We start from the raw sequence: 55,565 nt of genomic DNA, 5'->3' as shown, positions 1-55,565 counted from the left end.
GCTATCTGCTCGCCCTGCCCAGCCCGCCGCGACGCCCTCCCTCCTGGGGACGGACCGAACCGGCGGCCGGGCAGGGCGAGAACCTGCACATCCACGACCTCGTCGTGAGCCCCCTCCTGCGCGGGCGGGGCCTCGGGCGCCGACTCGTGGCCCATGTGGAGGACATCGCGCGGGAGCGGGGCTGCACCTCCGTCTCGCTCGTCGCGGTGGGCGGCGCCGACCGCTTCTGGGCCGCGCTCGGCTACGCCGCCCAACCGGACGTGGCCGTCAGCGACTACGGCGCCTCGGCCGTCTACATGTCCCGCGCGCTCGCGTCGCGAGAGCCTTCTCCGGAACGCGCCGCGCCCCCTGCCCCTCAGTCGTCCCACAGGCGGAGTTGACCTCATGCCCTCCCCCGTCCCCTCGTTCCGGCGCGGGCAGTTCGCCACCGCCGCGCTCTTCTGCGCCCTGGGCTTCCAGTACGCCACCTGGGCCTCGCGCATTCCCGCGCTGAAATCGGAGCTCGGCCTGAACGCCGCCGAGGTCGGCTTCCTGCTGATGGCGGCGGGGGTGGGCTCCTGCGTGTCCTTCCCCCTGATCGCGCTGCTGATGCGACGCCTGGGCTCGCGCAGGCTCGCGCTGCTCTCGACCGCGGCGCTGGCCCTCGTCCTCCTCGCGCTGGCCGCCGCTCCCAACTACCCGGTCGCTCTCCTTGTGGTGTGCGTCGACGGGGTCTTCGTGGGGTGCCTCAACACGGCGATGAACGCGCAGGGCGCGGCGCTGGAAGCCCGGTACGAGCGGCACACGATGGCGAAGCTGCACGCCGTCTTCAGCGGCGGCTCCTTCCTGGCGGGGGTGCTCGCCTCGGGGGTGCACCTCGTGACGTCCTCGCTCACCGCTCACTTCGCCGTCGCCGCCGGGCTCCTCCTCCTGCTCACCGCGGGCGCCTGGACGGGCCTGCTCACCGACACGGAGGAGGCCGCAGCGCCTTCCTCACCCGAGGACGCGGGAGCGGAAGCGAAACCGCGACGCCGGACGCTGCCGGGCGCGGCCGTGTGGTGGATGTGCGCCGCCATGGTCTTCGGGACGATCGTGGAGGGGGCGATGAACGACTGGTCCGCGCTCTACCTGAGGGATGTCGCCGACGCCTCGGAGGAGCTCGCGCCCCTGGGCATCGCCGTCGTCTCCGGCGTCATGGTCCTCGCGCGGCTGTGCGCCGACGGCTGGCGCGAGCGCTGGGGCGACGGACGGGTCGTCGTCCTGGGCAGCGCCTTGGCCGGTTCCGGGCTCGTCCTGGCGCTCGCCGCCGGTGGTGTCTGGCCGGCCTTCGCCGGTTTCGCCTGTGTCGGGCTCGGCGTCGCGGCGGTCACCCCGTGCGTCTACGTGGCGGCTGCCCAGCAGGGCGGGAACGCTCTCACGCTCGTCGCGGCCATGGGGACGACGGGGCTGCTCGCCGGTCCGCCGCTGATCGGCTTCGTGGCCAGTGCGAGCAGCCTGGTGTGGGGGTTCGGCTGCGTCGCGGGAGCCGCCTACGTGGTGGCCCTGTGCGGCCTCCGCATCCCGTGGCCGGCCCGCCGTACCAGCACGGACCCCACCGCCGAGGAGGCGGTCGCCGCCTGAACGCGCGCGCCGTCGCGCGTCCGCTCGTCACCGGGGCGGGAAGTCGTCGGGTCCGCCGAGCGGGCCCGGACGGGTCCCCGCCCCGGCGCGCAACAGCCCCTCGATCGCCGACAGCCGCCGCTCCAGTCGTTCGACGTCGGCGTGCGTCGGGGCTCCGGCGGACTGCTTCAGCACGACGATGAGCTGGCCGTCGGGTTCCAGACGCGCCGAGGCGACGTCCCCGATCCCTTCACCGTTCTGCATCCGGACGGCGTGCTCGATCTCCGAAGGCCGCACGGCCAGGCGCCGCGCGGCGCGCGTCATGATGGAGCCGTTCTCGACCACTGTCGTCGAAGTCCCCTCCAGCACACGGGCGACGCGAGGTCTCGCCACGGTCAGCCGGTTCGTTAGCGCGTTCACGGCGACGAGGGTGACGGCGCCGACCAGGCCGCCCAGCAGACTGTTGTCCGGTCCGATGACCGCGTTCTGCACCACGTTGGAGAGAAGGAAGACAACGACGAAGTCGAACGTGTTGAGGCTGGCCAGACCACGTTTCCCGCTGAGCCGGAAGAGGGCCAGGATCACGGCGTACACGAAGACCGTGCGCAGGATCTTCTCCACGATGGGGATCTGAATGGTCAGCATGTCGTGCCACACGGCGACTCCTCTTCAGGCAAATGCCAACATAACGCCCGCCTCGTCACCGGAGTGGTTTCGTCCCTGGTGTTGAGGGGACGAAATGCCGTCGCTTCCCCCTTGCTCAGCCGAGCTTCGACGGCGGGGCGCCGAAGGCACGGGTGAAGGCGGCGGTGAAGGCCGCGGGCGAGGAGTAACCGAGGCGTCCGGCGACGGCGGTGACACTGTGCGTGGGCAGGAGCGGGAGGGCGGCGAGGAGGCGGGCACGGGCGCGCCAGGTGGCGGGGCTCGTCCCGGTGAGCGCGTGGAAACGGCGGTCGAAGGTGCGGGGGCTCATCGCCGCCGCGCGGGCCCAGTCCGTGTTCGTCAGCGCGGTGTCGGGGGCGGCGAGGTAGGCACGGCACAGGGCACGGAAGGGTTCCTCGCGCGGGAGCGACACGGCGAACGGGGCGGGCGCGGTGCGGCGCAGTTCGTGCAGCAGGAGCCCGATGAGCGCGCCGTCGCGCCCGGCGGTGTCGTAGTCGGGGCCCAAGTCGTTCGCGGCGCGCAGGAGTTCGCGCAGCAGGGGGCCGACCTCGATCACCGTGCACGACGTGGGCCACCAGGGGACGGCGTCCGGCTCGATGTACAGGCTCCAGGTGGTGACGCCCCGCATGTGGACCTCGTGCGGGGTCCCGGGCGGGATGCACACGGCGCGGTCGACGGGGACGGTCCAGGCGCCCTCCTCGGTCTCCAGGCGCATGACGCCGGAGGCTCCGTGGAGCAACTGGGCCCTGCGGTGGGTGTGCCGGGCGAGGAGGTGGTCCGGCGGGTAGTCCGTGCCGAGCGGGAGGACGTCGACCGGGAGGTGGTCGAGGGTGTCGAGGGGGACGTTGCGCACCCGGCCAGGGTAGGCGAAGTCGCGAAGGAAGTCGCCCGGCCTGCGATTGCCCGCCAGGGGCCGGGCGCGATGTGCTCGGGGGGTGTCTGTACTCGTACTTCTTCTGGTCGGTCTCGGCGTCGGTGCGACCACCGCGCTGTTCGGTTTCGGCGGGGGCTTCGTCACGGTCCCGGTGATCACGGTGGTGGACGCCGGGCTCGGCGGTGACGCCGTGCGGGTGGCGACGGCGACGTCCGCCCTGGTCATGCTGGTCAACGCGCTCGTCGCCACGCTCGCCGCCCCGCCACGGGCGCTGCGCGGCCGGTGGGCGCTCGTGGTACTGCTCGGCGTGGGCGGGGCACTCGGAGCGGCGGCCGGGCGCTTCGCGCCGGGCCCCTTGCTGCGCTGGGGCTTCGTGGCGTACGTGGGGGTCACGGTCGTGGACCTGCTGGCGCGGCCCGGCTTCCTGCGCCCGGCCCGCACGGCCACGGGGCGGCGGCACGCGCTGCCGACCTGGCTGGGCCTGCCGATCGGTGCCGTCGCCTCGTTCCTCGGCGTCGGGGGCAGCGTGATGACGGTGCCGCTGATGCGCCGGGCGGGTGCTCCGATGCCGGTGGCGGCGGCGCTCGCCAATCCGCTCACGCTGGCGATCGTGGCGCCCGCGCTGTGCGTCTCGCTCCTGGTGAGGGGGAGCACACCCGCGGGGGCCGGGCTGGTCGGGGCGGTGGACGTCGTCGCCGCGCTGTCGCTGCTGGCCGGTTCGACGGTGGTCGTGGTGCTGCTGCGCCGCCGCCCGCCGCGGGTCCCGGACGCGCTGCACGCGGGGGCCTACATCGCGCTGCTCGTCATGGCGGGCGCCGCGGTCGCGGTGACGGGCTGAGGGCTCCTCGCGCCGGGTGCGGCCCCGGGGAGTCGCACCCCTGCGAGCCCCGGCCGAGGAAGGTACGGCGTGCGCGTGCGCGCTGAGCGGCCCTGGTGACACGCGGGAGGCACGCCCCGCGGCGCACGGACGAGGGCATGGCGAGACACGGCCGGTGGTACGGGGAGGGGCGGCGCGCGGCCGGCGGGCGCCGCCCCTCCCCCGTCCTCCGGCGGCTCTCAGTCCTCCGTGCGCCGGAGCGCCACGACGTCGATCTCGACCAGGATGTCCATGAGGTCGGAGCCGACCGTCGTGCGCACCGGCAGCGGGCCGCCCGCGGCCTCGAAGGCGGCGCGGTAGGCGGCGTCGAAGCCCGCGAAGTCGCGGCGCAGGTGCTGGAGGTGGACGGTGGACTTGACGACGTCGGCGAGGGAGAGCCCGTCCGCCGCGAGAACCGCGGAGAGGTTCGCGAGCACCTGAGCGGTCTGTGCCCCGATCCCCTCGGGAACCGCGCCGCTCCCTGGGTCCTGCGGGCCGAGGCCCGAGGTGTACACGTACGGGCCCGCCGCGAGGCCCTGGCTGTAGGCGCCCGCGGGCGGGGGCGCGGCGTCGGTGCGCAGAGCGCGGCGGCTGGGGTCGGTGCTCATCGGGTCAGGTCCCCTTCCTTGGCGTTGACCTCGGCGTAGTGGTGGAGCTTGTCCTCGTCGACGGTGACGCCGAGCCCGGGTCCGGTGGGGACGGTGAGGCTGCCCTCGCGCAGGGTCAGGGGCTCGATGATGTCGTCCGCGTGCAGGTAGTACATGGAGTCGATGGCGCGCGAGAGGACCGGGGTGCTCGCGACGACGGCGAGGTGCGCGGCGGTAGCGATGCCGAGTTCGCCGCCGCTGTGCAGGTTCATGCCGAGCCCGAAGGTCTCGCAGTGCGCGGCGAGGGCCTTCGTCGCCGCGATGCCGCCCCACTTGTAGACGTCGCCGTGCACGACGTCCACGGCGCCGAGCCGCACGGCGGGCGCGAACTCCTCGAAGCGCACGAGGCACATGTTCGTGCACAGCGGGATGCGGACCTTCGCGCGCACCTGGCTCATGCCCTCGATGCCGACGCAGGGGTCCTCCAGGTACTCCAGGTCGAGTTCCTCCAGGGCTATCCCGGCGCGGATCGAGTCCGGGACGGACCAGGCGGCGTTGGGGTCCACGCGCAGATCGGTGCCGGGCAGTTCGGCGCGAAGCGCGCGCAGGATCGCGACGTCTCCCGCCACGTCGGTGGTGCCCTTGAGCTTGACGGCGCGGAAGCCGCCCTCGGCGACGACCTTCGCCGTGTGCTCGGCGAGGGCCCCCGGCAGGTCGGCGCCCGTGACGCCGGGGGCGTCGGCGCGCGTGATGAGCGCGGTGAGGGGGACCTCGGTGCGCACGGGGCCGCCGAGCAGGTCGGTGACGGACTGGCCCGTCGCCTTGCCCATGGCGTCCCAGCAGGCCACGTCCAGCGCGGCGAGCGCCGCGTAGCCGAGGTAGCCGTGGAAGAAGGGCACCATGTGCTGCTTGCGGTGGAAGGCTTCGAGCGCGAAGGGGCTCGTGCCGATCAGGTCCTCGGCGAGGACGCGCACGAGCGCGGCGACGGGCCGGCCCCACATCGTCTCGCCCCAGCCCTCGACGCCGCTGTCGGTGCGGATGCGGACGACGGTGCGGGTCTCGCCCGTCTTGGTCTCGAAGGAGGAGGTGAAGGGGTTGAGGAGGGGGAGGTTGACGACGTGGACGTCGACGCCGGTGATCTTCATGTGCTTCCTCGCTGGGTGGGGGTGCGGGTGGTGCGGTGTGGAGGGCGGTACGGGGCGGCTCAGCCCGTGCCGGGAGCGGTCCCCGTACCGGTCCCGGTGGCGCGGTCGAAGGCGAGGACGGCGTCGGCGAGGGCGCGGGCCCGCGCGTCCAGGAGCGCGGCGCCCTGCTCGGGCCGGGCGCCGGAGGCGTCGTCCGTGCTGCCGCCGACGCGTTCCCACTCGCCGTGCCGCTCGGTGGTCAGTCCCCCATAGGGGGGCCGGTCGAAGAGCGGTGGCGGGTCCACGGGCGCGCGGCCCGGGACGGGGGTGCGGACCAGCTCGGGGTGGGCGGCGAGCATGAGCGAGGTCTCGTACCAGCCGGCGTGTCCCGGGACGAGCGGGGCGTGCTCCGGGTCCGCCGCCGCTTCGCCGAGCGACCAGTAGGAACAGGCGGCGGCCGTGACCTCGGCGCGCAGCGCGAAGCGCTTGACGGCGAGACGCATGATCTCGTCGTTGCCGCCGTGTCCGTTGACGACGAGCACCCTGCGGTGCCCGGTCGCCGCGAGCGAGTCGAGTATCTCGTCCAGCACGAGGCCGAGGGTGTGCGCGGAGAGGGTGAGGGCCGCGGCGAAGAGGTGGTGGGGGCTGTGCCCGTACGGGAGGGTGGGCAGCCGTACGACGTGCGGGACCCGCTCGCCTTCCGCCGCGCGGTCGGCGAGGTGGGCGAGGGCACGCTCGGTGACGGCCTCGGCGAGGAGGGTGTCGGTGCCGAGGGGGAGGTGCGCGGCGTGCTGTTCCTGCGAGCCGATGGGCAGCAGGGCGATGGCGTCGGGGGCGGCCTCGCGGGTCTCCCGCCAGGTGGTCTCGGTCAGGTACCGGTGGCTCACGCGGGTGTCACCCCGGTGGTGCGGCGTGGCAGAGTCGGCGTATGGCGCATGAACGTTCTCCTTTGCGGTTGGTGCCGTCCCCGGCCGTCACGCACGGCGACGGCGGTGCGGCGGGCCCGGGCGCGCTGGGCGCCGTCGAGGTGCTGCCGGGACGGGTGCGGGCGGCGCTGCTGAGCGGCGCGGGCGTGGTGCGGGAGCGGGCCGACGCGGTCTTCGACCCGGCGGCGGGCGCGGACGCGGTGGACGCGGCGCTCGCCGAGGTGGCGGGGCTGCTCGCCGGGGGCGCGCCGCTCGGTGTCGGGGTCGCCGCCGCCGGGGTGGTGGACCCGGGCGCGGGGCTCGTCGTGGAGGTGAACGAGGCGCCCGCGCTGCGCGGCTACCCGGTGGCGCGGCGCCTGGAGGCGCTCGTGGGGGCCCCGGTGCGGGTCGAGCACCGGGCGAGGGTGCAGGTGCTCGGCGACCGCTGGTTCGGGCCCGGGCGCGGGCGGCGCTCCTTCGCCTCCGTGTCGACGGGCGAGGTGCTCGGGGTCGGCATCCTGTACGCGGGTGAGGTCGTGGCCCCGCCCGGCGGGCGCAGCGGCGCGCACATGACGGTCTCGGCGAGCGGGGGCCGGTGCACCTGCGGACGGCGGGGGTGCTGGAAGACGGTCGCCACGACGCGCTGGCTGCGCGAGCGGGCGCGGAAGCTGGGGCTCGGCGGCGAGGTGTCGCTCGGGGCCCTCGTCGCCGCCCCGGGCGAGGAGGCCGCGCGGCTCGTCAGCGAGTACGCGGAGAACCTGGTGCTCGGGCTCGCGACGGTGCAACAGCTCTTCGCCTGTGGCCTGTTCGTGCTCCACGGGGAGGCCCGCGAGGGCGGCGAGCGGTTCCGGGCGCTGGTCGAGGAACGGCTGCGCGCCGACGTGCTCGGCGCCGGGGAGCCGGTGCGGGTCGTGGTGAGCGAGGCGGCGGTGGACGATGTCGCGCTGCTCGGCGCGGCGGGCCTCGTGCTCTCGGGGCGCTGAGGCGGACCGCGCGACTCGGCCCCCTCCCGTCGAGCGCGCCGGTCGGCCCCCTCCCGTCGAGCCGCGCGCCGGTCGGCCCCCTCCCGTCGAGCGGGCCGGTCGGTCCCGTGCGGCCTGTGGTGCCGGGCTCATGCCGCGCTCCGGCGGCGACGGCGGGGGTCGGGCACGGGGACCGCGTCGAGGAGGGCGCGGGTGTAGTCGTGGGTGGGGTGGGCGAAGACATCGGCGGCCGTGCCGGTCTCGACGATGCGGCCCGCGCGCATGACGGCGACGCGGTCGGAGATCTGCCGCACGACCGCGAGGTTGTGCGAGACGAAGAGGTACGTGAGGCCGAGCCGCTGTTGCAGTTCGGCGAGGAGGTCGAGCACACGGGCCTGCACGGAGACGTCGAGCGCGCTCGTGGGCTCGTCGAGGACGACGAGGCGGGGTTCGAGCGCGAGGGCGCGGGCGATCGAGACGCGCTGGCGCTGGCCGCCGGAGAACTCGTGCGGGTAGCGGTCGAGGACGGCCGGGTCGAGCCCGACCGCGTCGAGGAGTTCGGCGACGCGGGCGCGGCGGCGCGCCCGGCCGCCCCTGCCCCGGTAGCCGGGCTCGTGCGTGACGAGGGGTTCGGCGACGATGTCGGCGACGCGCAGGCGCGGGTTCATGCTGGAGTACGGGTCCTGGAGGACGACCTGGAGCTGGCGGCGGAAGCGGCGCAGGGCGGCGTGGTCGAGGCCGTGCAGGTCGGTCCCGTCGAAGTGGACGGTGCCGGAGGTGGGTTCGGTGAGGCGCAGGAGGAGCCGGGTCAGCGTCGTCTTGCCGCAGCCCGACTCGCCGACGAGGGCCAGGGTCTCGCCCTCGTGGACCGTGAGATCGACGCCGTCGACGGCGACGCTCGGCGGACGCCCGGGGAACTCCTTGCGCAGGCCGCGCAGTTCGAGGAGCGGAGTGGCGGTCGCGGTCATGCGGCGGGCTCCAGTCGGGGCGTCGCGTCGAGGAGGGCGCGGGTGTACGGGTGGGCGGGGCGGGCGAAGACCTGCTCGACGTCGCCGTTCTCGACGACCTCGCCGTGGCGCATGACGACGACGCGGTCGGCGGTCTCGGCGACGACCCCGAGGTCGTGCGTGATGAGGACGACGGCCATGCCGTGGCGCTCCCGCAGGTCCGTGAGGAGGTCGAGGATCTGGCGCTGCACCGTGACGTCGAGCGCGGTGGTGGGTTCGTCGGCGATGAGGACGCGGGGGCGGGCGACGAGTGCGGAGGCGATCATGACGCGCTGGCGCAGGCCGCCGGAGAGTTCGTGGGGGTACTGGCGGTAGCGGCGCTCGGGATCGGGGATGCCGACGTCCGCGAGGGCGTCGAGCGCGGCGGCGCGGGCCTCCTGGCGGCTGTGGCCGCCGTGCAGGCGCAGGACCTCGCTCACCTGGTGGCCGCAGCGCTGGAGCGGGTCGAGGCTCGTCATGGGGTCCTGGAAGACCATGGAGATGTCGCTGCCGCGCAGGCGGCGCAGGGCGCGCTCGGGCCGGTGCAGGATGTCGGCGCCGTCGAGGAGGACCTCGCCGCGCGGGTAGGCGCAGGGCGGTTCGGGGTTGAGGCGCAGAGCCGCGAGCGCGGTGGCGGACTTGCCGCTGCCGGATTCGCCGACGACGGCGAGGGTCTCCCCCGCGTGGACGGCGAAGTTCACCCCGCGTACGGCGTGGACGGTGTGGGACTCCAGGCGGAAGTCGACGTGGAGGTCCTGGATCTGGAGGACGGGCGCGGTATCCGGGGCGGGGGGCCGCGTGTCCGGCGTGTTCGGGGATGCGGTGTCGGTCATCGGCGGTATGCCTTCGGGTCCGCGACGTCGCGCAGGGCGTCGCCGGTGATGTTGACGGCGAGGGAGGTGAGCATGAGGGCGATGCCGGGGAAGACGGCGACCCACCACGAGGTGCCGAGGTAGAGCTGTCCGTCGGCGAGCATCGCGCCCCAGGTGACGGTCTCCTTGGGGACGCCGAGGCCGAGGTAGCTCAGGGACGCCTCGGCGACGATGGCGGCGGCGATGTGCAGGGTGCCGATGGTCGCGAGGGGCGCCATGACGTTGGGCAGGAGGTGGCGGCGCATGATCGTGGGATGCCGCACGCCGATCGCGTGCGCCTCGGTGACGAAGTCGCGGGTGCGCAGGGACAGCACCTCGGAGCGCACCACGCGGGCGTAGGAGACCCAGCCCGTGATGCCGAGGACGAGGATCACGTACCAGAGGCCCGAGCCGACGAAGCCGACGACGGCGAGGGCCAGGAGGATGGCGGGGAAGGCGAGCTGGACGTCGGCGAGGCGCATGAGGAGGCGGTCGGTCCAGCCGCCGAAGTACCCGGCGGCGAGGCCCGCGAGGGTGCCGAGGACACCGGCGAGGAGGGCCGCGCCCGCGCCGACCATGAGCGAGACGCGCGTGCCGTAGATGACGCGGGAGAGCAGGTCGCGGCCGAGCTGGTCGGTGCCGAGGAGGTGCGCGGAGCTGCCGCCGTCCTGCCAGGCGGGCGGCTTGAGGCGGGCGAGGAGGTCCTGCGCGTTGGGGTCCGCCGGTGCGATGAGCGGGGCGAGGACCGCGCAGACGAGGACGAGGAGGAGGAAGGCGAGGGCCGCGACGGCGAGCTTGTTGCGCAGCAGGGAGCGCACGGCGGCGGCGCGGGTGCTCGCGGTCGCGGGCGGGGCGGCCGGCGCGCCGGCGGGGGGTGCGGTGGTCGTGGTCATGCGCGGGTCCTCACCCTCGGGTCGAGGAGGCTGTAGGAGAGGTCGACGAGGAGGTTGACGACGACGAAGGTCGCGGCGAAGAGCAGGATCGTGGCCTGGACGAGGGGGAAGTCGCGGTTGGAGATGGCCTCGACGGTGAGGCGTCCGACGCCGGGCCAGGAGAAGACCTGTTCGGTGAGGATGGCGCCACCGAGGAGGCTGCCGACCTCCAGGCCGACGACGGTGACGACGGGCAGCGAGGCGTTGCGCAGCCCGTGCGTGAGGACGGTCCGCACCGGGCCGAGGCCGCGGGCGCGGGCGGTGCGGATGTGGTCGGAGGCGAGGACGTCGACGAGCGAGGAGCGCAGCAGCCGGGCCACGACGGCGACGGAGTAGACGGCGAGCGTCACCGAGGGCAGCACGAGGTGCGCGAAGCTCCCGTACCCGGAGGCGGGCAGGGCGTGCAGGCCGACGGCGAAGACGAGGACGAGGAGGATGCCGACCCAGAAGGGCGGCGTCGACTGGCCGAGGAGGACGCCGGTCATGACCGAGCGGTCGGTGGCGCGGCCGCGGCGCATCGCGGCGACGGTCCCGGCGGGGAGCGCGACGACGAGCGTGACGACGAGGGCGCCCGCCGCGAGGAGAAGGGTCGCGGGGATGCGGTCGGCGAGCACGGTGCGCACGGGCTGGTTGTAGAAGAGCGAGTCGCCGAAGTCGAGGCGCGGCAGGCCCCACAGGTAGTCGAGGTACTGCGTCAGGAGCGGGCGGTCGAGGCCGAGGCTGTGTCGCAGCACGTGCTCCTGCTGGGCGGTCGCGTCGGGCGGCAGGAGGACCTTGACGGGGTCTCCGGAGAGCCTGACGAGGAAGAAGGCGACGGTCGCCGTGCACAGCAGGACGAGGAGCGCGGTGCCGACGCGGAGGGCGAGGGTGCGCAGGATGTGCCCCGGGCGGCCGGGCCGCCGCACCGTCGCGGGTGGCGGGGTGGGAGCGAGCGTGGCGCTCATCGGGTGACCTCCGCACTCGCCATGTCGAGCACTCCGGCGGCGCCGGGCGTCCAGTGGGGGCGGTTGTTGCGGGCGTAGATGTTGTCGATCTGGTACAGCGGCACGAACGGCGCCTCGGTCTTGAGGAGTTCCTGGAGGCGGCTGAAGGCGCGGCGGCGTGTGGCCGGTTCGACGGAGAGCTCCTCGGCGTCCACGAGGGCGTCGGCGCGCTTGTCGTGCCAGCGGCTCTGTCGGCGGTCGGAGCGGACGTTGGACTGGAGCATGCTCTCGCCGTCGAGGGTCCACACGGTGGAGGCGGCGAGGTAGATCGGGCCGAGCGCGCCGTGGTTGTCGGAGGTGAGGCGCTGCGCGTAGGTGCCGGGATCGAGCAGGTTGACCCTGGCGCGCACGCCCGCGCGGGCGAGGAGCCCGGAGAGTGCCTCGGCGACGTTGGCGTCCGTGTTGGAGGCGGTGAGAGTGGTGTGGAAGCCGTTCGGGTGGCCGGCCGCGGCGAGGAGGTGCTTGGCGCGGCGGACGGAGCGGGTGTAGGAGGCGATGGATTCGTCGAAGCCGAAGGCGCCGCGCGGAATCATCGCGGGCACCTCCTGCGCCTTGCCGCCGAGCACGGCCTTGATGAGGAGCGGGACGTCGACGGCGTGGTTGAGGGCCTGGCGCACGCGGCGGTCGCGCAGCGGTCCGTCCGTGAGGGTGTCGAGCGAGAGGTAGGAGGTGCGGATACCGGTGTGGTGGTCGAGGTGGACGCCGGGGTAGCCGTCGAGTTGCTGGGCGGCGTCGGGGGTGAGGCCGCTGACGAGGTCGACCTCGCCGCTCTGGAGGGCGGCGAGCGCCGAGGAGGCGTTGGGCGCGGGCGTGAAGACGACTTCGTCCGGACCGGGGCGGCCCCTCCAGTGCCGGGGGAAGGCGCGCAGGCGCAGTTCGTGGTCGCGCTGCCAGCGGGCGAACGTGAACGGCCCGGTGCCCACGGGGTGGTTCGCGAAGCCGTCGTCGCCGACCTTGGCGAGGTAGCGGGGCGGGACGACGACACCGCCGAAGAGCGAGACCTTGTCCGGGAGGATCGGGTCGTGCACGGAGGTGTGGACGTCGACGGTGTGCGCGTCCACGACGGTGACGCCGTCGACGTACCGCAGTTCCACGATGGGGGACTTGGTGGCGGGGTCGAGGAGCCGGTCGAGGCTGAACTTGACCGCTTTCGCGTCGCATACCTCGCCGTTGTGGAAGCGGACACCGGGGCGCAGCGTGAAGCGCCACACCTTCGGCGAGACGGCTTTCCAGGTGAGGGCGAGGCCGGGCTTCAGCTTGTTGTCGCGGCCCCGGACGGTGAGCGTGTCGAAGATGTTGACGAGGACGTTCATCGACACCATGTCGCCCTGCTTCTGCGGGTCCATCGTCTTCGGGTCGCCGGTCTGGGAGACGCGGAGGACGTTGCCCGCGTGGGTGGCCGGCTCGGTGCCGCAGCCGGTGAGGAGCCCCGTCGCGGCGAGGGCGGGCACGGCCGCTCCGCCGTAGCGCAGCACGGTGCGGCGCGACGGGCGGGGCCCGCGTGGCGCACCCCGAGGTATTCGTTCCATTGAGCAACACACCCGTTCCGGCAGATGGAATGCAGTGCGGGTAAGCTAAACCCCATGGGGAAAACGGTCAACAGTCCTTCGCAGTCAGCGGCCCTGGTGGCTCCGGACGTTTCGCCGGGTACGGGCCTCGCGGCGGGTCCTGGCGAGCGGGCCGCTCCGGGCCCGGTGGACAAGGCGATGGAGGTCCTGTCGGCGCTCGTCGCGACGGGCGCGCCGCACCGGCTCGCCGAGCTGTCACGGCGTACGGGGCTCGCGAAGCCCACCGTGCACCGGCTGTTGCGCTCACTCGCCGCCGCGGGCTTCGCCGAGGCCGCCGAGGGCGGCAGCTACCGGCCGGGCCCGCGCCTGCTCGGCCTCGCGGCCGCGGTGCTCGCCGAGGAGCCCGTCCTGCGCCACGTCCGCCCGGTCCTCGACGAACTCCACGCCCGGACGGGGCTGTTCGCCTCGTACGCGGTGCGCGACCGCGAGTGGCTCGTGCACGTCGAGGTGAGCGCGCCCGGCACGGGGCTGGCGTCCGGGCCGCGGCCGGGCGAGCGCGAGCGGCTCACGGCGGGCGCCGGGGGCCTGCTCGTACGGGCGCTGGAGGGAGCGTCCGCCGGGAACGAGCCGGAGGACGCCGAGGCGCTCGCCAAAGCGGCCCGGGCAGGCTGGACACTCGACGCGGCCGATCCGGGGGCGGCGCGGCGGGCGCTGGCCGTGGCCGTACGCGGCCCGGACGGCGCGCTCGCGGGCGTACTGGTCCTGAGCGGCCCGCTGTTCACCTTCGACGACACGGCCGCCGGGATGTACGCGCCGCTCGCCCTCTCGGCCGCGCGCGGCATAGAGGCCGGGCTCGCCGCCGAGGCTCCGCCACGACTGGGGCTCGTCGACGGGGAAGGAGAGGGGCGATGAGCGCGGGGCTCACGGAGGCGGGAGCGGCGCGGCGCGCGCTGCTCGCCGAGGGGCGGGAGCGCGGCCTGTACTCGGGCGCGGCGTGGGCCGTCTCGACGCCGGACGGCGGCGTGGACCGGGGGTGGCTCGGCACGCGGGCCTGGGACGGCCCGCCGCTGGACGGGGAGGAGTGGTGGGACCTCGCCTCGGTGACGAAACCCGTCGTGGGGCTCGTCGTCATGGCCCTCGCCGACCGCGGCCTGCTCTCGCTCGAAGCACCCCTCGTCGCGTACCTGCCCCGCTACCGGGACACCCCGATCGCTCCGCTGACGGTCGAGGCGCTGCTCGCGCACACCTCGGGGCTCCCCGGCCAGGTCCCGATGTACCGCACGCACCCGACCCGCGAGGCGCTGCTCGACGGGCTCGCGCGGCTGCCGCTGAGCGGTCCGCCGGGCCGGCGCGTCACGTACTCCTCGCAGGGCTTCATGCTCCTCGGGCTGCTCGCCGAGGCGGCGGGCGGCGAAGGGCTCGACGTGCTCGTGGACCGCTACGTGTGCGCGCCGCTCGGGCTGCGCGGGACCCGGTTCGGGCCCGTGCCGCCGGAGCGCGCGGTGGCGACGGAGGAGTGCCCCTGGCGCGGGCGGGTGGTGCGCGGCGAGGTCCACGACGAGAACGCCGTCGTGCTCGGCGGGATCGCCGGGCACGCCGGGCTCTTCGCCCCCCTCGCCGATGTCGAGGGGCTCGCCCGCTCGCTCGCCGGCGGGGCGCGCGAGCTGCTGCGCCCCGCGACGTACGCGCGCATGACGGCCCCGCACACCGACGGGCTGAACCTGCGCCGGGCGCTCGCCTGGCAGGGGCAGGACCCCGGCGACGCCTCCCCCGTCGGCGGCTCGTTCGGGCCCGACGCGTACGGGCACACGGGGTTCACGGGGACGAGCCTGTGGATCGACCCGGCGGCGGGGCGGTACGCGGTCCTGCTCACCAACCGTGTGCACCCCTCGCGCGAGGAGCGGGGCTTCGGGGCACTGCGCAAGGAGTTCCACGGTCTGGGGTGGTGAGGCTCCGTCCCGGAGTGCGCGCCTCGGGGCTCCCGCAGCGCGCCCCGGGGCGCGCCCCCGAACGGCGCACCTCCGCACGCCCCCGCCGGGCCGCTGCCCGCATCATGCAGGGGGCAGCCGGTGCCCGCGATCCCTCCCGCAGGACGGAGCCTGTCATGCAGCCCGAGCGCTACGAGCTGACCTTCGACGCCGCCGACATCGTGGGCGAGCCGGGCGGCGGCCCGGCCGCCGTGACAGTGGTCCGCACCCAGCAGAAGGGCCCGAGCGGCGCCCCGCTCTACCGCGACGAGACGGGCATCGTGCAGGCGGAGATCAACCCCGAGGGCGAGATCAGGATGCTCCCGACGAGCACGCACCAGTCGCCGCGCATGCCGCGCAGCGTGACGCCGCTGCCGGACTGAGCGGGGCCCCGTCCGGCACGGCCCCGCGGGCACGCGGCGCGGCGCGGCACGGGTCCTCCCTCGCGGGCGAGGGGGCGCGGGGCGGAGGGGGCGCCTCAGGAGGCGGGGCACACGGCCCGTACGTACCCCTTCTCGCCGCGCGGCACGAGGTCCAGGTCGCGCAGCACGACCGCCGGGCGCAGCTCCGGCACCGCGCAGGCGCCGCGCAGCCCCTTGCGCGTGTACTCGATGTCGACGACGTGTCCGTCGAAGGCGCGCAGGTACGTCCCGCACTCCTCGTACGCGCCGCACTCCTCGGTGACGGCGAAGTCGAGGCCGACCTTCTCGCGCGCCGACGCCAGCTCGGCCGTGTTCTTCTGCGCTATCGCGAGGCCGTGGCGGTGGGCGGTCCGCGCGAGGAGGGTGAGGTAGGCGGACGCGTCGGCGGCCTTGAGGAGGCCGTGGGAGCGCGTGTAGCTGTCGTAGTTGTCGGGCTCGACGGCCTGGAAGCCGTGCCGGGCGCAGCCGGCGATCAGCTCGCCCACCCGGGCCGCGGCGCGCTTCCTGCGCTCCGGGGTGCGCAGGTCGAGGAGTTGCTCGTCCCAGTCGCGGTCGATGACGTCCTTGCCGCGCGCGTCGCGCAGGAGGAGGTCGTCCGGCCAGTCGGCGGTGCGTCCCGGCTGGGCCTGGAAGGCGTTGACGTAACAGACGTTGTAGTGCCCGGCGGCGGGCTTCGCCGTGTGGTCGCGGACGACGATCCGGGCTCCGGCGGGGGACGGGTAGGAGCCGCCGAGCTGGTAGTCGACGCCTTGGTGGAGGGGTGGGAGGCGCCGCGTCGCGTCGGATGACGCGGTGGGCGCGGGGTCCGTGCCGCAGGCGGCGAGGAGGAAGAGGGCTGTCAGGAGGCCGGGCAGGCGGAGCGAGAACACCCCGGGAGCCTACGGGAACAGGTCGGCGGGCCGGAATGCGATGAGTTCCGCGCGGTGGGACCGTCATACCTGGTGAGGTCGTACGGAGTGGCCGTACGCCCCAGCAGAGGAGGGCACCTCATGCCGCACGTCATCCCGAGCCTGTGGTTCGACAGCGAAGCGCTGGAGGCCGCCGAGTACTACGTCTCCGTCTTCCCGAACTCGCGGATCGAGCGCGTGACCCGCTACCAGGAGGGCGGCCCCCGCCCCGCCGGCTCCGTCCTCACCGTCGACTTCACCCTCGACGGGACCCGGCACAACGCGCTCAACGGCGGACCCGAGTTCCACTTCAACGAGGCGGTCTCGCTCGTCGTCGAGTGCGCCGACCAGGCGGAGGTCGATCACTACTGGGACGCCCTGAGCCTCGGCGGCTCCGAGGGCCCCTGCGGCTGGCTCAAGGACCGCTGGGGGCTGTCCTGGCAGATCGTGCCCCTCCCCTTCCTCGATCTCGTCGCGGGCCCGGACCAGGAGCGCGCGGGCCGGGCGATGGCCGCCATGATGAAGATGGGCAAACTCGACCTCGCGACGCTCATGGCGGCGGCGGACGGCGACGGGCAGTAGGTCGCTTTCCGGGCCGCCCACGACAGAGCCCCTCCCCGGGGCCGGTCCCTCCTCCCGCGCCGCCCCGCGCGCGTCGTCCGCCCCGGCCCCGGCCCGGTCCATCGGTCCGCCGCGGTCCGGGGCGGACGACGCGAGCGGGCCCCGGTCACCCGCCCAGCGCCCGCAGCACCTCGCGCGCGCACGTCGCGGGGTCGCGGTGCGTCGTGTCCGTCTCGGTGTCGTAGCGCACGCCTTCGTGCACCAGAAGGGCCTGACGCGCCGCCATGCCCGGCACCCGGTCCCTCCGTGCGGCCTCGCGCGCCCCGGCGACGGCGGGCGCGCAGCGCACGCCGACCCACGCGGTCCGCAGCCCGGTGAGCGCGTTCTCCCAGCGGGCCCGCGAGGCCGCGCCGCCGAGGAAGACGTCGTCCACCAGGACGCGGGTCCCGGCCCGCGCGGTCGCCGAAACCCCCGCCATCCATGCCGCCTCGACGCGGCGGAAGGTCTCCCCCGGCCGTACCGAGCCGTCCGCCGCGAGGACGATCCCCGCGCCCGTCCCTCCCGTGTCCTCCTCGCGCAACGCGGCGGGCAGGGCCGCGACGAGGTCGTCCACGGCGCACAGGAGCCAGGGCTCGGGCAGCAGGAGGTCCTGGAGGGCGCGGGCGAGGCTCGTGGCGCCGGAGCTGGAGCCGCCGTTCAGGACGAGGACGTCGTAAGGGAGCACGCGGGCAGGGTACGCGGGACAGGCGCCGCGCGCGGAGGGGTTTGTCCCGCGCGCGGGGTCATTCCGCGGCCGGTTCCGTCCGTGTCCCCTTGCCCGTCTCGGTCTCCGTGCGGAAGAGGAGGCGGGGCGCGTCCTCCTCCGCGTCCACGACCAGGGCCGTGTTCTCGGGGAGTTCGCCGCGCAGGAGTTTGCGCGAGAGTTCGTTGGTGACCTCGCGCTGGATGGTGCGGCGCAGGGGGCGGGCCCCGTACTCGGGCTGGTAGCCGTGGTGGGCGATCCAGGCGACGGCGGCGGGAGTGAAGGTGACCTCGACGCCCTGGGCGCGCAGGCCGCGCCGTGTCTCGTCGAGCAACAGGTCGGTGATCTTCTGCAGTTGGGAGTCGTCGAGCTGGCGGAAGATGACGATCTCGTCGATGCGGTTGAGGAACTCGGGCCGGAACTGCTCGCGCAGGGGGCGCAGGACGCGCTCCCTGCGGTCCTCCTCGTCGCTCTCGGCGTCGTTGCTGCCGAAGCCGAGGCGGCCCTTGCTCGTGATCGCCTCGGAGCCGAGGTTGCTCGTCATGACGATGACGGTGTTGGTGAAGTTGACGGTGCGGCCCTGGGAGTCGGTGAGGCGGCCGTCGTCGAGCACCTGGAGGAGGATGTTGAAGACATCGGGGTGCGCCTTCTCGATCTCGTCCAGGAGGAGCAGCGAGTACGGGTTGCGGCGCACCGCCTCGGTGAGCTGCCCGGCCTCCTCGTGGCCGACGTACCCGGGGGGCGCCCCGACGAGCCGGGAGACCGTGTGGCGTTCCTGGTACTCGCTCATGTCGAGCCGCACCATGCGGTCCTCGCTGCCGAAGAGCGCCTCGGCGAGGGTGCGGGCGAGTTCGGTCTTGCCGACGCCCGTCGGGCCGAGGAAGAGGAAGCTGCCGATGGGCCGGTCCCCGGTGGAGAGCCCGGCGCGCGAGCGCAGGACCGCGTCGGCGACGGCGGTCACGGCCTCGTCCTGGCCGATGACCCGGGCGTGGAGGTGCTCCTCCAGGCCGAGCAGCCGCTCCTTCTCCTCCTGCGTGAGCGAGCTGACGGGGATGCCGGTCTGGCGCGAGACGACACCGGCGATGTCGTCGAGCGCGACCTCCGCGATGGTGTCCTTGTTGGGGTGCGGGTCGCCGCTGGACTCGATGCGCCGCTCCAGCTCACCGAGCTTGTCGCGCAGTTCGGTGGCGCGTTCGTACTGCTCGGCGGCGACGGCCTGGTCCTTGTCGCGGCGCAGTTGCTCGGCCTCGCGCTGGAGCGCGCGCACGTCGGTGCCGCGCGTCGAGGAACGCATGCGGACGCGGGCACCCGCCTGGTCGATGAGGTCGATCGCCTTGTCCGGCAGGAAGCGGTCGGTGAGGTAGCGGTCGGAGAGCTCGACGGCCGCGACGAGGGCCTCGTCGCTGTAGCGGACCTGGTGGTGGGCCTCGTAGCGGTCGCGCAGGCCGCGCAGGATCTCGATGGCGTCGGCCGGGCTGGGCTCGGGCACGAGGATCGGCTGGAAGCGGCGGGCGAGGGCCGCGTCCTTCTCGATGTAGCGGCGGTACTCCTCCAGCGTCGTGGCCCCGATGACGTGGAGTTCGCCGCGCGCGAGCGCGGGCTTGAGCATGTTGCTCGCGTCCATCGAGCCGCCGCCCTCGCCGCCTCCTCCGCCGCCCGCGCCGACGACGGTGTGGAGTTCGTCGATGAAGAGGATCACCTCGTCGGAGTGCTCGCGCACCTCGTCGACGAGCCCGGTGAGCCGTTCCTCGAAGTCGCCCCGGTAGCGGGTGCCCGCGACGAGGGCCGACAGGTTGAGCTGGACGACGCGGCGGTCGGCCAGGATGTCGGGCACGTCGCCGTCGGCCATGCGCTGGGCGAGCCCCTCGACGACCGCCGTCTTGCCGACCCCGGCCTCACCGATGAGGACCGGGTTGTTCTTGCCGCGCCTGGCGAGGACCTCGACGGTCTGCTCGATCTCCTGCTCGCGGCCGATCACCGGGTCGATGCGGCCCTCCCGGGCGGCCTCGGTGAGGTCGGTGCCGTACTTGTCGAGCGTGGGCGTCTTGCTGCCGCCGCCGGGCCTGGCGCCCGGGGCGGGGCCGCGCTCGCCGTTGCCCCACGCGCCGGCCGGGTGCTCGCCCTGCGCGGGGCCGGGGCCTCCGGGCGAGAAGCGCGCGGCGTCCAGGATGCGGCCGGCGGTCGCGTCCTTGTTGGCGGCGAGGGCGGCGAGGAGGTGCTCGGGGCCGATGTAGGAGGAACCGGAGGCGCGGGCGATCTCGTGCGAGTCCATGAGAGCGCGCTTGACGGCGGGGCTGACGGCGATGGAGCTGCGGGCGGGGCCGCGCTCGGCGTGTTCGTCGATCTCGGCGCCCACCTGGTCGGGGTCCACCCCGGCCTGGGCGAGGAGTTGCCGCGTGGGCTCGGCGGCGACGGCGGCGCGCAGCAGGTGCTCGGTACCGAGGTCGCTGCTGCCGTTCTGGGCGGCGTAGTTGGCGGCCTGCTGCACGAGCTGGCGGGTCGGCTCGCTCATGAGGCGTGCGAAGTCGTAGTAGCGGGGCTGGCGCCGGCCCTGGGACGGGCTGCCGCCCCCGAAGAAACGCGCGAGGAACTCCCCGAGGGGGTCCTGTCCGTAGTCCTCTGGTCCCATGTACGAACTCATCGTCGCCACCCGTCAGCGCCGGCGGCCGGGCCGGTGCGGTCGTGCTGGTCAGGTACGCACCCACGGGTTCCCTGCGGGCTCCGCCGTCACACCTGGCCCTTCGCGGGGCGGGGAGAGGCCGTACGGGGTACCGGGGCGGGGTGGGCGGGGCGGCGGAGAGGCGGGGGATGCACTCGTACGAAGGACCGCCGAACGGTCGTACGAGCCGACAAACCGATAAGTCGATATGTGGTCGGCCGGTACGGCGCGAGCCCCGGGCACGAGGCGAGGACGCGGTTCTCCTCGCTCGGTGCGGGAGAAGCGCGCGCTCGCCCGCGGCGCCGCTTCTCCCGCAAGGTCCGCCTACGCCCCCGCCGCCTTCAGCTGCCCCTCCGCCTGGGCCAGCAGTTCCGTCAGCCGGGCCCCGAAGCGCACGTCGCACGGGTGCGGGGTCTTCGTGTCGATCGCCGTGAGCAGCGCGTCGATCGCGGCGGTGAACGAGGTGACGGAGGTGTCGCGGCCCTCGGGGAGGCTCTCGACGCCCTCGGTGCCCCGGAAGGTGACCGAGACACCCGCGGCGGCCTTGGGGGCGCTCAGCGTCAGGGCCGCCGAACTGGTGGCGCCCGAGGCGTGGCGCAGGACGAGGTGGGTCAGGTCCGGTGCGCCGCGTACCGCCGTGACCGCCTCGATGTCGCCGAGGACGGCGAGCAGGACCGACAGGGCGTGCGGGCCGACGTCCCACAGGCCGCCCTTCGCGCGGCGCCACGGCGAGTCGGGGCTCGGGTCCGCGTCGCTCCCGTACAGGCCCCCGAACCACTCCGCGCGGCCGGTGATCCAGCCGTCGCGCCCGGCGAGGCCGGCGAGCCAGGCGGCGGACGAGGGGGCGAAGCGCATGGTCGTGAAGACGACGGAGGCGACGCCCGCGGTCGTGACGGCGTCGGCGAGCGCGCGGGCCGTCGCGACCTCGGTGGCGATCGGCTTGTCGAGCAGGAGGTGGCGGCCCGCCTCGGCGGCACGCGTCGCGAGCGGGGCCTGCACGTCCGGCGGGAGGGCGAAGGCGAGCGCGTCGCTGGTCGCGAGGAGTTCCGCGAAGCCGTCCTCACCGCTGTGGGCGGGGACGCCGTGCGCGGCGGCGAGCGCCGCGGCGGCCTCGGGCCTGCGGCCCCAGACCCCGGTGAAGGCGACCCCCGGGTGCGCGGCGAGCGCGGGGGCGTGGGTGCGCTCGGCCCAGGAACCGGAGCCGACGAGGCCGATGCGTGGGATGCTCATGGGAGCAGTCTGCCCCCGCGCCACCCGCCCTGACCAGGGGCGCCGGGTGAGGCGCCGGGTGTCCTGCGCGTGCGGACGGGGGCGCGGGCCCTGACACTGGCGGTGCGGACCGGCCGGGGCCGCGCCCGCTCCCGGCCCGAGCCCCGGGAGGCCCGACGATGGCGGAGCAGGAGCGGCACGGCGCGTACCCGCCGATCGCGGAGCACGGCCTCATCGGGGACCTGCGCACGGCGGCGCTCGTCGCGGTGGACGGCAGTGTCGACTGGTTCTGCGCCCCGCGCTTCGACTCGCCGAGCGTCTTCGGAGCACTGCTCGACGCGCGCGAGGGCGGGCGCTGGCGGATCGCCCCGGTGGCGGACGGCGAGGCGACGTACCACCAGTTCTACTTCCCCGACACGAACATTCTCGTGACGCGGATGCTCACGCGGGACGGCATCGTCGAGGTGCAGGACTTCATGCCGCTGCTGCGGCCGAAGGACGAGACGCACCGGCAGCGGCTCGTGCGGCGCGTGGTGTGCGTGCGGGGGCGGATGCCGATGCGGATGGAGATCGCGCCGCGCATGGACTACGGGCGCGCCCCGCACGGGGCCCGTGCCACGGCGTACGGCGCCGAGTTCGCCGGGCCGGCGGGGGCGCTCGCCCTGCGTACGCGGGTCCCGCTGCGGGTCGGGGAGCGGGACGCGCACGGCGAGTTCACGCTCGCGGCGGGCGAGTCGGCCTCGTTCGTCCTGGAGGACGTACGGGAGGACACGGGCGAGACGTCGGCGGCCGAGGTCGAAGAGCTGTTCCTCGGGACGGTCGCCTACTGGCGCCGCTGGCTCTCCCGCTCGGGGTACGCGGGCCGCTGGCGCGAGCGGGTGCACCGCTCCGTGCTGACCCTGAAGCTGCTCACGCACGAGCCGAGCGGCGCGGTGATCGCGGCGCCGACGCTCGGCCTGCCCGAGCGGGTGGGCGGGGAGCGGAACTGGGACTACCGGTACGTGTGGATCAGGGACGCGGCGTTCTCCCTGTACGCACTGCTGCGGCTCGGGTTCACCGAGGAGGCGGACGCCTTCACGGGCTGGCTGACGCGCCTGCTGCGCAAGACGTGCGTGAACGGCGAGGGCGGTCCGCTGCGCGCGCTGTACTCGATCGACGGCGAGGCGGTGCACGAGGAGGTCGTGCTCGACCACTGGGAGGGCTACCGGGGCTCGGCGCCGTGCCGCGTCGGCAACGGCGCCAAGGATCAGCTCCAGCTCGACATCTTCGGCGAACTCATCGACTCCGTCTACCTGTTCAACAAGTACGGCAAGGGCATCTCGTACGAGGCGTGGACCGATCTGTGCACCCTGCTCGACTGGCTGCTCGACCACTGGGACCAGCCGGACGAGAGCATCTGGGAGACCCGGGCCGGCCGTCAGCGGCACACCTACTCGCGGCTCATGTGCTGGGTCGCCGTGGAGCGGATGGTGCGGGTGGCACGGCAGCGGGGACTGCCGGGGGATCTGGGGCGGTGGATGGCGACACGGGACGCGATGTACCGGCAGATCATCGAGGAGGGCTGGGACGAGGAGGCGGGGACGTTCACGCAGCGGCTGCGGCCCGGGGACTGCGCGGAGGCGGAGGAGGCGGTGGGCGGGGACGCGGTGGTGGACGCCGCGCTGCTCCTCATGCCGATGGTGAAGTTCCTCTCCCCCACCGACCCGCGCTTCCTCGGCACGGTGGAGGCGATCCGCCGCGATCTCGTCGCGGACAGCCTCGTCTTCCGCTACGACCCGAGGCTCTCGCCCGACGGCCTGGAGGGCGCCGAGGGCACCTTCTCGATCTGCTCGTTCTGGTGGGTGGAGGCGCTGACGCGGTCGGGGGACGTGGAGGGCGCGCGGCTCGCGCTGGAGAAGATGTTCACGTACGCCAACCATCTCGGCCTGTACGCGGAGCAGATCGGGCCCACGGGCGAGCAACTGGGCAACTTCCCGCAGGCATTCACTCACCTCGCGCTCATCAGCGCGGCGGTGAACCTGGACCGGACCCTCGGGGCCTGAGCGGCGCGGAGGTGCCGGGGCGGGAGATCGGGACTCTCTCGGGGCGGGTGGGGCGTGAGCGTATGCCCTGCTCGGGACGGGTGTACGGGACACGTTCCCGTCCCCGCGTACGGGGGGTGAACCCTGGGCCAACGGGGGTAAGCGCCCGCCACGGACAGGAAGCGGGGAGGGCGGCATGACGGCGCAGGCCGAGGCGGAGGCGGAGGTCCCGGTGGCGGGGCGCGGGCGACGCGAGAGCGAGGAGGAACGGGCGGACCGGCAGTGGAACGAGCTGATGCAGGAGGTGCGGGTCGCGCAGACCGGCGTCCAGATCCTCTTCGGCTTCCTGCTGACGGTCGTGTTCACGCCGATTTTCGGCGAGCTGTCGCAGACGGACACGAACATCTACCTGACGACAGTGGTGCTCGGCGCCCTCGCGACGGGCGCCCTCATATCCCCCGTCCCCTTCCACCGGCTCCTGTCGGGCCGCCGGATCAAGAAGCGGACCGTCGAGTGGGCCGCGCGCATGACGTTCGTGGGCCTCATGCTGCTCCTCGCGACACTCACCTCGGCCCTCTTCCTCGTCCTGCGCACCGCGACGCACGACGCCTTCGTCCCCTGGTTCGTGGCAGGCGTCGTCGGCTGGTACGTGCTGTGCTGGCTGATCCTGCCGCTGTGGGCCCGAGCGCGGTACTCCGAGCGCGAGGAGTGAGGGCCGCGCGGTTCCGGCGGACCGACGCGGCCGGGCGGCGGTGCCCCCTGTGGCGGAGCCGACCGGACGCGGTGGTGAGCCGGGCCGCCGGACTGGTCCTGGGGCGCGAGGAGTTCGTCACCGGAGGACGCGGGTCCCGGCGGTCCGCGGCGCTCCCCTGAAGAGGGGCGCGCCGCGGTCCGCGCGGCTCAGGTGAGGTCGATGCCCGGGTAGAGCGGGTGCTTGGCGAGGAGGTCGGCGGCCTGCTCGGCGGTGCGGGCCGCGAGGCCGTCCTCGATGGCGTACTGGGCCTTGGAGGGCTTGCCCGACTTCGTCGTGCCGGGGCGGGTCCCGCGCAGGACGCCGTCGATGAGAGCGGCGACCTCGTCGAGTTCGGGTGTGCCGAGGCCGCGCGTCGTGAGCGCGGGCGTGCCGAGCCGGATGCCGCTCGTGTACCAGGCGCCGTTGGGGTCCTGCGGGACGGCGTTGCGGTTGGTGACGATGCCGGAGTCGAGGAGCGCGGACTCGGCCTGCCGCCCGGTGAGACCGTAGCCGGAGACGTCGAGGAGGACGAGGTGGTTGTCGGTGCCGCCCGTGACGAGCTTCGCGCCGCGCCGTGCGAGCCCCTCGGCGAGGGCGCGCGCGTTGTCGACGATCTGCCGCGCGTACGTCCGGAAGGCGGGCTGCCGGGCCTCGGCGAGGGCGACGGCCTTGGCGGCCATGACGTGCGGGAGCGGGCCGCCGAGGACCATGGGGCAGCCGCGGTCGACGTGCTCGGCGAGGGACTCCTCGCACAGCACCATGCCGCCGCGCGGGCCGCGCAGGGACTTGTGCGTCGTGGTCGTCACGATGTGCGCGAAGGGCACGGGGTCGTACTCGCCGGTGAGGACCTTGCCCGCGACGAGCCCGGCGAAGTGGGCCATGTCGACCATGAGCGTCGCGCCGACCTCGTCCGCGATCTCGCGCATGACACGGAAGTTGACGAGGCGCGGGTAGGCGGAGTAGCCGGCGATGAGGATGAGCGGGCGGAACTCGCGGGCGGCGGCGCGTACGGCGTCGTAGTCGATCCGGCCCGTCTCCGGGTCGGTTCCGTAACTGCGCTGGTGGAACATCTTGCCGCTGATGTTAGGGCGGAAGCCGTGCGTGAGGTGGCCGCCCGCGTCGAGCGACATGCCCAGCATCCGCTGGTCGCCGAGGGCGCGCCGCAGTCCCGCCCAGTCCTCCTCGCTCAGGTCGTTGACGCCCCGGGCCCCCGCGCGCTCCAGCGCCGGGCTCTCGACGCGCTGCGAGAGGACCGACCAGAAGGCGACGAGGTTGGCGTCGATGCCGGAGTGGGGCTGCACGTAGGCGTGGTCGGCGCCGAAGAGGGCGCGCGCGTGCTCGGCGGCGATGGACTCGACGGTGTCGACGTTGCGGCAGCCCGCGTAGAAGCGGTGCCCGACGGTGCCTTCGGCGTACTTGTCGCTCATCCAGTTGCCCATCGCGAGGAGCGTCGCGGGGGACGCGTAGTTCTCGCTCGCGATGAGCTTGAGGGACTCGCGCTGGTCGGTCAGCTCCTGGCCGATCGCGGCGGCGATGCGGGGTTCGACGGAGCGGACGACATCGAGGGCGCCGCGGAAGGCGGCGGACGCGAGGGAGGCGTTCCGCTCGGGGTCGCCGGTGGGCTCGGGGGCGGGGAACTGCTCGGGTGCGCGGGACATGGCTCACTCCCAGGTCAGTGACGAATGGCCCAGGCGCACGACCGCACACCGGACGGAGGCACCGCCCGTGCGGGGGCCGCTTCCTCGTGGTCGATTCCACTGTTCGCGCCAGTCACGGCCCCGCAGGCAGGCTAGCAAGGAACCGGCGGCCCGGGGCCCGCCCGGCTCACGATGCGGGACGTCCCCGAGCGGGGCGCGCGAGAAGGAGGATCATGGACGGGCCGGGACCGCTCCCGGCCGCCCGACCACCGACGGAGGCCACGCTGTGCAGTACGTGAAACTCGGCTCGACAGGGCTGGACGTCTCGCGCCTCACCCTGGGGTGCATGAGCTTCGGGATCCCCGACCGGGGCAACCACGCGTGGACGCTCGACGAGGAGCGCTCGCGGCCCCTGATCCGGCAGGCGATCGAGGCGGGCATCACCTTCTTCGACACCGCCAACGCCTACTCGGACGGCACGAGCGAGGAGATCGTGGGCCGCGCGCTGAAGGACTTCGCGCGCCGCGAGGACATCGTGCTCGCCACGAAGGTGTACATGCCGATGCGCGGGGCCCCAACGGCGGCGGGCTCTCGCGGAAGGTGATCCTGCACGAGATCGACGCGAGCCTGAAGCGGCTCGGCACCGACCACGTGGACCTCTACCAGATCCACCGCTTCGACGCGTCGACGCCCGTCGAGGAGACGATGGAAGCGCTCCACGACATCGTCAAGGCGGGCAAGGCCCGCTACATCGGGGCGAGTTCGATGTACGCCTGGCAGTTCTCGAAGCTTCAGTACACGGCGGCGGCACACGGCTGGACGCGTTTCGTGTCGATGCAGGACCACTACAACCTGCTCTACCGCGAGGAGGAGCGCGAGATGCTGCCGCTCTGCGCGGACCAGGGCGTGGGCGTGCTGCCATGGAGCCCGCTGGCGCGGGGGCGGCTCACCCGTCCGTGGGACGCGGAGACGGAGCGAGCGCGCACGGACGAGTTCGGCAAGACGCTCTACGCGGAGGGGGACCGCGAGATCGTCGAGGCGGTCCAGCGGATCGCGGCGGCCCGCGGGGTCCCCGCGGCACGGGTCGCGCTCGCGTGGCTGCTCCAGCGGCCCGGGGTCACCTCGCCGATCGTGGGCGTGACGAAGGAGTCGCACCTGACGGACGCGGTCGCGGCCCTGGATCTCGTCCTGGACGAGAAGGAGGTCGCCGAGTTGGAGGCGCCGTACGGGCCGCACGAGGTGGCGGGGCACTGAGGCCCGGGGCACGCACGGTACGGGGAGCGGAAAGGCTGGACGGGCGGGGGGGCGGTACGAGGCGCCTGCCGACCCTTTCCGCCCGCGCCTCCGCCGTCCGCTCCGGCTCCGTACCGCCTCGCCCCGACCCCCCCGTCCAGCGGTACGATCATCGTGCTGCCCGAGGGTGCGCGGCGTACCGGCTCCGTGACGCCCCCGACGACCGTCACGAACCCGGCGCCCCCGACGACCGTGACGACGAGGCGAGGCATGACTCTCCCGATCAGCACCCTCCAGATCAGCGCGACCAATTCGGAGCACCCTGCTCTCCTCCTGGACCTCCCGTGGGAGCTGCCCCTGGAGGAGTGGCCGGAGCGGTATCTCGTGCCGCTTCCGCGGGGTATCTCCCGGCACGTCGTGCGGTACGCGCGGGCCGGGGACGAGGTGCTCGCGGTGAAGGAGCTGGCCACGCGGCCCGCCGAGCGCGAGTACGCGCTCCTGCGGGATCTGGACCGTCTCGGGATTCCCGCGGTCGATCCGCTCGCGGTCGTGACGGGGCGCACGTCGGCGGACGGGGAACCGCTGGAGACGGCGCTCATCACACGGCACCTGGGCGGCTCGATGCCGTACCGCTCGATGTTCGAGACCACGATGCGCCCCTCGACGATGAACCGCCTCATGGACGCGCTCGCCGTGCTCCTCGTGCGACTGCACCTCGTGGGCTTCGCGTGGGGCGACTGCTCGCTGTCGAACACGCTCTTCCGCCGCGACGCGGGCGCCTTCGCCGCCTATCTCGTGGACGCCGAGACCGGCGAGACGCACACGACGCTCAGCCGGGGCCAGCGCGAGTACGACATCGACCTCGCGCGCGTGAACATCGCGGGCGAGCTGCTCGACCTGGAGGCGTCGGGTGCGCTGCACCCCTCGGTGGACCCCGTCGCGTTCTCGGCCGCGCTCGCGGCCCGGTACGAGGAGCTGTGGACGGAGCTGACGCGGCAGTCGGTCTACCCGGCGGACAAGCGGCACTACATCGACCGGCGGGTGCGGCGCCTCAACGACCTCGGCTTCGACGTCGCCGAGATGCAGATCGGCTCGACGCGCGACGGCGAGCGCATCACCTTCCTGCCGAAGGTCGTCGACGCGGGGCACCACCAGCGGCAGTTGCTGCGGCTGACGGGGCTCGACGCGGAGGAGAACCAGGCGCGGCGGCTGCTCGGCGACCTGGAGACCTGGATGGCGACGCAGGACGACTACGCGCCCGGCGACCCGGCGGGCGCGCGCACCGAGGTGCTCGCGCACCGCTGGGTGCGCGAGGTGTTCCGGCCTGCCGTGCGCGGGGTGCCGCTGGAGTTGCGACGGAACCTCGACCCGGCGCAGGTGTACCACGAACTCCTGGAGAACCGCTGGTACTTGTCGGAGCGCTCGGGCGGGGACGTCGGGCTCGACGAGGCGACGCGGGACTACGTGGAGCGCGTGCTGCCCGGGCAGGGCCCCGAGGCGGGGTGAGCCTCCCGCCCGGGCAGCGTCGCTCAGTGGCCCTGTGCCGCCGCCTGCTGCTGTGACTTGGCCGCCGCGCCGGTCGTCACGTGCACGTAGTCGACGACGAGCTGCTGCGGGAGCTGCGTGGAGCCGTCGGGGTCGCCGGGCCAGTCGCCGCCGACCGCGAGGTTGAGGATGAGGAAGAACGGCTTGTTGAAGACCCACTGGTTGCCGCCCAGGTCGGCGGGCGTGCGGGTCTGGTAGACGGTGCCGTCCACGGACCAGCTGATCGAGTCCGGGTTCCAGTCGACGGCGAAGGTGTGGAAGTCTTCGGCGAAGGCGGCGCCACCGGGCAGCGAGTAGCCCGCGCCGATGCCCCCGGCGCCCGAGTAGCCGGGCCCGTGGATCGTGCCGTGCACGGTGCCCGGCTCGAAGCCGACGTTCTCCATGACGTCGATCTCGCCCGAGTTGGGCCACCCGACCGAGCCGAGATCGTCGCCGAGCATCCAGAAGGCCGGCCACATGCCCTGGCCGCGCGGGATCTTCATGCGGGTCTCGACGTGCCCGTAGGTGCTGCTGAACTTGCCGGAGGTGTTGAGCCGCGCGGAGGTGTACTCGCAACTGCCGTACCAGCACTGGTATCCGGCCGGGTTCTCCTTCTTCGCGGTGATGACGAGGTGTCCGTCCCCGTCGAGTGCCGCGTTGTCGGTGCCCGAGGTGTAGTACTGCCGCTCGTGGTTGTTGACGTTGTCGCCGGTCTCCAGCTGCCACTTCGAGCCGTCGACCCCGGCTCCGGCAGGTCCGTCGAAGTCGTCGGTGAAACCGGCGGCGGCCGCGGTGGGCGCGGGCTCGGCGCTGGCGGAGGCGGAGGCGGGCAGGAGCGCGGTGGCGCCGAGGGCGGCGGCCACGACGAGTGCGGAGAGCGGGCGGTGCCGCCGGAGGACGCGCAAGGGGGTTCGCACGGGGGTCACTTCGCTTTCGGTGGGGGAAGTGGTGGGGGGACCTGTGCCGGCGCGGGGTGGGAGGGCGTACGGGACGTGGGGCCCCGGTGCGTGGTGTGCCCGCGCGCCCGGTGCACACTCCGCCCTCGCCAGGAAGTGAAGCCGGGGTGCCGTGGGGGGCGCCCGCCGCGTTCACTTGTCGGCGTCATCGATTCAAGAACGGCGGGCGGTGCGCGTCAAGGTGTTCGTCTGGACCAATTGACGCGCGCGGCGGTTCAGTTGCCCGGCGTACGGGAGTGGGCAGGGGAGACGGGGCGGCGGGCCGCCGCGCCGAGGCGCTCCGCCATGGCCGCGCAGCGGTCGACCAGCTCGGGCGGTTCGATGACCTCGAAGGGGTGGCCGAGCATCGCGACGTAGGCGAGGAGGCGGTCGGGCGCGCTGGCGCCGCTGACCAGCTCGCACGCGTGGCCGCCCCGGGCGTGGACGAGCGCGGCCGAGGCGGGTACCTGGGCGCGGACCTCGTCGGCGGAGGCGTGCACGAGGAAGCGGGCGCGGTGCGGGTAGGCGCCCGTGACCACGCCGCGCTGCACGTAGGCCGCCGCGTCCCCGGGGGCCGGGCGCGGCGTGAACCGCCAGGTGCGCGCGGCGACCTCGGTCATGCGGTCGACGCGGAAGGTGCGCCAGTCGTCGCGGTCGAGGTCGTACGCGAGGAGGTACCACCTGCGGTCGGAGGCGACGAGGCGGTACGGCTCCACGCGGCGCTCCGTGACCTCGCCGCGCGAGGGGTAGCGGAAGCGGGCCTCGACCTCGTCGCGGCAGGCCCCGGCGAGGGTGACGAGGGTCGCGGGCTCCACGCGCTCGAAGCCGCCCTCGAAGAACTCGACGGCCCCGGCGAGCGCGCTCACCTCGCGGCGCAGCCGGGCGGGCATGACGCGGTCGATCTTGGCGAGGGCGCGCAGCGCCGCCTCGCCCGCGCCGGGCCCTCCCCCACCCGCCCCGGCGAGCAGCGAGGCCGCGGTGGCGGTCGCTTCCTCGTCGTCGAGCAGCAGCGGCGGCAACTCGCTGCCCGCCCCGAGCCGGTAGCCCCCGCCGACCCCCTGGAGGGCGTGCACCGGGTACCCGAGCGCGCGCAGCCGCTCCACGTCGCGGCGCACGGTACGGCTCGTGACACCGAGCCGCGCCGCGAGCTCGGGGCCGCTCCAGCTCCGCCCGCGCTGGAGGAGGCCGAGCAGGACAAGCACCCGTTCGGTCGTACTCCGTTCGCCGTCACGTGCCGCCGCTTCCGTCACCGCTCCCCCTCTTCCGTGGTCGCCGCGCCCACTGTGGCAGACATCGCGGACGGAAGCTGTCCGCTTTCCCTGTCAGGGTGCGCGGACGCCCGCCCCCTCGACGCACGAGCCACAGCCGACCGCCCGCTGAGAAAAGCGCACGACGAACGGAGCCCGTCATGAGCCGCACCGTCCAGGTCACCTTCGACGCCCACGATCCGGTGGCCCTCTCCCTCTTCTGGCGCGACGCGCTCGGGTACGTGCTGCCCGGACCGCCCGGCGTGGACCTCGCCGAGGGCGAGGACCCGCTCGCGGCCTGGGACGCCTTCCTGGCGCGGATCGGGGTGCCGGAGGAGGAGCGCCGGAAGCGCTCGGCGATCGAGGACCCGGCGGGCGCCGGGCCGCGGGTCTTCTTCCAGCAGGTGCCGGAGGGCAAGACGGCGAAGAACAGGGTGCACCTCGATGTACGGGCCGCGCCGGGTCTCGCGGGCGAGGAGCGGATGGCGGCGCTGGAGGCGGAGTGCGCGCGGCTCGTGGCGCTCGGGGCCCGGCGGCTCGCGCGGCACGAGCCGGAACCGCCGCTGAGCGCCGGGCACCTCGTCCTCGCCGACCCCGAGGGCAACGAGTTCTGCCTCGACTGAGGGACGGCCCCGTGCCGGAACCTGTCGGGGTTGCCGGTCGGTCGTCTGCCGCGCTCCGCCGAGTCCCCCGTACCTCCCCGGCCGGTTCCGCGGACCCGTTCGTATGATCGAAGTATGATCACCCACCTTTCTCCCGCCGAGGCACGCGCGCGCCTCAAGGAGCTGACCGTCGTCGACGTCCGCTCCCCCGGCGAATTCGCCGTCGGGCACCTGCCCGGGGCCTACAACGTGCCGCTCGACCAGCTCGACCGGGCCGTGCCGGTGCTGCGCGAGACCACCGGCGACGGTGACCTGCTCGTCGTGTGCGCGGCGGGCCCGCGCTCCGAGACCGCGCGCTCGCGGCTCGCGGAGCGGGGCGTCGCCGCCGCGGCCCTCAGCGGCGGCACGGACGCCTGGGCCGAGGAGGGCGGCGACCTGGAACTCTCGGCCGGCGGCAGCCGCACGCCGTGGGACATGAACCGGCAGGTGCGTTTCACCGCGGGGTCGCTGGTCCTGCTCGCCCTGCTCGCGGGCCGCAAGTCGCCCAAGGCCCGCCTCCTCGCGGTGGGCATCGCGGGCGGCCTCGTCTACTCGGGCCTCTCCGGCTCGTGCGGCATGGCCACCGTTCTGGGCAAGCTGCCGTTCAACCGGCAGGACGACAGCGCGATCGACGCGACGATCGAGGCGCTGCGCGACCGCTGAGCCGTTACCCGCGAAAAGGCCGCTCCGGTGTACCGGGGCGGCCTTTCCGCGTGTTCGCGTCCCCCTTGCGCCGTTCCACGCCCGGCGCGTCCCCGCGCGCCGCCCGTGTGGCTGAGCCGATCGGGGCCGCGCCCGCAACCCCCGCCCCGTCCCGGCCGTTGGCAGGCCACGGCGTGGACGAGCGAGGGAGTGGTCATGGCGAGGACGCGGATGCGCGGGGCCGTCGGGCGGGCGGCACGGGCGTTGCGGAGGCGGCGGGCCGCGGCCCTCGTGCTCGGCCTCGTGTGCGCGGCGGCGGCCGGGCCCGCCGTCGCCGTGCCCGGGCCAGGCCCGCGTGCGGGCGCCGCGTGGCACGCGTGGCGCGCGGCGGGGCCGGAACGGAACGAGGAGCTGCGCGGGGTCACGGCGCGCGGGCCCGAGGACGCGTGGGCGGTCGGCTACCGCGAGAACGTGAAGGGCGTCGACGTCCCCGTGGCCGAGCGTTTCGACGGGAAGGCGTGGCGCGCGACGAGGGTGCCGGGGCACGCGGGGACCGGCGAGCTGGACGCCGTGCTCGCCCGGGGGCGCGCCGACGTGTGGGCGGTCGGCTCATGGGACGACGCGCCCGCGCACCAGGACCGCGCGCTGGCCCAGCACTGGGACGGCGGGCGCTGGCGCGAGGTGCCGCTGCCCGCCGAGCCCGCGCGTCGCTCCGCCTACCCGCTCGCGCTCGCCCCGGGACGCGGCGGTGAAGTGTGGGCGGTGGGCGTGACGGCCGAGGACCGCGTGGCCGCGCCGCGCCCCCTCGCCTACCGCTGGGACGGGAAACGGTGGACCTCGCTGCCCCCGGCGAAGCCGAAGGGCGAGGCACTGTTCTCGGGGCTCGCGGCGGACGGCGCGGGCGGACTGTGGGCGGTGGGCGTCGCGTACGGGGCGAGGGGCGGCCGCTCGCCGCGTACAGGAACGGCGCGACCTGGCGGTCCGTACCGACGCCGCACACGGCGGGACGCGGCGAGGCGCTCGACGGCGTGACGGCCCTCGCGCCCGACGACGTGTGGGCCGTCGGTGCGAGCAGCCCGCCGGACGGCGCGGGGACGCGACCGCTCGTCCTGCACTGGGGCGGCACCGGGTGGACGCGCGAGCGGGTGCCGGACGTGGCCGGTCAGCTGCACGCGGTGACCCCGGACGGCTCGGGCGGTCTGTGGGCGGTGGGCGAGCGCGAGGACGCCACGACGCCCGCCTTCTCGCTGCACCGCTCCGCGCACGGCACGTGGCGGCTCGTGCCGCCCGCCAGCGGCGCGGACGGCGAGGGCGCCTCCTTCTTCGACGTGACCCGCGTGCCCGGCGCCTCGGCCGCCGGCCCCACGCTGTGGGCGGTCGGCTCCACTCTCCCGCGCCTGAACCCGCCGTGGCGGCCCGTCATCCAGGGATACGGGACCCGGGGCTCCGGCGTCTGAGGGCTCAGGGATCGCCACGGCGCGCATCTTCGTGGGGCCCCGTACACCTGGCACATGGAGGGGCGCGTCGGGCGCGTACCCCGCCCGCGTCAGAGCTTGCGGGCCACCAGGAGGGCGGCGCGGGGCGTGCCGTCGGGGCGGTGGCCGAAGTCGTCGAGCGGGACGAGGCACTCGGTGAAACCGGCGCGGAGGAGGTCGGCGCGCACCGCGCTGTAGGGCCACGTGCGGTAGTACATGACGAACGGCGGCCTGCGCAGCGCGTTGCGCACGCGCATCGCCGCGTCGAAGCCGCTCGCGGCCCACCACGCGGGAGCACTCGCCGACAGCGGCGCGGCGAGCGGGAAGGCGAGGACGCCGCCCGGACGCAGCGACTGGCGGACCCGGGCGAAGAGCCTGGGGCGGTCGTCGGGCAGGAAGTGGCCGAAGGCGCCGAAGCTCACCGCGAGGTCGTAGCCCTCGCGGAAGGGCAGCGCCATCGCGTCGGCCCGGACCCAGTCCACGGCGGGCGGCCCCGTCACGGGGTGGGTCCGGGCGGCGACGTTCCGGGCCACGTCGAGCATCCCGGCGCTGAAGTCGACCCCCGTCACGCGCCGACGGCACAGCGGGAGCAGCGTGCGCAGTCCCGCGCCGGTGCCGGTGCACAGGTCGAGGCCGTCGTCGAAGGGCCCGAGCGGGCGCAGCGCCTTCGTGACGGCGTGCAGCCAGGGCTCGGGAGTGCGGAAGGGCGTCGCGTCGAACTTGGGGGCGAGCAGGTCGTACCCCTGCTCGACGGAGGAGAGCGCCTGGGTGGCCAGCTCGCGGAGGGTCGGTCCCTGAGAGGTGAACACCCGGCAGAGCGTAGTTGTCCAGGGACGGCCTGTGCGGGAGGCGGGAGGAATGCGTGTGAGGGGGGTGCGGAGGGGCTTCCCGCGTGGGGCGGCTGTTCACCTCCGCGATGCGCGGGTACTCGGCGAAGAGGCGGGAGCGTATTCAGTCCCCGACACCGAGCATTTCATCCATTCAGGCCCATATGAGCCCTTTCGGATGATACGCGGAACAGCTTAGGGGGTATCCGTTTCCTATGGACACGACCCAGTGGAACCTGGCGGCCGGAACGGCCGCGATCATCATGCCGATCATCGGCGTGTTCGTCGTCGCGGTGCTCATCGCGGCCTTCGCCTACGGGCGCAGGCTCCGGGCGCGCCAGCCCGCCCCGCCCAAGCCCGACGAGCAGCCGCACCTGCCCGAGGGCGGCCCGATCGGCGAGGAGCGCGAGCGGCGCGAGCCGGACGAGATGGAGCCCCGCGAGGCGCGGCTGACCCCGCACGAGCTGAACGGCGGCGGGACCGGGAAGGACCGGCGCAGCTCCTCGCAGAAGGAGCGCAAGTGGGACGAGAACAGCAGCGGCGGCTTCGGGAGCGGCGGCTTCGGCTGAGTCCGCCCGCAACGGGGACACGGGGCCGTACCCGGAGGGCCGCACTCACGCGTTCGCGCGGGGTGCGGCCCTCTTGTGCGTCGCGCAGCCGTGTCCGCCGCGCCACGAACGGGAGGGCCGCACGCCGGGAGAGCATGACGGGCCGTGGGCAAGGCAGTGAGCTGAGGGGGGCGTCGACGCGAAGGGCGTGTCCCCGCTCCTCTACGACCTGAGCGCACCTCGGCTTCGCGCTTCGGGAGCCCGCCCGCGCGACCGTCGCAAGGAGGCGGTACGGGCCGAGGCGCCGCGAGGGGGCGGACGGTGCGGCAGTGGCCAGGGCGCCCGGGAGGAACGGACGGTGCCGCACTGCTCCTGGCACCGCTCAGTCCCTACGGCTCGCGACAGGAGTTGGTGCGGCGCGCAGAGAGAAGCACCGCGCGCCGAGGCGCGCGGCCGTCCACCGCTGTAGGGACGACGTGCCCCGCGGACGGACACGACGGCCCGCGAGCGCGGCGGTACCGGCTCGCGGGTCGGAGGCCGGGCCTCTCGTCAGGTCAACCGCGCGGGCCCGCCGCCTTCTCGGCCACCGGCGTGACATGCGTATCGACACGGTTCATGCACGCGAGGCAGTAGCGCTCACCGGCGTCGCTCGGGGCGGGCGGGGCATCGGGCACGTGGGCGCCGCACAGCGCCTTGTTCCCTGCGTCCATCGCGTGCCACACGAGGGACGGGGCTCCCCCGGCATCCTGGGTCGCCTTCAATATGCGCACGGTTCCTCCTCTCGGCCCGGACGCTCGTCCGGCTCTTCCAGAGAACCCCCGCCCGCCCCTTGGCGCACCCGGAGCGGATGCCTCGTGCCTCTCGCGGTGCCCCCGGCGCCCGTCCTGACGTGGCACGGGGCGGCACGGGAGGCGGTCGGCGGGACGTCACCCGATTGGGCGCGAGCCGTCCGCCGGGCTCGGGAAACCCCGCGCGGACGCGCCCTGCCGCGCACTACGGTCCCTCTCAGTCGCGAAGGAGGACGATGCGCCGGATACACCCGGAAGGGCTCCACCCGACCCCGGGCTACAGCCATGTCACCGTGGCCCCCGCCGGGCCGACCGCCTACCTGTCGGGCCAGTGCCCGCTCGACGCGGAGGGGCTGCTCGTCGGCGCTGGTGACGTCCTGGCCCAGACCGAACAGGTCGTGGCGAACGCGCTGCGGGCTCTCGCCGCCGCGGGCGCCGGCCCGTCCGACGTGGTGCGGGCCGTCGTCCACGTACGGACGGACGACACGGCGACGCTCGCCGCGGTCTGGCGGCACCTGCGGGCCTCGGCGCTCGGTCCGGCGCTCACGAGCGCGGCGACCCTCCTCGGCGCCTCGGCGCTCGGCTACGAAGGTCAACTGGCCGAGGTGGACCTGACGGCGGTGCTTCCGGCGGCTTGACACCCGCACGGCACGAGGGGCCGGGGCAAGCGCGCCGCGAGAGGGGCACGAAGGCGCCGTCGCACACCGCGAACCCCGCAAGAAGGAGCACCCGGGGGCTCCCGCCCCAGTGGTCCGCCCGCCCCGCGAGCCCCGCGCCAGCGGGTCGCCCAGCCCGCGACGCCCCGTATGTGCGGGCGCAGGGCCCCCGACCGCCGTTGCCTCAGCGTCGTGTGACGCCGCGTCCACCCTCCTCGTTGCCCGGTCGGCGGTGGTCGCGGGCCAGGACGAGGCCGAGCAGGGCGACGAGGGCGCCCGTGCCGCTGAGGACGTGCAGGGCGACTTCGAGCGGGCCGCGTTCGACGGCGACACCGAGTGCGAGGTTCGCCCCCGCGCACGCGAGCAGCACTCCCCACAGCAGCCCCTTGCGCATGGCCGGTCCTCCCTCCACGACGATCACGGGTCGTCCGCGTTCCGACGCGCGCGGTGGGCGAGGCAACCTCGAACCGCCTCCGCGCATCTAGATGATCTATTCCAAGGGGTTAGTGGTCGTAGGCGGTCAGTGAGCGTAGGACGGGCTGTCCGGTGTGGTCGTTGTGCCAGATCGCGGCTGTGAGCGCGAGGATGCGCTGCATGACGCGGGCGATGACACCGCCGGGTGTGCGCCCTCGGTGCTGTTCGAGATCGAGTTGGCCCTTGAAGGTCTCGTTGACCGACTCGATGACCTGCCGCAACGGCCTGAACAGGGGTGCTCCGGGCCGTTCCGGCTCGCCTTTGCGGGCCGGCCGCAGCAGCCGGATGTCCTGCTCGGCCAGTTCGTGTTCGAAGCCCCGGCCGAAGTAGTTCTTGTCTCCGATCAGCGTCTGGCCGGGCCGGGCGGTGACAAGTTCCGGTTCGGCGGCGAGAAGGTCCAGCAGGGTCTCGCGCTCGTCGGCCTTGGCCCCGGTCAGGGAGAAGGCGACGGGCAGGCCCTGGAGGGTGCACACCAGGTGCAGTCGCAGGCCCCAGAAGAAGCGGCTGTGGCTGGCGCAGTAGGCGTACTCGGCCCATCCGGCCAGGTCGGAACGTTTGACGGTCTCGCGGGAGCGGCCGCATTCCACCGGCGTGGAGTCCACGCTCCACACGTTGTCGCTCCACACGGAGGTGTCGGCGGCCAGCAGTCGGGTGACGCGCCGCAGCAGACCGGCGGCCTTTCGCAGCCGCTTGTTGTAGCCGGGCTGCTTGGGCAGGTACGGGAACAGATGTCGCAGGTGGGAGCGGGCGTGCCGGAGCCACCTGGCCTCGGAGGTGAAGCCGAGCATGGCCTGCATCATCGCCAGGGTCACCAGCTCGGCATCGCTGAGCTGCGGCGCAATGCCCACGGCTGGCCGCCATGGCCCGAACTGCGGCGAACCCTTCAGCAGATCATCGGTCGTCACGTAGAGCGCGGTCGCGAGGGAGTCCAACTCTGTCTTCACGCACCGACATTGGACTCCCTCGCGTCGACTGAGCAGGGGTCGTGGCAATCCCGGCGTGGATACCTTCGACTACGGTGTCAGCACGATCCTGCCGAAGACCTCGCCCGCGTCCATTTTCTGGTGCGCCAGCACGGCTGCGTCCAGTGGCAGCACCTCGTGCACCACTGTTTCGATCTCGCCCCGGCTCGCTGCGGCGAACTGCTCGCTCCGCACGGCACGCCGTTCGGCTGCGGTGACGGTGGCTGCGCTGAAAGCGGCGAAGGACATCGACTTCTGGAACGCCGCCATGATCTTCGTGCCGAAGTCCGCCGGTGGCTGGCCTGCGACAGCGCCCACGGCCACCATGCGGCCGTTCGGGTTGAGCCGGTCGAAGAACGACGGCATGTCCTTGCCGGCCACCACGTCGATGATGACGTCATAGCCTGCGGGAGATGGTTCCCCTCCGTCGCCGGAGCGGTCCAGCACGTGGGTCGCGCCGAGGCGTCGCAGTTGCTCGCCGCGCTCGGCCGAGGAGGTGGTGACCGCCACTGCGGCGGCGGCGCCGCGAGCGGCGAGTTGCACTGTCATGATCCCGATGCTGCCGGCTGCACCACGCACCAGGACCGTCTCCCCGGGAGCGAAGTGGGCGTGGCGGAGCCCGAAGTGGGCCACCACGCCGGAACTGCCGAGTGTCACCGCATCGACTGCGGACAGGTTCACGGGCAGGGGAACGATCTCCTCGACCGGCGCGAGGGCCTGTTCGGCGTAGCCTCCGCCGGTGCCGGTGAAGGCCCACACCTGCCGGCCGATCCACGACGCGTCGACGCCGTCGCCGACCGCAGTCACGGTGCCCGCCACCTCGCTGCCCGGGATGTGGCCCTCCTTGAAGCCGTAGGCGGCCAGGGCCCCGCTTCTGATCACGGTGTCGACGCCACCGACGCCCACCGCCTCGGTGGCTATCAGTACCTGCCCGGCAGCTGGTGCGGGTACCGGCAGGCCGACAATGGCCAGACCGTCAGGACTTCCGAACGTCTGGATCGAGATTGCCTTCATTGTGGTCTCCAGGTTCTCGGACCGCTCAAGCACGAGAGCTTCTGCGTCTCGGACGGTAACGGACGCTCCCGTCCGTTTAGGTAAAGTGAGAGTGGTGACCGACCGTTTGCCTCATACGTTGCGTTCCGACGCGCTGGACAACCGCGAACGCATCCTCGGCGCGGCCCGAGCGCTGTTCTCCGCCGATGGCCTGGACGTGCCGATGCGGGAGGTCGCGCGGCGTGCCGGGGTGGGACCTGCCACCTTGTACCGTCGCTTCCCGACCAAGCAGATGCTGGTCGCCGAGGCCTTCGCGGACCAGCTGAATGCATGTCGCGCCATTGTCGACGAGGGGTGCGCCGATCCTGATCCGTGGCGTGGCCTGTGCCTGGTGATCGAGAGGATCTGTGAGCTGCATGCACGCGATCGGGGCTTCACCGAAGCCTTCCTGTCGAGCTACCCGGGGGTGAAGGATGTCGCCGCAGGCCGTGAGTACACGGTGAAAGCAGTCGCCGAATTGGCTCAGCGAGCCAAGGAAGCGGGGCGCCTGCGGTCCGACTTCGTCCTGGACGACCTGATTCTCATACTCATGGCTAACAAGGGGATCCACGCCACATCGACCGCCAGCCAGGTCAAGGCCTCCCGACGCTTTGCAGGGTTGGTGATCCAGGCGTTCGAAGCCTGCCCTCGGCACGCACCACTACCGCCAGCGGCACGGCTGGCATCCGCAGCACCGGACAGCACCTGACCGTGGGCGAGCGGTATTTACGCTCGACGCACGAACCACTGAACCCCTTGGAATAGATCATCTAGAGAGACGCATGTACCCCCTCCGGGTTCCCCGTTCGCGTCGCCGTCTCACTATGAACCGGCTGTATACACCGCGTGTATAGTCATCGCCGAAGACGCGACCCGGCTGCGGACGCCGCCCTGACCTGCTCTCTTCCCGTGCACAGGGGCGGCGGCGCCCGGTCGCCCCGGCACCCCGCCCGACCGAAGGAAGTACCGCCATGCCCGCTCTGACCCGTCCCACTCGACACCGCGGCCGTGCCAGGGTCGCCGCGCTCACCGCGAGCGCCGCGCTCGCGCTCGGACTGAGCGGCTGCACGAGCCTGCACACGGTCACTCCGGCCAGCGAGCGCGGGCACGCCTCGGCGACCGTCCTCATGGCCGATCAGCCCGTGGACTGCCGCAAGGCCAAGTGCATCGCGCTCACCTTCGACGCGGGACCCAGCAAGCACACCCCGCGGCTGCTCAGGATCCTCAAGGAGAAGAAGGTCCACGCCACCTTCTTCCTGCTCGGCAAGAACCACATTGAGCGCTACCCCGAGCTCGTCAAGCAGATCTCCGACGAGGGCCACGAGGTCGCCGAGCACACGTGGTCGCACCGCAGGCTCACGGACCTGCCGGAGAAGGAGGTGCGCCGGGAGCTGTCGCGCACCCAGGACGCCGTCAAGGACCTCACCGGCAAGGCCCCCGTCCTGATGCGCCCGCCGCAGGGCCGCACGAGCGACGAGGTCTCGGAGATATGCAAGGAGTTCGGGATAGCCCAGGTGCTCTGGAGCGCGACCGCTAAGGACTACTCGACGACGGACTCGAAGCTCATCGAGAAGCGCATACTCGACCAGTCCGGGCGGGACGGCGTGATCCTCCTGCACGACCTGTACGACGGGACCGTGCCCGCCGTGCCGCACATCATCGACGCGCTGGAGGCGAAGGGCTACACCTTCGTGACCGTGCCCGAGCTGATGGCCCCCGGGGCGCCGAAGCCGGGTCAGGTCTACCGGCCCTGACGCCCCGCCACACACGACCGGTTCAGAACTCCTCGTGCGTCTCCGGGTCGCCGCCGAGCCTGCGCTCGGGGCGCTCGCCGATGCGCCGCAGGTCCTCGTCCGAGAGCTCGAAGCCGAAGACGTCGAGGTTGGCGCGCTGACGGTCCGGGTCGGCGGACTTCGGCACCGGGAGGGCACCCAGCTGGAGGTGCCAGCGCAGCACCGCCTGGGCGGGGGTGACCCCGTGGCGCGCGGCCACCTCGCCGATCGCGGGGTCGTCGAGCAGTTCACTGCCCCGGCCCAGCGGACTCCAGCTCTGCGTCACGATCGCCTTCTCACGGTGGAAGGTACGCAGTTCGTCCTGCGGGAGCAGCGGGTGCATCTCGACCTGGTTGACGGTGGGGAGCACGCCCGTCTCGGCCTCCAGGCGGCGCACGTGCTCCGGCGTGAAGTTCGAGACCCCGAGGGAGCGGACGAGGCCCTCCTCGCGGAGCTTGATCATCGCGCGCCAGGAGTCCACGTACTTGTCGACGCGGGGCAGCGGCCAGTGGATGAGGTAGAGGTCCACGTACTCGACGCCGAGGCGCTGCCGTGACGCCTCGAAGGACTTCAGCGTCTCCTCGTAGCCGTGGTCGCGGCCGGGGAGCTTCGTCGTGACGTACAGCTCCTCGCGCGGCAGTCCGCAAGCCGCGAAACCGCGCCCGGTGCCGGTCTCGTTGCGGTAGTTGACCGCCGTGTCGAAGAGGCGGTAGCCGGCCGCGGCGGCGGTGCGGACCGCGCTCTCCGCTCCGGCGTCGTCCAGCGGGTACGTGCCCAGGCCGAGCGCGGGCAGGCGGTGGCCGTCGCTCAGGCCGCGCAGCGGGGCGGGGGTCGTCATACGGGCGTACTCCTCGTGGCGGGGCCCGGCGGGCCCGTTCCCCTCCTCACCTACCACGCGTCCCGGCCGCCACACGCGTACGGGGGCCGCTCCCCCGCCGTACGCGAGTGAACGGCCCCCCGGACGGCGCGTCAGCAGACGCTGTCGGACGGCTTGGGGTTGCCCAGGCCGAAGAGCGGGCGCAGCTTGAGGCCCGCGTACGTGCCGAGGAGCGCGACGGCGCCCCAGATCCAACCGTGCAGGCTGCCGGAGGCGATGCCCGCGAGGTAGGCGCCGATGTTGCAGCCGCCCGCCATGCGCGCGCCGACGCCCATGAGGACGCCGCCGAGGACACCCGCGAGGGCGGTGCGCGCTGGGATCGAGCGGTGCAGGGTCCACACGCCGCCCGCCGCGGCGGCGACCCCCGCGCCGATCATGATGCCAATGTCGGTGAGGCTGTTCTTGTCGGCGAGGATCGGGCCGTGCAGTTGTGCGGCGTTGCCCGCCTGCTGCCAGTACGCCCAGCCGGAGGGGTCGCCGCCGAGCAGGTCGGCGACGCGGCTGCCCCACAGCGCGAAGGCGCTCGTGACGCCCCAGGCGCCGCCCGAGACGAGGAGGACGCCCGCGCCGAGCACGGCGAGGACGAGGGCACCGGCCCACAGGGTCCAGGAGCCGCGCAGCACGCGCGCGGCGGTCGTGCGCGCGGACGGCGGCACGCCCACCGGCGGCGGGTTGCGGCGGGCCTGGACGCGACGTGCCACGACGTGGACGACGGCGAGGGCCACGAGCGTCACGGCGAGGGAGCCGCCCCAGCCGCCGAAGTGGTCGGAGAAGAGGAAGGGATCGGCGGCGGGGAGGTCGCGCCACAGCTCCCACTGCCAGGCGGCGAGCGTCGAGCCCGCGATGAAACCGGCGAGGGTGAGGACGATCGCGCTCTGTCCCGAGCCGACCGCGAAGAGCGTCCCGGAGGCGCAGGCGCCGCCGAGTTGCATCCCGACGGCGAAGAGGAACGCGCCGATGAGCAGGCCCAGCCCGATCGGTCCCGCGCTGGGCGCGGGCGTGGTGCCGAAGAGGCCGGTCCCGGTACCGATGACGAGTGCGAAGAGCGCTGCCGTCGTGCCGAGGAGGAGGGTGTGGGCGCGCAGCCCGGTGCCGTTGCCGACCGCGATGAGCTGGCGCCAGGCGGAGGTGAAGCCGAAGCGGGAGTGGAAGAGCGCGACGCCCAGGGCGATGCCGAGGAGGAGCAGGGTCGCCGGCTTGGCGCCGTGCGCGGACCACGTCCAGGCCGTGAGACCGGCGCCGATGACGGCGGCGACGGCGAGCGGGACCTTGTTGACGGGGGGCAGGGGCTCGGCCGCGGGGGGCGGGGCGCTCGTGGGGACGGGGGCGAGCGGACCCCTGCGGGTTGCCGGGGTGTCCGCCGTGGGAGCGGGGGCGGTGGTCACGGGGTGCCTTTCGGGCGGGTGGGTGCGGGGCGACGCGGCGCCGACCGGGGAACGGGCGGCTCGCTGGGTGGGACAGAGCTGTCCGGATGGCGGGACGCACGGGGGAAGGTGGTGCGTTCGCCGGGGCGCGCGTACGGACGGGGCAGGGGTCAGCGACGACACAGAGCGTCGTCAACGCTCCAGGAGGTGGCGGCGAAGAGCGCCAGGCTGAGAGTGCGGGCCGGTCCGTGCATGTCGACACGATAATCAGACATATGGCCGACGTCGCCCCCTCATCTCATCATGCGGGACGAAAGCGCTGAGGAGTGAGACAGCCCACGACGAGGGGACGCCATCCGCTCGCCGGGGCCCGCGCCCGGCGGCACCGGGTCCGGCGCCCGAGGGGGCTCCCGGCACCGGCCGGCCCCCGCGCCTCCCCCACCGGAGCCGGGCACGTACCCGACAGCGACCCGGGGGCGGTGCGGGTCCGCCCCGGGGCTCGCGGCGGAGCAACGCGCGCTCCGCGGCCGCGCGTTCGCGCCCCTCCCCCGCTCCGCGCGGGCGTGCCCGCTCGTTACGATGCCGAGCGGCAGCCGTAGACCGACCGACGCCCCCAAGACCGTAGGAGAGCCGGTTCGTGCGAGACATCGCCGTCTTCAGTGGTAGTGCCCATCCCGAACTCGCGGCGGAGGTGTGCCGGCACCTGGACGTGCCGCTCTCGCCCGCGCGGATCAACCGCTTCGCCAACGACTGCCTGGAGGTGCAGCTGGAGGCCAACTGCCGGGAACGCGACGTGTTCCTGATCCAGCCGCTCGTCGCACCCGTGCAGGAGCACCTCGTCGAGCTGCTCATGATGTGCGACGCGGCGCGCGGCGCCTCGGCCGGGCGGATCACCGTCGTCATGCCGCACTACGCCTACGCCCGCTCCGACAAGAAGGACATGCCGCGCATCTCGCTCGGCGGGCGGCTCGTCGCCGATCTCCTCGTGACGGCGGGCGCGAGCCGGGTCCTCGCACTGACCCTGCACTCGCCGCAGGTCCACGGCTTCTTCTCGGTCCCCGTCGACCACCTGCACGCGCTGCGCGAACTCGCCACGCACTTCCGCAAGCTGGACCTGTCGAACACGACGGTGGTCTCGCCCGACCTCGGCAACGCGAAGGAGGCGGCGGCCTTCGCGCGACTGCTCGGCACGCGGGTCGCGGCGGGCGCGAAGCAGCGCTTCGAGGACGACCGGGTCTCGATCAGCGCGGTCATCGGCGAGGTCGCCGACCGCGACGTCATCGTCCTGGACGACGAGATCGCGAAGGGCAGCACGGTCATCGAACTGCTCGACCGGTTGCGCGAGTTGGGGGCGCGTTCGGTACGGGTCGCGTGTACGCACGGGCTCTTCGCCTCGGGCGCGCTCAAGCGGCTGAGCGAGCAGCCGGAGGTCCTGGAGATCGTGTGCACCAACTCGGTGCCCGTCCCCGAGGCGGAGCGCACCGAGAAGCTGACGGTGCTCTCGGTGGCCCCCGCGCTCGCGGAGGCGGTGCGGCGCATCCACGACGGCGAGTCGGTGAGCGCGCTCTTCGACGGGCTGTAGGAGAGGGGCGGGCGGCGTGACCGCGTCTAACGTGCCCGGTCGCCGCTGGTCACGGGTGGCGGCACCGGATGCTCCGTACGGGGGACGGGGCGAAACCACGAGGGCGCTGAGCGGTTGTGCAGCGTGCCCCGCTCACGGGGCACCGGCAGCCCGGTCCCCCGGGCCCGCCGGGTGGTCACGCAGTCCGACTCATCAGGAGCACGTTTCATGAAGAAGTACCTCGCCGCTGCCGCGCTCTCCGCGTCCGTCGCCGGTGTCGCGATGGCCGCGGCCCCCGCCATGGCGCTCGCTGACGACGGCGGCACCACCTCGGCGAGCGGCAACGGTGCCGTGAGCTCGTTCGGCAACGCGGCGACCGCGGGTGACCAGAGCCCCCAGGCCAGCCTCGTGAGCGACAGCCTCAACAAGCTGTGCCTGGGCGTCCCGGTCAAGGTCAACGCCGGTTCCATCGTCGGCCTGGTCCCGGTCGCCGTCCAGGACATCAACGTCCTCTCCTCGCCGCAGAACCAGCAGTGCGCGGACAACTCCTCGCAGGCGAAGGGCGACGAGCCCCTCTCGCACCTCCTGGACGACATCCCGGTCCTCTCGGCGAACGGCGTGCGCAACGACTGACCGCCCCGCGGGTCCCGGTGGCCGGCCCCCTCCGTACGAGGTCCGTACGCGGGGGAGCCGGCCACCGTCGTTTCAGCCCCCGGCGCGCTCCGCGAGCCGCGCCCGCTGGGGCTCCACGACGTAGCGCGGGTCCTCGGTCGAGGCGACTCCGGCGGCGAAGACGCCGAAGCGGGTGCAGGCGGAACCGGCGAGGAGCGCGAGCCCGCCGAGCGCGGTCCCCGTCCTGCCGAGGCGCGGCCCGGCGAGCGCGGCGGCGGCGCCCGCGACGGTGAGCGCGCGGGCGGTACGGAGCAGAGTGCCGGCGCGCCCCTCGCGCCAGGTCTCCGCGACGGGCTCCCCGAGCGCCCGCTCGGCACGACGGCTCGGGAAGAGGTCCCCGGCGGCGGCGAGGGCCGCAGCGCAGCGCGCGGGGCCGTGCTCGCGCGGGGGGCCGAGGACGAGGGCAGCTCCGGAGGCGGCGGCGGTCGCCGAGGCGGCGAAGAGATAGGGGAGTTCGCGGTGGACGCCGTGCCAGGCGGGCACGGCGGTGTCGGCCGCGAGCACGGCGGTGTACGTGGCGACGGTCGAGCCGGTGAGCGCCGCGCCGAGCGTCGCGGCGGTGCCGAGTCGGGGCAGGCGGCCCGAGACAGCGCTGAGCGCGGCGAGGCCGGCGCAGGACCCGTACCCGCTCAGGAGCCAGGAGCCGACGCTCATGGGCGACGTGGGCTTGAAAACCCGCAGCATGTTGACGAAGCGGGCCGGTCGGCCGAGGTCGTGGACGAGGGCGGCGGCCGAGAGCCCGATGGCGCCGAGCGAGGAGAGCTTGAGCGCGCTCGCCGTCGTGTGCCGTCCGGTGAGGTGGGCTCCGGCGGCGAGCACGGAGCCCGCGCCCGCGAGGCCGCCGAGGAAGAAGTACCCGGCGATGTCGCTCGCGGCCCAGGACGGCTTCTTGAGGATGGGGCGACCGTAGTACGAGGTGAACTCGGCGCGGGGGACGAGGAGTCGTTCGCCGCGCCCGCCCTTGCGGCGGCGGGGGCGCTCTGGCCGGCTCTCGGCGGGGGCGGTCATCGGCGGGCCTTCCGGAGGGCGGCGAGAGCGGCGGGGAGGAGGTGGGCGGTGGTCGCCGTGGTCAGCAGGCCGAGCGCGGCGATCCCCGCGTGCTTCCACATGGCGGGCAGGTCGCGGGTCGTGACGACGGGGTCCGGCGGGAGCCCGTAGACCTCGGGTTCGTCGAGGAGGAGGAAGAAGGCGCCGTCGCCGCCCACCCCGTCGTCCGGTTCGTGGCCGTAGAGGCGGGCCTCGGTGACGCCCGCCTCGTGGAGCTGGTCGACCCGGAGGGCGGCGCGTTCGCGGAGTTCGTCGAGCGGCCCGTACTGGATGGACTCGGTGGGGCACGCCTTGGCGCAGGCGGGTTCCTGGCCCGCGCCGAGCCGGTCGTAGCACATCGTGCACTTGAAGGCGCGGCCGTCGCCCTCGCGCTGCTCGATGACGCCGTAGGGACAGGCGCTGACGCAGTAGCCGCAGCCGTTGCAGATGTCCTGCTGGACGACGACGGTGCCGAACTCGGTGCGGAAGAGGGAGCCGGTCGGGCAGACGTCGAGGCAGGCGGCGTGCGTGCAGTGCTTGCAGACGTCCGAGGACATGAGCCATCGCACGCCCTGCGCGGGCAGGCCCTGCCCCGGGTCGGCGAGCGGGAGGCTCGTGCGGTCGCCCGGTCCGGGCGGCCCGGTGACCTCCACGGGGCGGGCCTGTTCGACGAAGGCGACGTGCCGCCAGGTCGAGGCGCCGAGCTCCTGGGTGTTGTCGTAGGACATGGCACTCAGGCTCAGCCCGTCCTCGGGGACGGTGTTCCACTCCTTGCACGCGACTTCGCAGGCTTTGCAGCCGATGCACACGGAGGTGTCGGTGAAGAAGCCGACGCGGGGCGGGTGCGCCTCGTAGCCCGCGTCTGCCGCCGGGTCGGGCTCGGGTCCCGAGAGGAGGCTCTCGGTGGGGGGTGCGGTGTCGGTCATCGGGACTCCTCGGCGTGCGGGCGCTCGGTACCGGTGCGCGCGGTGATCCCGGCGCGGCGGCGGTAGTCGGCGACGAGGGCGGGCAGCGCGGGCCCGCGGGGGCGGCGGCCCGGGCGGATGTCGGCGGTGAGGGCCTTGTCCTCCTGGATGTGCGCGTCGGCGTCGAGGCTGATCGCCATGAGCTCGTTGGCCGCGTCGCCGGTGACGACACCGTTCGGGCCCCAGTGGAAGGGCATCCCGATCTGGTGGATCGTGCGGCCGTGGACGCGCAGGGGCTTCATGCGCTCGGTGACGAGGACGCGGGCCTCGATCGCGTTGCGGGCGGTGATGAGGGTCGCCCAGCCGCCGTGCGTGAGCCCGCGCTGCCGCGCGAGTTCCGGCGAGAGCTCGCAGAAGAACTCCGGTTGCAGCTCGGCGAGATACGGCGACCAGCGGCTCATGCCACCCGCCGTGAAGTGTTCGGTGAGACGGTGGGTCGTCACGATGTACGGGTAGACGTCGCTGCCCGGTTCGTCGCCGCTCGGGTGGTAGCGGTTGCCCTCGTGGGGCAGGACCTGGCGGGCGGGGGCGCGCGAGACGGCGCCGTAGAGCGGGTTGCGGAAGGGCGAGTCCTGCGGCTCGTAGTGCGCGGGCAGCGGGCCGTCCTCCAGACCGGCGGGGGCGAAGAGCCAGCCCTTGCCGTCGGCCTGCATGATGAACGGGTCGTCCCCCGCCAGCGCGTCCACGCCCTCGGCGTCAGGGGGCGGCCGGTGGCCCGGGGCGAGGCCGGGCGGGAAGTCGGGGACGTCGTAGCCGGTCCACTTCCCGTTGTCCGCGTCCCACCACACGGCTTTCTTGCGGTCGCTCCACGGGGTTCCGTCGGGTGCGGCGGAGGCGCGGTTGTAGAGGATGCGGCGGTTGGCGGGCCAGGCCCAGGCCCACCGCGTCGCCGTCCAGTCCTGCTCCGTGTGGGGGGTGCGGCGCGCGGCCTGGTTCACGCCGTCCGCGTAGATGCCGCAGTAGATCCAGCAGCCGCACGAGGTGGAGCCGTCGTCCTTGAGCTGGGTGTAGGCGGAGAGCGGGCCGCCACCGCGCACCTTGCCGTTGATCTCGGCGAGCACCGCCTCCGCCACCGGTTCCCTGAGCGGCCCTTCGACGGGGTAGTCCCAGGTGACGTCCTGAACGGCCTTGTCGCGCGGGTCCGTGGAGGTGGCGAGGCGTTCCTTGATACGGCGCCCGAGGTGGTACATGAACCACAGGTCGCTGCGTGCGTCGCCCTCGGGCTCGACGGCGGCGTGCCGCCACTGCACCCAGCGGTTGGTGTTGGTGAAGGACCCGGACTTCTCGGTGTGCGCGGCGGCGGGGAAGAAGAAGACCTCGGTGGGGATCTGCTCGGTGCGCAGTTCGCCGGTCTCGATCTCGGGGCCGTCCTGCCACCAGGTCGCGGATTCGATGAGGCTGAAGTCGCGGACGACGAGCCAGTCGAGGTTCGCCATGCCGAGGCGTTGCAGACGGGTGTTGGCGGACCCCACGGCGGGGTTCTCGCCCATGAGGAAGTAGCCCTTGCAGGTGCCGTCGAGCTGCGCCATGACGGTCTCGTAGGTGTTGTGCGAGCCGGTGAGCCGGGGCAGGTGGTCGAAGCACCAGTCGTTCTCCTCGGTCGCCGCCTCACCGAACCATGCGGTGAGCAGGCTCACGAAGTACGCGCGCATCTCGGCCCAGAAACCCTTGCCCGTGCGGCTCGCCTCGATGAACTCGTCGAGCGTCTCGTGGCTGTGCGCGTGCGGCATCGGCAGGTAGCCGGGGAGGAGGTTGAAGAGGGTCGGGATGTCGCTGGAGCCCTGGATGGAGGCGTGGCCGCGCAGCGCCATGATGCCGCCGCCCGGGCGGCCGATGTTGCCGAGCAGGAGCTGGAGGATGCTGGCCGCGCGGATGTACTGGGAGCCGACGGTGTGCTGGGTCCAGCCGACCGCGTAGCAGAAGGCGGTGGTGCGTTCGCGTCCGGAGTTGCTCGTGACCGCTTCGCACAGTTCGTCGAAGAGGGCGCGCGGGATGCCGCACGTCTCGGCGACGAGTTCCGGCGTGTAGCGCGTGAAGTGCCTCTTGAGGATCTGGTAGACGCAGCGGGGGTGCTGGAGGGTCTCGTCGCGCGGCGGTTTGGTGACCGCCTGCGCTCCGCCGGAGCCGTGCGTCTCCGAGCCGGCGTAGTTCCCCGCACGTTCCTCGTACAGCGCGTCGGGCTCGCCCGCGGGTGCCTGGACGTCGGCGCCCTCGTACTGCCAGCTGAGGGGGTCGTAGGCGCCCTTTTCCGGGTCGTAGCCGGAGAAGAGGCCGTCGAGGTCCTCCGTGTCGCGGAAGTCCTCGCCGACGATGGTCGCGGCGTTCGTGTAGCGCACGACGTACTCGCGGAAGTCCTTCTCCTCGGTGAGCACGTGGTTGATGAGCGCGCCGAGCAGCACGATGTCGGTCCCGGCCCGGAGCGGGATGTGCATGTCGGCGAGGGCGCTCGTCCGGCTGAAGCGCGGATCGACGTGGATGACCTTGGCGCCGTGCTTCTTCGCCTCCATGACCCACTGGAAGCCGACGGGGTGGGCCTCGGCGAAGTTGGAGCCCTGGATGATGACGCAGTCGCTGTGCTGGAGGTCCTGCAGGAACGTCGTCGAGCCGCCGCGCCCGAAGGAGGTGCCGAGCCCGGAGACGGTGGAGCTGTGGCAGACGCGCGCCTGGTTCTCGACCTGGACGACGCCGAGCGCGGTCAGGAACTTCTTGATGAGGTAGTTCTCCTCGTTGTCGAGCGTCGCGCCGCCGAGGCTCGCGATGCCCATCGTGCGCGCGGTGCGCTTCCCGTCGCGTTCCCACTCCCAGGTCTCGGCACGGGTGCGGATGACGCGTTCGGCGACCATGTCCATCGCCGTCTCCAGGTCGAGCGGCTCCCAGTCGGTGCCGTAGGGCCTGCGGTAGAGCACTTCGTGGCGGCGCGCGGAGCCGGTCGTGAGCTGGAGCGAGGCGGCGCCCTTGGGGCACAGGCGGCCCCGGCTGACCGGTGAGTCCGGGTCGCCCTCGATCTGCACGACCTTCTCGTTCTTGACGTACACCTGCTGGGCGCAGCCGACGGCGCAGTACGGGCACACCGAGCCCACGACGCGGTCCGCGGTCGCGCTGCGGGGCCGCAGCCCGTCGCTCACGGACGAGCGCGCGGCGTGCCCCCGGCCGAGCGGGTCGGTCCCGGTGAGCTGCCGGTAGACCGGCCAGTCGGTGATCCAGGTGCGCAGACCCATCGCGTACTCCCGTGACGGCGGCTCCGGCCGGAGCCGGACGGTTCCCCTCCCGACCTTCCCCGTGAGCACGGGGTCCTGCGAGCGGGCGGGCCCCGGCCGGGTGGCGCGGCTTCGGCACCCGCCCGGGCGATGCGGTAGCGGGTGCCCGCCCCTGGGCCGCCGAACCGTGACCGGACCGAATTCGTGGCGGGCGCACGGAGTCTGGCGGTGGTTAGGCTGGCCGGGTGAGGCTCGGGGGCGGGGCGGCGGGCGGCGGGCGAGGGCTGGGGGACGGGATGGCCGCGGGGGCGGAGGAGGGCGAGGAGCTACCGGGCGCGGAGGGCCGCGCCGGGGGGAGCGGCGTGTGGGGCCCGGACGTCGTCGAGGTGCGGGCGGGCGGAGCGTGGGCGCCCGGCGCGGAGGGCACCGAGGTCCGGGCGTATCCGGCGGACGTGCGTGCGGCGGTGCGGCACCCGCTCGCGTTCCTGGCCTCGGCGCGGCCGTGGCGGTGTCTGCTCTTCGTCCTCGCGGGACTGCCGCTGGGCCTGACGGTGCTCGCCGGGCTCGCCGCCGTCCTGGGGGTCGCCCTCGTCCTCACGCCGGCCGGGATCGGCCTGCTCGTCCCGGTGGGATGTCTGCTGCTCGGGCTGCCGACGGCGCGGATCGAGGCACGCAGGCTGCGGCTGCTGGGCGTGCGGCAGCGGCCACCCCGGCGGCGGCTGCCGCGTCCCGGGCGGCGGGGCTGGTCGCGGGCACGGCTCGGTGAGCCCGCGACGTGGTGGCAGTGCGGGTACGCGCTCGTGCCGGGGACGCTGTACGCGGGCGCGGGCGCCGTGCTGCTCGCGCTGCTCGCCCTCGCGGGGGTCCTCCTGGTGACGCCGCTCGTCGTGTGGGCGCTCTCCCCCGAGACCGTCATGATTCTCCCCGGCCGGCCCGCCCCCGGAGGGTGGGCCGGGCTGTGGTTCACCGGCGCCGGGCTCGTCCTCCTCGTCGTCCTGGCGTGGCCGACGCTGCTGCTCGCCGCGGCCGAGGCCCGCCTCGCGCGGGCGATGCTGGCCCCGCGCGCGGGCGACCGGGTCGTCGAGCTGACCCGGTCCAGGGTCAGGCTCGCCGACGCCTTCGAGGCCGAGCGCCGCCGCATCGAGCGGGACCTGCACGACGGGGCGCAACAGCAGCTTGTGGCCCTCACGATGACGCTCGGCCTGGCGCGGAGTGAACTGGGCGGGGACGAGGCACCGGGCGCGGCACTCGTGGAGCGGGCGCGGGGTGAAGCGCGGCGCGCGCTCGAACAGTTGCGGGAGCTGGTGCGCGGCATTCATCCGCAGGTGCTCACGGATCACGGGCTCGCGGCGGCGGTCGAGGAGGTGGCGCTTGGCGGGCCGCTCCCCGTACGAGTGGACATCGCGCTGCCGCACCGGCTGCCCGCGCGGGTCGAGTCGACGGCGTACTTCACGATCGCGGAGGCGCTGACGAACGCGGTGCGGCACGGCGGCGGCACGCAGGCCGCGGTGAGCGCGCGGCTGCGCGGCGGCCGGCTCGTGCTGCGGGTGTGGGACGACGGCGTGGGCGGAGCCGATCCGGCGGCGGGCAGCGGGCTGCTCGGACTCGCGGAGAGACTCGCCGTCCTGGACGGGCGGCTGGAGGTGTCGAGCCCGAAGGGCGGGCCGACGGAGGTACGGGCGGAGGTGCCGTGCGAGGAGTAGCGGTGGAGGCGTGGTGCGCGTAGTGCTCGCGGAGGACGCGGTGTTGCTGCGGGCGGGGCTCGTGGAACTGCTCGAACGGGCCGGGCACGAGGTGGTCGCCGCGGTGGGCGAGGCCGAGACGCTGCGGCAGGCGGTGGAGCGCGAGCGGCCCGGCATCGTGGTGACGGACGTGCGGATGCCGCCGGGGTTCCGGGACGAGGGGCTGCGCGCGGCGCTCGCGCTGCGCGCCGCGCACCCCGGGCTGCCGATCCTGGTCCTGTCGCAGTACGTCGCCTCGGCGTACGCGACGCGGCTCGTGCTGGAGAGCCCGCCCGGGGGCGGCCTCGGCTACCTCCTGAAGGACCGCGTGGGCGAGGTCGCCGAGTTCCTCGACGCGCTGCGGCGGGTGGGCGCGGGTGAGACGGTCATCGACCCGGAGGTGGTACGGGTCCTGCTCGGCCACCGCGCGGCGACGCACCCGCTCGGCAGGCTCACCCCGCGCGAGCGGGAGGTCCTCGCGCGCATGGCGGAGGGCGGCACGAACCAGTCGATCGCGAAGACCCTCGGCGTGACCGAGGCGGCGGTCGTCAAGCACGCGAGCAACATCTTCATGAAGCTCGACCTCGATCCGGCCGAGGGCAACCGCCGGGTCCTCGCGGTCCTGGCCCACCTGCGGGCACACGAGTGAGGCGGGTGACCCGTCCGGGAAACCGCTGCCCCGTGACGAGGGGAGCGGCTGCCGCGAGGTAGGCGAAACCCCACCACCGCACTCCACCTACCGCCCGTGACCTGGGCTTTCGCTCCTCCTGGAATGGAGGGATGACTCTCAGACAACTGCGGGGGAGCCGGACGTGTGCCGGTGTCCCGGGCCGCGTGTGGTGTGCCGTCCTCCTCCTGTGCGGTGGCTACGCGCTCGGGCTGTGCGCGGTGAGCACGCAGGGCCCGCACCGGGTGTGGGGCGGCTGCGCGGGGGGCGGGTACGCGCTCGCGGCGTGGTGCGCGGCGCGGGGGCGGGGGAGGTGGGCCGTGCGGTGCGCGGTGGGCGGGGCGCTCGTGGTGCCGGGGGTGTATCTGCTCGCGCGCGGGGCCGGGCAGAGCGAGGTGTTCGTCCTGGAACGGGCCGCGCACCACCTCGTCTCGACGGGGACGCCGTACGAGAGCGAGCCGGTCAGCGTGCGCGGCTACACCCCGTACCTGCCGGGCGCCGCGCTGCTCGGGCTGCCTTCGCTCGTGTTCCCCGGGCCGTGGGGGGACGCGCGGCTGTGGTGCGCCGTGGTGTTCCTCGGGTGTCTGTGGGGGGCGCGGCCGGTGAGCGGTGCGCCGCGGTACGGGCGAGGGCTCGCCGTACTGTGCGCGGCGCCGCCCTTCGCACTGGCCTGCGTGGTGAGCGGAGTCGATCTGCCGGTGGCGGGGGTGTGTGTCCTGGGGCTGGCCCTCGCGGGGCGCGGCCGGGCGGGCCGGGCGGGCGTGGTGCTCGGACTCGGGTGCGCGGTGAAGTGGACGGTGTGCCCGGCGCTGGCGGTGGCGGGCGCGCTGCTCGTGGGGCGCGCGCGTCCCCGTTCCGGTGCCCGCGCCCTCGCCGCCCTGGCCCTCGGCGCCTGCGGTCCCCTCGCCGTCCTCGTCCTGCCCTGGGCCCTCGCGAGCCCCGGCGTGCTCGTGGAGCAGGTCTTCGCCTTCCCCTCCGGGCACGGGCGGCTCGCGACCCCGGCCGCGAGTCCGCTGCCCGGTCAGCTTCTCGCGGGGCTCGGTCCGGGCGGATGGTGGTGCGCGCTGGTGCTGCTGCTGCTCGCGGCGAGCGGGATGGGGTGGTGGCTGCTGCGCAGGCCGCCGGGCACGGCGGGTGCGGCGGCGGTGCGGCTCGCGGTGGGGCTGAGTTCCGCCTTCGCGCTCGCGCCCGCCTCGCGCTTCGGCTACTTCCTCGTGCCCTTCGTCCTGGCGGGCTGGGCACGCCTCGTGGCCGGGGGCGCTGCGCAGAGCGGGACGGGACGGGACGGGGCGGACGTTTCACCAGGTGGGAAGGGCCTTGCTGGGCCCACCGGTCACAGGAAGGGAACGACGACCGCCTAGAGTGCCCGTCATGACGGAGGGGATACGCACCGCCCCCGGCGGTGTGCAGGCACGGGGGCGGCACAAGAAGAAGAGCGGACTCGCACGTTCCTCGCTGCTCATGGCGGCCGGCACGATGGCGTCCCGGGCGACGGGGCTGATCCGCCAGGTGCTCCAGGGGGTGGCGCTCGGGACGGGCCTCCTCGCGAGCACCTACAACACGGCGAACACGGTCCCCACGAGCCTGTACACCCTGCTCATCGGCGGGGCGCTCAACGCGGTCCTCGTGCCGCAGCTGGTGCGGGCGAGGATGCGCGACGCCGACGGGGGTCTCGCCTACGAGCAGCGACTCGTCACGCTCGTCCTGGTGGTACTCGGCATCGGCTCGGTCGCCGCGGTCCTCGCCGCGCCGCAGATCGTCAGCGTGTACCTGCCCGACACCCCGGACCAGCACGAGGCGTACCAGCTGACGGTGACGTTCGCGCGGTACCTGCTGCCGCAGATCTTCTTCTACGGGCTGTACGCGATCTACGGGCAGGTGCTCAACGCGCGCGAACGCTTCGGCGCGATGATGTGGACCCCCGTCCTCAACAACTTCGTCCTCATCGCGATGTTCGGCGGCTACCTGACGCTCCTGACGGTGCCTTCGGACGTCGCGGGCGTCACGGCGCTGCACGTGCGCTGGCTCGGGATCGGCACGACGGGCGCGCTCGCGCTCCAGGCGCTCGCGCTCGTCCCCTTCGCGCGTGCCGCGGGTTTCCGGTTCCGGCCGCGCTTCGACTGGCGCGGCACGGGGCTCGGCCCGTCGCTCGCGGCGGCGCGGTGGACGCTGCTCTTCGTCCTCGCGAACCTGACGGCGATGACGGTCGTGACGCACTACGCGAACCTCGTCGACACGCAGGCCCCGGACGCGGGCGCGGGCTACTCGGCGTACTCGTACGCGCAGACGATCTGGATCCTGCCGCAGTCGCTCGTGACGGTGTCCGTGGTGACGGCGCTGCTGCCCCGGCTGAGCCGCGCGGCGGCGGCCGGCGAGCTGAGGCAGTTGCGCGGCGACCTCGCGCGGGCGCTGCGGATGACGAACGCGTTCATCGTGCCCGCGGCCTTCCTCTTCGCCGCGCTCGGCCCGGAGATCGCCGTGCTGCTCTTCCAGCACGGCGCGGTGAAGACGACGGTGCCGCTCGGTCAGATGCTCCAGGTGCTCGGGCCCGGGCTCATCCCCTTCTCGATGCAGTTCGTGCTGCTGCGCGGTTTCTACGCCTTCGAGGACACGCGGACGCCGTTCTTCATGGCCGCGCTCATCGCGGTGGTGAACATCGTGCTCGCCTACGCGTGTCACGTGCTGCTCCCGGCGAAGTCGGCGGTCGTCGGGATGGCCGCGGCGTACGGCGTGAGCTATCTCGTGGGGCTCGTGGCCACGACGAAGCTGCTGCGCAAGAAGACCCGCAGACGCCTCGGCGGCAAGCTCGTCTCGGCGCACTTCCGGCTCTTCCTCGCCTCGGGCGTCGCCGCGCTCGTCGCGGCGTGGGTGGTGCGCATCGCCGAGCGGCCCGGCACCGTGGGCCTGGCGATCGCCCTGGTGGCGGCGCTGCTCGTGGCCGGAGTGGTGTACCTGCTGCTGGCGCGGCTCCTCGGCATCCGCGAGCTGGACCGCTTCACGCGCAGGAAGGCCGCCTAGGGCGTCTCTTTCGGATCTTGGTTCAGAAGGGTCTGCACGTGGCCTGCCCGCACCTATATTGGCGAGGTGGATCAAGCCGAAGCGAGCGGTCAGG

52 protein-coding genes, 1 pseudogene and 1 riboswitch (1 of these 54 running past the window's edge) are annotated in these 55,565 nt (G+C 73.8%); of the genes and pseudogenes, 26 read left to right on the top strand and 27 right to left on the bottom strand.

Features of this window, described 5'->3' with window-relative positions:
• Window positions 1–380 carry the 3' portion of a GNAT family N-acetyltransferase gene (locus IF99_RS0106135; protein ID WP_037826515.1) on the top strand. It extends 229 nt beyond the left edge of the window, so only the last 380 of its 609 coding nucleotides appear in the window; its start codon lies beyond the left edge, outside the window; it ends in the stop codon at window positions 378–380.
• Window positions 381–384: 4 nt separating this feature from the next.
• Window positions 385–1,599 (top strand): MFS transporter, encoded by a 1,215-nt coding sequence (locus IF99_RS0106130; RefSeq protein WP_030995313.1) that lies wholly within the window; start codon window positions 385–387, stop codon window positions 1,597–1,599.
• A 27-nt stretch (window positions 1,600–1,626) separates the two neighbouring features.
• Here the strand turns inward: IF99_RS0106130 and IF99_RS0106125 are convergent, their stop codons facing one another.
• Window positions 1,627–2,235, bottom strand: a complete 609-nt coding sequence (locus IF99_RS0106125) for a DUF421 domain-containing protein (RefSeq protein ID WP_030995312.1) — start codon at window positions 2,233–2,235, stop codon at window positions 1,627–1,629.
• 103 nt (window positions 2,236–2,338) lie between these two features.
• The gene (locus tag IF99_RS0106120) at window positions 2,339–3,094 is read right to left on the bottom strand and encodes an AraC family transcriptional regulator (protein ID WP_030995311.1); all 756 of its coding nucleotides are present in this window, start codon (window positions 3,092–3,094) and stop codon (window positions 2,339–2,341) included.
• An 82-nt stretch (window positions 3,095–3,176) separates the two neighbouring features.
• Between IF99_RS0106120 and IF99_RS0106115 the strand changes: the two genes are divergently transcribed.
• On the top strand, window positions 3,177–3,953 hold the full coding sequence (locus IF99_RS0106115; protein ID WP_030995310.1) for a sulfite exporter TauE/SafE family protein: 777 nt from the start codon (window positions 3,177–3,179) through the stop codon (window positions 3,951–3,953).
• Between the two features lie 218 nt (window positions 3,954–4,171).
• On the opposite strand, the gene IF99_RS0106110 is transcribed toward IF99_RS0106115, so the two are convergent.
• From IF99_RS0106110 to IF99_RS0106100, 3 genes are read right to left on the bottom strand one after another with little or no spacing between them, the layout of a single operon-like run.
• A complete protein-coding gene (locus IF99_RS0106110; RefSeq protein ID WP_030995309.1) occupies window positions 4,172–4,579 on the bottom strand; it encodes a RidA family protein in 408 nt (135 codons plus the stop codon).
• Complete coding sequence (locus IF99_RS0106105) at window positions 4,576–5,703, bottom strand: mandelate racemase/muconate lactonizing enzyme family protein (RefSeq protein WP_030995308.1); 1,128 nt, start codon at window positions 5,701–5,703, stop codon at window positions 4,576–4,578. The genes IF99_RS0106110 and IF99_RS0106105 overlap by 4 nt, the downstream gene beginning before the upstream one ends.
• A 59-nt stretch (window positions 5,704–5,762) precedes the next feature.
• Window positions 5,763–6,569, bottom strand: coding sequence for a creatininase family protein (locus IF99_RS0106100; protein ID WP_030995307.1), 807 nt, complete (start codon window positions 6,567–6,569; stop codon window positions 5,763–5,765).
• A 41-nt stretch (window positions 6,570–6,610) separates the two neighbouring features.
• Between IF99_RS0106100 and IF99_RS0106095 the strand changes: the two genes are divergently transcribed.
• Window positions 6,611–7,570 (top strand): ROK family protein, encoded by a 960-nt coding sequence (locus IF99_RS0106095; protein WP_234340600.1) that lies wholly within the window; start codon window positions 6,611–6,613, stop codon window positions 7,568–7,570.
• Window positions 7,571–7,698: 128 nt separating this feature from the next.
• Here the strand turns inward: IF99_RS0106095 and IF99_RS0106090 are convergent, their stop codons facing one another.
• From IF99_RS0106090 to IF99_RS0106070, 5 genes are read right to left on the bottom strand one after another with little or no spacing between them, the layout of a single operon-like run.
• A complete protein-coding gene (locus IF99_RS0106090) occupies window positions 7,699–8,517 on the bottom strand; it encodes an ATP-binding cassette domain-containing protein (RefSeq protein WP_030995305.1) in 819 nt (272 codons plus the stop codon).
• A complete protein-coding gene (locus IF99_RS0106085; protein ID WP_051703385.1) occupies window positions 8,514–9,368 on the bottom strand; it encodes an ATP-binding cassette domain-containing protein in 855 nt (284 codons plus the stop codon). The genes IF99_RS0106090 and IF99_RS0106085 overlap by 4 nt, the downstream gene beginning before the upstream one ends.
• On the bottom strand, window positions 9,365–10,279 hold the full coding sequence (locus IF99_RS0106080) for an ABC transporter permease (protein WP_030995302.1): 915 nt from the start codon (window positions 10,277–10,279) through the stop codon (window positions 9,365–9,367). The genes IF99_RS0106085 and IF99_RS0106080 overlap by 4 nt, the downstream gene beginning before the upstream one ends.
• Window positions 10,276–11,262, bottom strand: a complete 987-nt coding sequence (locus tag IF99_RS0106075; protein WP_030995301.1) for an ABC transporter permease — start codon at window positions 11,260–11,262, stop codon at window positions 10,276–10,278. Before IF99_RS0106075 ends, IF99_RS0106080 begins: the two co-directional genes overlap by 4 nt.
• On the bottom strand, window positions 11,259–12,830 hold the full coding sequence (locus IF99_RS0106070; protein WP_030995300.1) for an ABC transporter substrate-binding protein: 1,572 nt from the start codon (window positions 12,828–12,830) through the stop codon (window positions 11,259–11,261). Before IF99_RS0106070 ends, IF99_RS0106075 begins: the two co-directional genes overlap by 4 nt.
• A 54-nt stretch (window positions 12,831–12,884) precedes the next feature.
• On the opposite strand from IF99_RS0106070, the gene IF99_RS0106065 reads away from it, so the two are divergent.
• The 3 genes from IF99_RS0106065 to IF99_RS0106055 all read left to right on the top strand — a co-directional run bounded on the left by IF99_RS0106065 (window position 12,885) and on the right by IF99_RS0106055 (window position 15,159).
• Window positions 12,885–13,721, top strand: a complete 837-nt coding sequence (locus IF99_RS0106065) for a helix-turn-helix domain-containing protein (protein ID WP_234340599.1) — start codon at window positions 12,885–12,887, stop codon at window positions 13,719–13,721.
• Window positions 13,718–14,758 (top strand): serine hydrolase domain-containing protein, encoded by a 1,041-nt coding sequence (locus tag IF99_RS0106060; RefSeq protein WP_030995298.1) that lies wholly within the window; start codon window positions 13,718–13,720, stop codon window positions 14,756–14,758. The genes IF99_RS0106065 and IF99_RS0106060 overlap by 4 nt, the downstream gene beginning before the upstream one ends.
• A gap of 155 nt (window positions 14,759–14,913) precedes the next feature.
• Complete coding sequence (locus IF99_RS0106055) at window positions 14,914–15,159, top strand: DUF6296 family protein (protein ID WP_030995297.1); 246 nt, start codon at window positions 14,914–14,916, stop codon at window positions 15,157–15,159.
• A 95-nt stretch (window positions 15,160–15,254) separates the two neighbouring features.
• Here the strand turns inward: IF99_RS0106055 and IF99_RS0106050 are convergent, their stop codons facing one another.
• Window positions 15,255–16,067: an endo alpha-1,4 polygalactosaminidase gene (locus tag IF99_RS0106050; protein WP_030995296.1), complete on the bottom strand. Its 813-nt coding sequence runs from the start codon at window positions 16,065–16,067 to the stop codon at window positions 15,255–15,257.
• Window positions 16,068–16,187: 120 nt separating this feature from the next.
• On the opposite strand from IF99_RS0106050, the gene IF99_RS0106045 reads away from it, so the two are divergent.
• A complete protein-coding gene (locus IF99_RS0106045) occupies window positions 16,188–16,667 on the top strand; it encodes a VOC family protein (protein ID WP_030995295.1) in 480 nt (159 codons plus the stop codon).
• Window positions 16,668–16,812: 145 nt separating this feature from the next.
• On the opposite strand, the gene IF99_RS0106040 is transcribed toward IF99_RS0106045, so the two are convergent.
• From IF99_RS0106040 to IF99_RS0106030, 3 genes are all read right to left on the bottom strand, one after another.
• A complete protein-coding gene (locus IF99_RS0106040) occupies window positions 16,813–17,370 on the bottom strand; it encodes a chloramphenicol phosphotransferase CPT family protein (RefSeq protein WP_030995294.1) in 558 nt (185 codons plus the stop codon).
• Between the two features lie 58 nt (window positions 17,371–17,428).
• Entirely contained in the window at window positions 17,429–20,017 is a 2,589-nt protein-coding gene (locus IF99_RS0106035) for an ATP-dependent Clp protease ATP-binding subunit (protein ID WP_030995293.1), read from the bottom strand.
• A gap of 354 nt (window positions 20,018–20,371) precedes the next feature.
• Window positions 20,372–21,277, bottom strand: coding sequence for a Gfo/Idh/MocA family protein (locus IF99_RS0106030; protein WP_030995292.1), 906 nt, complete (start codon window positions 21,275–21,277; stop codon window positions 20,372–20,374).
• Window positions 21,278–21,435: 158 nt separating this feature from the next.
• On the opposite strand from IF99_RS0106030, the gene IF99_RS0106025 reads away from it, so the two are divergent.
• Window positions 21,436–23,298 (top strand): glycoside hydrolase family 15 protein, encoded by a 1,863-nt coding sequence (locus IF99_RS0106025; protein ID WP_030995291.1) that lies wholly within the window; start codon window positions 21,436–21,438, stop codon window positions 23,296–23,298.
• A 175-nt stretch (window positions 23,299–23,473) separates the two neighbouring features.
• Window positions 23,474–23,989, top strand: a complete 516-nt coding sequence (locus tag IF99_RS0106020) for a DUF6328 family protein (RefSeq protein ID WP_030995290.1) — start codon at window positions 23,474–23,476, stop codon at window positions 23,987–23,989.
• 188 nt (window positions 23,990–24,177) lie between these two features.
• Here the strand turns inward: IF99_RS0106020 and IF99_RS0106015 are convergent, their stop codons facing one another.
• A complete protein-coding gene (locus IF99_RS0106015) occupies window positions 24,178–25,668 on the bottom strand; it encodes a glycine hydroxymethyltransferase (RefSeq protein ID WP_030995289.1) in 1,491 nt (496 codons plus the stop codon).
• 20 nt (window positions 25,669–25,688) lie between these two features.
• Window positions 25,689–25,794: riboswitch (ZMP/ZTP riboswitch) on the bottom strand.
• A 139-nt stretch (window positions 25,795–25,933) separates the two neighbouring features.
• On the opposite strand from IF99_RS0106015, the pseudogene IF99_RS30570 reads away from it, so the two are divergent.
• Window positions 25,934–26,901: pseudogene (locus tag IF99_RS30570) on the top strand (aldo/keto reductase).
• 249 nt (window positions 26,902–27,150) lie between these two features.
• Window positions 27,151–28,386: a DUF4032 domain-containing protein gene (locus IF99_RS0106005; RefSeq protein WP_030995288.1), complete on the top strand. Its 1,236-nt coding sequence runs from the start codon at window positions 27,151–27,153 to the stop codon at window positions 28,384–28,386.
• Between the two features lie 23 nt (window positions 28,387–28,409).
• Here IF99_RS0106005 and IF99_RS0106000 read toward each other — a convergent pair whose 3' ends face one another.
• Both IF99_RS0106000 and IF99_RS0105995 read right to left on the bottom strand, forming a co-directional pair.
• Window positions 28,410–29,309 carry a glycoside hydrolase family 16 protein gene (locus IF99_RS0106000; RefSeq protein ID WP_030995287.1) on the bottom strand — a complete coding sequence of 300 codons (900 nt, stop codon included), beginning with the start codon at window positions 29,307–29,309 and terminating at the stop codon, window positions 28,410–28,412.
• Between the two features lie 266 nt (window positions 29,310–29,575).
• The gene (locus IF99_RS0105995; protein WP_030995286.1) at window positions 29,576–30,589 is read right to left on the bottom strand and encodes a helix-turn-helix transcriptional regulator; all 1,014 of its coding nucleotides are present in this window, start codon (window positions 30,587–30,589) and stop codon (window positions 29,576–29,578) included.
• Between the two features lie 158 nt (window positions 30,590–30,747).
• Between IF99_RS0105995 and IF99_RS0105990 the strand changes: the two genes are divergently transcribed.
• The 4 genes from IF99_RS0105990 to IF99_RS34700 all read left to right on the top strand — a co-directional run bounded on the left by IF99_RS0105990 (window position 30,748) and on the right by IF99_RS34700 (window position 33,326).
• Window positions 30,748–31,209, top strand: a complete 462-nt coding sequence (locus IF99_RS0105990; RefSeq protein ID WP_030995285.1) for a VOC family protein — start codon at window positions 30,748–30,750, stop codon at window positions 31,207–31,209.
• Window positions 31,210–31,323: 114 nt separating this feature from the next.
• Window positions 31,324–31,890, top strand: coding sequence for a rhodanese-like domain-containing protein (locus IF99_RS0105985; protein ID WP_030995284.1), 567 nt, complete (start codon window positions 31,324–31,326; stop codon window positions 31,888–31,890).
• 195 nt (window positions 31,891–32,085) lie between these two features.
• Entirely contained in the window at window positions 32,086–32,901 is an 816-nt protein-coding gene (locus IF99_RS34705; protein WP_234340598.1) for a hypothetical protein, read from the top strand.
• Entirely contained in the window at window positions 32,898–33,326 is a 429-nt protein-coding gene (locus IF99_RS34700) for a hypothetical protein (RefSeq protein WP_234340597.1), read from the top strand. Before IF99_RS34705 ends, IF99_RS34700 begins: the two co-directional genes overlap by 4 nt.
• Before the next feature lie 89 nt (window positions 33,327–33,415).
• Here IF99_RS34700 and IF99_RS0105975 read toward each other — a convergent pair whose 3' ends face one another.
• Complete coding sequence (locus IF99_RS0105975; protein WP_030995283.1) at window positions 33,416–34,153, bottom strand: class I SAM-dependent methyltransferase; 738 nt, start codon at window positions 34,151–34,153, stop codon at window positions 33,416–33,418.
• Between the two features lie 233 nt (window positions 34,154–34,386).
• On the opposite strand from IF99_RS0105975, the gene IF99_RS0105970 reads away from it, so the two are divergent.
• Window positions 34,387–34,740, top strand: coding sequence for a DUF6479 family protein (locus tag IF99_RS0105970; protein WP_030995282.1), 354 nt, complete (start codon window positions 34,387–34,389; stop codon window positions 34,738–34,740).
• A gap of 533 nt (window positions 34,741–35,273) precedes the next feature.
• Here the strand turns inward: IF99_RS0105970 and IF99_RS0105965 are convergent.
• Window positions 35,274–35,489, bottom strand: coding sequence for a hypothetical protein (locus tag IF99_RS0105965; protein ID WP_234340596.1), 216 nt, complete (start codon window positions 35,487–35,489; stop codon window positions 35,274–35,276).
• 254 nt (window positions 35,490–35,743) lie between these two features.
• Here IF99_RS0105965 and IF99_RS0105960 point away from each other — a divergent pair, with 254 nt between their 5' ends.
• Entirely contained in the window at window positions 35,744–36,145 is a 402-nt protein-coding gene (locus tag IF99_RS0105960) for a RidA family protein (protein WP_030995280.1), read from the top strand.
• A gap of 202 nt (window positions 36,146–36,347) precedes the next feature.
• Here IF99_RS0105960 and IF99_RS0105955 read toward each other — a convergent pair whose 3' ends face one another.
• The 3 genes from IF99_RS0105955 to IF99_RS0105945 all read right to left on the bottom strand — a co-directional run bounded on the left by IF99_RS0105955 (window position 36,348) and on the right by IF99_RS0105945 (window position 38,613).
• Window positions 36,348–36,557 carry a hypothetical protein gene (locus IF99_RS0105955; RefSeq protein WP_030995279.1) on the bottom strand — a complete coding sequence of 70 codons (210 nt, stop codon included), beginning with the start codon at window positions 36,555–36,557 and terminating at the stop codon, window positions 36,348–36,350.
• Between the two features lie 109 nt (window positions 36,558–36,666).
• Window positions 36,667–37,581: an IS982 family transposase gene (locus IF99_RS0105950; RefSeq protein WP_030995278.1), complete on the bottom strand. Its 915-nt coding sequence runs from the start codon at window positions 37,579–37,581 to the stop codon at window positions 36,667–36,669.
• 69 nt (window positions 37,582–37,650) lie between these two features.
• Window positions 37,651–38,613 (bottom strand): zinc-binding dehydrogenase, encoded by a 963-nt coding sequence (locus IF99_RS0105945; protein ID WP_030995277.1) that lies wholly within the window; start codon window positions 38,611–38,613, stop codon window positions 37,651–37,653.
• A gap of 94 nt (window positions 38,614–38,707) precedes the next feature.
• On the opposite strand from IF99_RS0105945, the gene IF99_RS0105940 reads away from it, so the two are divergent.
• Window positions 38,708–39,340 carry a TetR/AcrR family transcriptional regulator gene (locus IF99_RS0105940; protein WP_030995276.1) on the top strand — a complete coding sequence of 211 codons (633 nt, stop codon included), beginning with the start codon at window positions 38,708–38,710 and terminating at the stop codon, window positions 39,338–39,340.
• A gap of 262 nt (window positions 39,341–39,602) precedes the next feature.
• Window positions 39,603–40,385, top strand: coding sequence for a polysaccharide deacetylase family protein (locus tag IF99_RS0105935; RefSeq protein ID WP_030995275.1), 783 nt, complete (start codon window positions 39,603–39,605; stop codon window positions 40,383–40,385).
• Between the two features lie 22 nt (window positions 40,386–40,407).
• Here the strand turns inward: IF99_RS0105935 and IF99_RS0105930 are convergent, their stop codons facing one another.
• Window positions 40,408–41,241, bottom strand: a complete 834-nt coding sequence (locus tag IF99_RS0105930) for an aldo/keto reductase (RefSeq protein ID WP_030995274.1) — start codon at window positions 41,239–41,241, stop codon at window positions 40,408–40,410.
• Window positions 41,242–41,372: 131 nt separating this feature from the next.
• A complete protein-coding gene (locus IF99_RS0105925; protein WP_030995273.1) occupies window positions 41,373–42,665 on the bottom strand; it encodes a YeeE/YedE family protein in 1,293 nt (430 codons plus the stop codon).
• Window positions 42,666–43,281: 616 nt separating this feature from the next.
• Between IF99_RS0105925 and IF99_RS0105920 the strand changes: the two genes are divergently transcribed.
• Both IF99_RS0105920 and IF99_RS0105915 read left to right on the top strand, forming a co-directional pair.
• Window positions 43,282–44,226, top strand: a complete 945-nt coding sequence (locus IF99_RS0105920) for a ribose-phosphate diphosphokinase (RefSeq protein ID WP_030995272.1) — start codon at window positions 43,282–43,284, stop codon at window positions 44,224–44,226.
• Between the two features lie 207 nt (window positions 44,227–44,433).
• Window positions 44,434–44,838, top strand: a complete 405-nt coding sequence (locus tag IF99_RS0105915; protein WP_030995271.1) for a rodlin — start codon at window positions 44,434–44,436, stop codon at window positions 44,836–44,838.
• Between the two features lie 72 nt (window positions 44,839–44,910).
• Here the strand turns inward: IF99_RS0105915 and nrfD are convergent, their stop codons facing one another.
• The 3 genes from nrfD to fdh are packed head-to-tail and all read right to left on the bottom strand — an operon-like array spanning window position 44,911 to window position 50,086.
• The gene (gene nrfD, locus IF99_RS0105910; protein WP_037826512.1) at window positions 44,911–45,885 is read right to left on the bottom strand and encodes an NrfD/PsrC family molybdoenzyme membrane anchor subunit; all 975 of its coding nucleotides are present in this window, start codon (window positions 45,883–45,885) and stop codon (window positions 44,911–44,913) included.
• Window positions 45,882–46,829: a 4Fe-4S dicluster domain-containing protein gene (locus tag IF99_RS0105905; RefSeq protein ID WP_030995270.1), complete on the bottom strand. Its 948-nt coding sequence runs from the start codon at window positions 46,827–46,829 to the stop codon at window positions 45,882–45,884. Before IF99_RS0105905 ends, nrfD begins: the two co-directional genes overlap by 4 nt.
• Complete coding sequence (gene fdh, locus IF99_RS0105900) at window positions 46,826–50,086, bottom strand: formate dehydrogenase (protein ID WP_030995269.1); 3,261 nt, start codon at window positions 50,084–50,086, stop codon at window positions 46,826–46,828. The genes IF99_RS0105905 and fdh overlap by 4 nt, the downstream gene beginning before the upstream one ends.
• 224 nt (window positions 50,087–50,310) lie before the next feature.
• Here fdh and IF99_RS0105895 point away from each other — a divergent pair, with 224 nt between their 5' ends.
• The 4 genes from IF99_RS0105895 (at window position 50,311) to murJ (ending at window position 55,471) form a co-directional block, all read left to right on the top strand.
• The gene (locus IF99_RS0105895; protein WP_234340595.1) at window positions 50,311–51,768 is read left to right on the top strand and encodes a sensor histidine kinase; all 1,458 of its coding nucleotides are present in this window, start codon (window positions 50,311–50,313) and stop codon (window positions 51,766–51,768) included.
• 10 nt (window positions 51,769–51,778) lie between these two features.
• Window positions 51,779–52,435, top strand: coding sequence for a response regulator transcription factor (locus IF99_RS0105890; protein WP_030995267.1), 657 nt, complete (start codon window positions 51,779–51,781; stop codon window positions 52,433–52,435).
• A 131-nt stretch (window positions 52,436–52,566) separates the two neighbouring features.
• The gene (locus IF99_RS0105885) at window positions 52,567–53,814 is read left to right on the top strand and encodes a glycosyltransferase 87 family protein (RefSeq protein WP_030995266.1); all 1,248 of its coding nucleotides are present in this window, start codon (window positions 52,567–52,569) and stop codon (window positions 53,812–53,814) included.
• Between the two features lie 10 nt (window positions 53,815–53,824).
• Window positions 53,825–55,471, top strand: coding sequence for a murein biosynthesis integral membrane protein MurJ (murJ, locus tag IF99_RS0105880; RefSeq protein ID WP_030995265.1), 1,647 nt, complete (start codon window positions 53,825–53,827; stop codon window positions 55,469–55,471).
• Window positions 55,472–55,565 lie beyond the last annotated feature (94 nt).

It is taken from the genome of Streptomyces sp. NRRL F-5630, from assembly GCF_000719475.1.
Lineage (GTDB): Bacteria > Actinomycetota > Actinomycetes > Streptomycetales > Streptomycetaceae > Streptomyces.
Note: the sequence above shows the minus strand (reverse complement) of the source record. Positions and strands in the feature narration are given on the sequence as shown.

Coding starts and splice junctions, on each gene's coding strand:
- IF99_RS0106130 (WP_030995313.1), top strand. CDS start 385: ATGCCCTCCCCCGTCCCCTCGTTCCGGCGCGGGCAGTTCGCCACCGCC.
- IF99_RS0106110 (WP_030995309.1), bottom strand. CDS start 4,579: ATGAGCACCGACCCCAGCCGCCGCGCTCTGCGCACCGACGCCGCGCCC.
- IF99_RS0106105 (WP_030995308.1), bottom strand. CDS start 5,703: ATGAAGATCACCGGCGTCGACGTCCACGTCGTCAACCTCCCCCTCCTC.
- IF99_RS0106095 (WP_234340600.1), top strand. CDS start 6,611: ATGGCGCATGAACGTTCTCCTTTGCGGTTGGTGCCGTCCCCGGCCGTC.
- IF99_RS0106090 (WP_030995305.1), bottom strand. CDS start 8,517: ATGACCGCGACCGCCACTCCGCTCCTCGAACTGCGCGGCCTGCGCAAG.
- IF99_RS0106085 (WP_051703385.1), bottom strand. CDS start 9,368: ATGACCGACACCGCATCCCCGAACACGCCGGACACGCGGCCCCCCGCC.
- IF99_RS0106080 (WP_030995302.1), bottom strand. CDS start 10,279: ATGACCACGACCACCGCACCCCCCGCCGGCGCGCCGGCCGCCCCGCCC.
- IF99_RS0106075 (WP_030995301.1), bottom strand. CDS start 11,262: ATGAGCGCCACGCTCGCTCCCACCCCGCCACCCGCGACGGTGCGGCGG.
- IF99_RS0106070 (WP_030995300.1), bottom strand. CDS start 12,830: ATGGAACGAATACCTCGGGGTGCGCCACGCGGGCCCCGCCCGTCGCGC.
- IF99_RS0106065 (WP_234340599.1), top strand. CDS start 12,885: ATGGGGAAAACGGTCAACAGTCCTTCGCAGTCAGCGGCCCTGGTGGCT.
- IF99_RS0106060 (WP_030995298.1), top strand. CDS start 13,718: ATGAGCGCGGGGCTCACGGAGGCGGGAGCGGCGCGGCGCGCGCTGCTC.
- IF99_RS0106055 (WP_030995297.1), top strand. CDS start 14,914: ATGCAGCCCGAGCGCTACGAGCTGACCTTCGACGCCGCCGACATCGTG.
- IF99_RS0106045 (WP_030995295.1), top strand. CDS start 16,188: ATGCCGCACGTCATCCCGAGCCTGTGGTTCGACAGCGAAGCGCTGGAG.
- IF99_RS0106035 (WP_030995293.1), bottom strand. CDS start 20,017: ATGGGACCAGAGGACTACGGACAGGACCCCCTCGGGGAGTTCCTCGCG.
- IF99_RS0106030 (WP_030995292.1), bottom strand. CDS start 21,277: ATGAGCATCCCACGCATCGGCCTCGTCGGCTCCGGTTCCTGGGCCGAG.
- IF99_RS0106025 (WP_030995291.1), top strand. CDS start 21,436: ATGGCGGAGCAGGAGCGGCACGGCGCGTACCCGCCGATCGCGGAGCAC.
- IF99_RS0106020 (WP_030995290.1), top strand. CDS start 23,474: ATGACGGCGCAGGCCGAGGCGGAGGCGGAGGTCCCGGTGGCGGGGCGC.
- IF99_RS0106015 (WP_030995289.1), bottom strand. CDS start 25,668: ATGTCCCGCGCACCCGAGCAGTTCCCCGCCCCCGAGCCCACCGGCGAC.
- IF99_RS0106005 (WP_030995288.1), top strand. CDS start 27,151: ATGACTCTCCCGATCAGCACCCTCCAGATCAGCGCGACCAATTCGGAG.
- IF99_RS0105990 (WP_030995285.1), top strand. CDS start 30,748: ATGAGCCGCACCGTCCAGGTCACCTTCGACGCCCACGATCCGGTGGCC.
- IF99_RS0105985 (WP_030995284.1), top strand. CDS start 31,324: ATGATCACCCACCTTTCTCCCGCCGAGGCACGCGCGCGCCTCAAGGAG.
- IF99_RS34705 (WP_234340598.1), top strand. CDS start 32,086: ATGGCGAGGACGCGGATGCGCGGGGCCGTCGGGCGGGCGGCACGGGCG.
- IF99_RS0105970 (WP_030995282.1), top strand. CDS start 34,387: ATGGACACGACCCAGTGGAACCTGGCGGCCGGAACGGCCGCGATCATC.
- IF99_RS0105960 (WP_030995280.1), top strand. CDS start 35,744: ATGCGCCGGATACACCCGGAAGGGCTCCACCCGACCCCGGGCTACAGC.
- IF99_RS0105955 (WP_030995279.1), bottom strand. CDS start 36,557: ATGCGCAAGGGGCTGCTGTGGGGAGTGCTGCTCGCGTGCGCGGGGGCG.
- IF99_RS0105945 (WP_030995277.1), bottom strand. CDS start 38,613: ATGAAGGCAATCTCGATCCAGACGTTCGGAAGTCCTGACGGTCTGGCC.
- IF99_RS0105935 (WP_030995275.1), top strand. CDS start 39,603: ATGCCCGCTCTGACCCGTCCCACTCGACACCGCGGCCGTGCCAGGGTC.
- IF99_RS0105930 (WP_030995274.1), bottom strand. CDS start 41,241: ATGACGACCCCCGCCCCGCTGCGCGGCCTGAGCGACGGCCACCGCCTG.
- IF99_RS0105915 (WP_030995271.1), top strand. CDS start 44,434: ATGAAGAAGTACCTCGCCGCTGCCGCGCTCTCCGCGTCCGTCGCCGGT.
- nrfD (WP_037826512.1), bottom strand. CDS start 45,885: ATGACCGCCCCCGCCGAGAGCCGGCCAGAGCGCCCCCGCCGCCGCAAG.
- IF99_RS0105905 (WP_030995270.1), bottom strand. CDS start 46,829: ATGACCGACACCGCACCCCCCACCGAGAGCCTCCTCTCGGGACCCGAG.
- fdh (WP_030995269.1), bottom strand. CDS start 50,086: ATGGGTCTGCGCACCTGGATCACCGACTGGCCGGTCTACCGGCAGCTC.
- IF99_RS0105885 (WP_030995266.1), top strand. CDS start 52,567: ATGACTCTCAGACAACTGCGGGGGAGCCGGACGTGTGCCGGTGTCCCG.
- murJ (WP_030995265.1), top strand. CDS start 53,825: ATGACGGAGGGGATACGCACCGCCCCCGGCGGTGTGCAGGCACGGGGG.